Origin of the sequence: Kribbella sp. NPDC023972 (assembly GCF_040639075.1) — a bacterium.
Lineage (GTDB): Bacteria > Actinomycetota > Actinomycetes > Propionibacteriales > Kribbellaceae > Kribbella.
In genome coordinates, this window is the sequence record NZ_JBEZZH010000015.1 from 1 (window position 1) to 56477 (window position 56477).

The window sequence follows — 56477 nt, forward strand, 5'->3', positions numbered from 1 at the left end:
CTCCCGCCCTGGACTGAGGAGCGGAGGGAGCGCAGCGACCGGAGTGACGAGGGAAGGGCGGGAGCCGAGGGCCCCATGACCCGCCGGCGCCGAAGGCCCGGCCAAAGACACAGCGACGAGGGAAGGCCGGGAGCCAGAGCCCCATGACCCGCCGCGCCGGAGGCGGGGCATCAATACGGTCATACAGTCATCCTGACATTCGGCGATCGCAAGGCCGTCATTCCACCGGGAGCCCGAGGCTCCGGGCGATCAGCATCCGCTGGACCTCCGACGTCCCCTCGCCGATCTCGAGGATCTTGGCGTCGCGGTAGAACCGGGTCACCGGGTACTCCTCCATGAAGCCGTAGCCGCCGAACACCTGGGTCGCGATCCGGGTCGCGGTCACCGCCGACTCGGTCGCGTACAGCTTCGCCACCGACGCCGCCTGCTTGAACTCCTGCCTCGACGCGTTGGCATCCTTCAACGCGGCGGCGCGGTACACGAGCAACTCGGCCGCGTCCGCCATCACCTTGAGGTCGGCGATCTGGAACGCGACACCCTGTTTACGCCCGATTGGCACCCCGAAGGTCTTGCGCTCACCGGCGTACTGGACCGACATCTCCAGGCAGGCCCGGATGCAGCCGAGCGCTACCGCCGCGATCGCGACCCGCCCGTCGTCGAGCGTGGCGAGGAACTGCCCGAAGCCCTTGCCGCGCTCACCGAGCAGATTGCCCGCCGGCACCCGGCAGTTCACGAACGACAGCGGATGCGTGTCGGAGGCGTGCCAGCCGAGTTTGTCGTACGCCGCTTCTGCCGCGAAACCCGGCGTACCACTCGGGACGATGATCGTGGAGATCTCCGGCTGCCCGTCCGGCTTCTCACCGGTCCGGGCGGTCACCGTCACGCAGGAGGTGATGCTGGAGCCGGAGTTGGTGATGAACTGCTTGGCGCCGTCGATCACCCACTCGTCGCCGTCGAGCACGGCCCGGGTCTTCGTCGCGCCCGCGTCCGAGCCCGACTCCGGCTCGGTCAGCCCGAACCCGGCCAGCGTCCGGCCGGCCACCAGATCCGGCAGCCACTGCTGCTTCTGCTCGTCGGTGCCGAAGGTGAGGATCGGGTTGATACCGAGCCCGACCGCCGCCTCCAGGGTGATCCCCATCGACTGGTCGACCCGGGAGATCTCCTCGATTGCCACGCACAAACTGGTGAAGTCCCCGCCGGAGCCGCCGTACTCCTCCGGGGCGGTCAGCCCGAACAGGCCCAGCCTGCCCATCTTGTGCACGACCTCCACCGGGAAGTAGTGCTTGCGGTCCCACTCCGCCGCGTGCGGGGCGATCTCAGCCTCGGCGAAGTCGCGGACGCTGGCGCGGAACTCGCGGTGCTCCTCGGACAGTTCGAACATGACGCACTCCTCGTGCTTGACGCTTACGTAAACGTAAAGCACGCTGGGGTATGTGCACAATATCCGGGTGCCCGCTCAGACCTGGTCGATCGCCGAACTGGCCGCCGAGTACGACGTCACTCTGCGGACCATCCGGTTCTACGAGGACCGCGGTCTGCTCACGCCTGAGCGCCGCGGCACCGTGCGCGTCTACCACCCCCGCGACCGGGTCCGCCTCGGCCTGATACTGCGCGGCAAGCGCCTCGGCTTCTCCCTCGACGAGATCGCCACCATCGTCGACATGTACGACGCCGAACCCGGCGAGGAAGGCCAGCTCGTCTACCTCCTCGACCAGATCACCACCCGCCGGGCCGACCTCGAACAACGCCGCCAAGACATCGAAGAAACCCTCCACGAACTAGCCGAGGTCGAAGCCCGCTGCCAAGCCGACCTCAAGGCCCTGCGCTCCCGCTGAGCCTCACCGAGTCGTCGATCATCGGAAACAGATTTGCACCTGGTGGCAGTGATCCTCCGGAAACCGCGCCAACTCCATCCGGGGACCGCTTAGTGCCGGCGGCGGGCTCAGGCTGGTAGTCGGCGGAGCCAGGTGATCGGGCCGATCTGGATTCGGGCGCCCGCGGTGCCGTTCCAGGTGACTGGGAGGGAGTGGGACTCCAGTACTGCGACCACCTGCCGGCCGACCTCGACGACCTGGTCGGCGAACCTGTCGCGCTCCGGCTCGAATGGCCCGTAGGCGAGGAAGAGGTGAGCCGGGTCGTCAACCAGGGTCTCGGCATCCTGCTGGTGAAAGAACACGTATCCCGACGACAGCCGGTCGGCCGGCCGTTCGTCGGCGATCTCCGCCGTACCGCACGTCTGGCAGCAGGTGAAGTTCATCCGGGCAATCACCCCGGCTGTATCCAGCTCGTCGAACGCGGCCGCCAGCCTGTCCGCATCGGTGCGCTCCGGCCAGGACTCCTGCTCGGCCAAGCGAGCCTGCCACAATTCCCCGACCAGTTGCTCGAGCTGCTCGTCGGTGACCGGCAGTTCGTCGTCGTCGCGGTAGTCGGTCGCGTAGTCGACGACCTCGGCCCGCTCGTAGAAGCCGGGCCGGATCCAGGCCTCGATCTTGCCCCGGAGCCCCTCGATCGCGTCCGGGTCATCGGTGTCGCGCGTCAGTTCCTCGAAAATCCCCACCCCCGAAGACTAGGCCGTGGTTCCCCGGCGGTGGACGGACTCGTAGCAAGGCCCTCGTCGATCCGATGGACACCCGTTCGTGTAGGGGGTGAGACGACAACTACTCGAGGAGGCAGTGATGGGTGAGATCAGCGTTGTGTGCAACCTGACGCTCGACGGCGTCATGCAGGCGCCGGGACTACCGGACGAGGACCTGCGCGGCGATTTCCCGTACGGCGGCTGGGCCGCACCGTACAGCCAGGACGCGATGGGCCGTGTGCTCGGCCAACGCGCCGGCCGTTCCGGCGGCATGTTGCTCGGCCGCCGTACCTATGAACAGTTCGCCGCCTTCTGGCCCAAGCAGCCGGACAACCCGCTGACTCTCGGCACGGGCCAGCGCCTCTTCGAGCACTACCAAGCGCTGGAACTCACCGACAGCATCACCACGACAACTGGTGTCGTGATCGGTACCTACAGGCCGGCTCAGACTGCGATGGCGGCTTCCCGGAACGCGGACTCGTAGCGGCGTAGTGCGAGCTCGGCCAGGCGCGGGTCGGCGCCGAGGGGTGGGCTTACGGGGCGGTGTGCGGCGAGGCGGCGGACCTTGTCGGCGAAGTAGCCAGGGGCCAGCAGGTAGGTAGCTACGGCTACCCGCCCCGGTGTGCGGGCCAGGACCGAGGTGAGGTGTTCGCCGGCGCCGGAGACGTAGCCGACTTCGACTGGGCGGTTGACGCGGGCCGACAACAATCCGGCTGTTTCGGTGCAGTCCTTGAGCGCTCGGGGATCGGAGGAGCCCGCGGCGGCCATGACGACGCGGTCCACCTGGCTGAGGTCCCCCAGGTGGTCGGCCATGATGTCGGCCAAGACCGGGTCAGGCCCCAGCGCCGGCGCGGCCTCGACCCGGCCGGGCCAGCGGCGGACCTCGGCGGCGATGTCGACGTACACGTGGTAGCCGCTCGACAGCAACAGCGGCACCACGATCGCTTGGTTGCTGTCGGCAACTACACGGCTGACCAGACCCGGCAGCGCCGGTACGTCGACGTCGACGAAACCCAGCGAGACCGGGACGTCGGGCCGCCGCTGGGCCATCAGGCGGACCAGCGCGTGCACCTCGCGGATGCCTCGCGGATCCGCCGTACCGTGGGCCGCCGCGATCAGGTCGGTCGTCATGACGCCACTCCGGACGACTCGACCGCGAGGCGGTAGCCGCGTCGTACCACTGTCCGCACCAGCTCCGGGCGACCCACCGCCGTACGCAGTCTGTTCACCGTGACCTCCACCGCATGCACGTCCTCAGCACCAGGAAGCACCGCGAGCAGCTCCGGTCGCGACACCACATCACCACCGGCCGCCACCAGGGCGGCCAGTACGGCGCGCGGCCCTGGACCGAGTGGCAACACCACACCGTCCAGGACCGCCGCACCACCACGAATCACCAGTTGCCCGAACTCCGTCTCGATCGACCGCGCGTTGTCGTCGGTCAGCCGATCGGTCACGATCCGGATCAACGCACCCAACCGGAACCGGTCCGGGACCAGCGGTTCCAGTCCCAACGCCACGAAGGGGCCGGCCGTCACCGGACCCACGCAGGCGTTCAGCACCCGACCCGTCCGCAACGACGTGAGCAGAGCGTCGTACTGCCCGGACAGCGCCGCGGCGTCGAGCATCGCCTGCGCGCCCGGAGCAGACGTGTGCACCACCGCGTCGACCGCACCGGAGCAGAGCTGACCGATCATCCGCTCGACCAGCGCAGGGTCCGGCGCCGGACCCCAGCGGTACACCTCCAGCCCGCGCACGGACGCCCCAACGGACCGCAGCGAGTCCTGCAGACCCGGGTCGGACAGACCATGCAGTTGTACGACGATCTTCCGCCCGTCGACGCCTTGGTCGCGGAGCCACTCCACCACCTCGGCGGTCGTCTCCGACCGGGCGGACCAGTGCTCGACCAGTCCGGCAGCCCGGATCGCGCCTCTGGCCTTGGGGCCGCGGGCCAGGATGCGCGACTGTTCCAGGGTGCCGAGCAGGTCGGCGGCCAGCCCGGCCGTGTCGGCCGCCTCGATCCAGCCGCGGAAGCCGACCGCCGTGGTCACGACGACGTCGTCCGGCGGGTTCGCGATCACCCGCCGGGTCGCCTCGATCAGCGCATGGTCGTCGGCGACCGGCACGATCTGCAGCGTCGGCGCGTGCAGCACTTTCGCGCCGCGGCGCTCGAACGAGGCGATCAGATCCTCCGCGCGACGGTGCGCGGTGATCGCGATCGTGCAGCCGCTCAAGGGCCCCGGCTTACTGTTCACCGAACGTCACCAGCACCTGTCCGTCGACAACCTCCACCGGGTACACCGGGAGCGACACCGACGGATCGTCCAGGCACACTCCGGAGCGCAGATCGAAGACCTGCTTGAACATCGGCGACGCCACCGTCTGTACGTCGCCCCGGCTGCCGACGATGCCGCGCGACATCACATTCGCGCCGCTGAACGGATCCTGGTTGCCGATGGCGTACACCGAGCCGTCGTGGGTGCGGAACAACGCGATCTGCACGTCTCCGATCAAGGCGGCGACCCCGCGCTCCGGCAGCAGTACGTCGTACTGGCAGACAACGGTCTGACTCATCGCAGTGATACTCATCCACGTCCTCGCTTCGCTCCGGGCGCGGATGAGGCACCAAGCACGCTGTGTTTGATTGTGAACTCGCTTCGCTCCTTCACCGGCGTACCTCCAATCGAGGGCCGGCCAGCAGCACCGGCTCCAGCTGTCCGCGCTCCGCCGGGGTGGCCGGCCGCGGCTGGTTGCGCTCGACCACGTACCGCAGGTCGGCGTCGGGCTGGTCCGGCGCGTTCACGAAGGACACGAACCGGGCCAGCTTGTCGGGGTCGTTCAGGGTCGCCCGCCACTCGTCGACGTAGGCGTCGACGTGCTTGGCCATCGCGGCGTCCAGGTCGGCGGCGATGCCGAGGCAGTCGTTCAGGACGACGTCGCGGACGTGGTCCAGGCCGCCCTCGATCTCGTTGATCCAGACCGAGGTCCGCTGCAGCCGGTCGCCGGTGCGGATGTAGTACATCAGGAACCGGTCGATCGCCTGGAACAGCTCGTCGTCGCTGAGGTCCGAGGCGAGCAGCTCGGCGTGCCGCGGGGTCATGCCGCCGTTGCCGCCGACGTACAGGTTCCAGCCCTTCTCGGTCGCGATCACGCCGACGTCCTTGCCGCGCGCCTCGGCGCATTCCCGCGCGCAGCCGGAGACACCGAGCTTGAGCTTGTGCGGCGACCGCAGCCCGCGGTACCGCAGCTCCAGCGCGACCGCCATCCCGACCGAGTCCTGGACGCCGTACCGGCACCAGGTGGAGCCGACACACGACTTCACCGTCCGCAGCGCCTTGCCGTACGCGTGACCGGACTCGAAGCCCGCGTCGACCAGCCGCTTCCAGATCGCGGGCAGCTGCTCGATCCGGGCGCCGAACAGGTCGACCCGCTGGCCGCCGGTGATCTTGGTGTAGAGGCCGAAGTCGCGGGCCACCTCGCCGATCGTGATCAGGCCCTCCGGGGTGATCTCGCCACCCGGGATACGCGGGACGACCGAGTAGGTGCCGTCCTTCTGCATGTTGGCCATCACGTGGTCGTTGGTGTCCTGCAGCGTTGCCCGTTCGCCTTCGAGGACGTGCCCCGCCGGGTCCAGGCTGGCCAGGATCGACGCGACCACCGGCTTGCAGATGTCGCAGCCGCGACCGGTGCCGTGCCGCTCGACGATCTCGCTGAACGTCCGCAGCTCGGTCACCCGGACCACGTCGAACAGCTCAGCCCGCGACAGCGCGAAGTGCTCGCACAGCGCCTTGCTGACCTCGACACCGGCCTTGGTCAGCTCGGTGTTCAGCAGGTTCTTCACGATCGGCAGGCACGAGCCGCAGCTGGTGCCGGCCTTGGTCTTGCCGCACACCGACTTGATGTCGGTGCAGCCCTCGTCCCGGACCGCGCACCGGATGGTCCCGGCCGACACGTTGTTGCAGGAGCAGACCGCCGCGTCGTCGGGGAGCTCGAGCTTGACCGGCCCGGCGCCCTCGGGCAGCAGGAACGCCGCCGGGTCCGCGCCGAGCTCCCGGCCGACCATCGGCCGCAGCCCGGAGTACGCCGACGCGTCGCCGACAAGGATGCCGCCGAGCAACGTCCGCGCGTCGTCGGACAGCACCAGCTTCTTGTAGACACCCGCGATCGGGTCCGCGTACACGATGTCGAGCGCGCCGTCCGACGTACCGAAGGCGTCGCCGAAGCTGGCCACGTCGACACCGAGCAGTTTCAGCTTCGTCGACGTGTCCGCACCCGGGAAGGTCGCCTCGCCGCCGAGCAGCCGGTCGGCCACGATCTCGGCCATCGTGTAGCCGGGTGCGACCAGACCCCAGACGCGGCCTTCGATACAGGCGACCTCACCGATCGCCCAGACACCAGGCACCGACGTCCGGCAGGCCTCGTCGACCACGACACCGCCGCGCTCGCCGACGGTCAGGCCGGCCTCCCGGGCCAGCTCGTCGCGCGGCCGGACACCGGTCGCGAAGACCACCACGTCGGCCGGCAGATCGGGGCCGTCGGCAACGGCCATCGCCCGCGCGGCACCCTGGGAGGTGAGCTTGACCCGGGTGCACTGCGTCGACACCAGCACGTCGACATCGAGTCCCTCGATCAGCCGGGCCAGCGCGGCGCCGCCGCCCTCGTCCACCTGCAGCGGCATCAGCCGCGGCGCGAACTCGACCACCTTGGTCGCCGCGCCGAGGGCCCGGAGCGCACCAGCCGCCTCGAGCCCGAGCAGGCCACCGCCGACCACGACGCCGTGGACGTCCTTGCCCTCGCTCCGCAGCCGCTCGACGTACACCCGCAGCGCGGCCACGTCGTCGATCGTGCGGTAGACGAAACAGCCCTGGGCGTCGTTGTTCTTGACCGGCGGCACGAACGCCGACGAACCCGTCGCCAGGACCAGTTCGTCGTACTCGATCTTCTCGCCACGAGCGGTGGTCACGACCTTGGCCGCGCTGTCGAACGACGTGACCTGCACGCCCTTGCGCAGCGTGACCGCGGGGTCGTCCCACAGTTCCGGGTCGCCCAGCGACAGGTCGTGCGGGTCGCGGCCGGAGAAGTAGCTGGTCAGCGCCACCCGGTCGTACGGCAGCCGCGGTTCCTCGGCCAGCACGGTGATCCGCCACTGGATCTCGGTGTCCCGGGAACGCAGCGCCTCGACCAACCGGTGAGCGACCATTCCTCCGCCCACCACCACTACGTGCCGGGCCTTGTTCAGCTCTGTCATCGTCGCCCTCCTGGCTGGAACTGGTTCGGTCTCGCCGCGGCGGAAGCGGTCGAGCAGATCGCCGACGGCGCCGGTGCAACTGCCGCACCCGGTCGTCGCCCGCGTCTTCGCGGCGATGCCGGCGACACTGTCGGCACCTCCACGCCAGGCCGCCTCGATCGCGGCCCTGGTGACCCCGTTGCACCGGCAGACGGTGGCCACCTTCTTCGTCGGTACGTCGGGCGCCGCCAGCAACCCGTCGGCGGTGACCGGCGTACCCCGGTCCGCCAGCAGCACGAGCTCCGCGGCCACGTCGGGAGCCCCGACCGCGACGGCGGAGCGGACGATGCCGTCCCGCAGGACGGCGCGGACGTATCGCTCACCGTCCTCGAGCCGCACGACCTCGCCCTCGTCCTCTTTGCCACCGAGGACAAGCAGATCCAGGCCGCCCGCCGTCACGCGCACGACCTCGTAGTCCGGTACGTCGGCCGGCGTGCCGAGCAAGTGCTGTGCCAGCGCCTCGGCCTGAGCCCACGCCGACGCGACCGTGCCGGTGACGCGACCGTCGATCTCGGCGCAGTCGCCGATCGCATGCACGCGCGGGTCGTCCGGGCTGGTCAGCGTCTGATCGACGACGATGCCGGTCCGGACCGTCAGGCCGGAGGCGAGGTTGGTGCGCGGCTTCACTCCGCACGCCACAACCAGGAGCTCGCCGAAGACCTGCCGGCCGCCACGCAACCGCAGCGCCCGGAAGCGCTCGTCTCGCAGATCGGTGCCCTCGAGGGTCGTGTTGAGCAGCACCTCGACGCCGAGCTCGCGCACCGCGCGGGTGATCCGGCGACCGGCGGAGAGCCGGATCATCTTGTCCAGCAGGGTTTCGCCGTCGTGCACCAGCGTCACCGCGACGCCCCGCTCGCGCAGTGCGCACGCCGTCTCGACGCCGAGCACACCGCCACCGAGGACCACGGCACGCCGTACGCGGTTCGCCCGGTCGACGACCGCCGCGGCGTCGGCAGCGGACCGCAGGGTGAGGATCCCCGGCGCGTCGGGAACACCCTTCGGCACCATCGGCGTCGCACCCGTCGCGAACACCAGCTGGTCGTAGGCCCACTCGCGACCCTCGACATCGGTGACCACGCGCCGGTTCCGATCCACCCGGGCCGCGGTCGCGACGGGTTCGGCTCCGATGACCGGTTCGGCCGCGCGGCCGGCGACGTACTCGGTCAGGCGGCCGCGGTTGTACGACCCCTCGTCGCCGAGGACGGTCACGTCGTACGACGGAAGCAGCCCGGCCAGCCGCCGGCCGGCCATGCCCCCTCCGATGATCACGACTCGTTCGTTCATGCCGGAACTCCAGTCGCCGGAAGGCTGGCGGCTGTGACTTCGACGGCACAGGCCTTGAACTCGGGCATCCGGGACACCGGGTCGAGAGCGTCGTTGGTGAGCTCGTTGACCGCGCCGGCGCCGCCGTAGTGGAACGGTACGAAGACCGTGTCCGGTCGTACGTCGGCCGTCACCCGGGCCGGGAGGATCATCGAACCGCGCGCGGTGCGCAGCTGAAGCGGACGCCCGTCGGAGATCCCCAGCTGGGCTGCCACCCGCGGGTGGATCTCGGCGAACACCTCGGGCTCGGCCTCGTCCAGCTCCGCCACCCGGCGGGTCTGGGCACCACTCTGGTAGTGCTGCAGCAGCCGGCCCGTGATCAGGTAGACCGGCGCCGCCGCGTTCAGGTCGTCCGCGACCGGGCGGTGGTCGACCGCGACCACGTGCGCGCGGCCGTCCGGCGTACTGAAGGAGTCCGCGAACAGCCGCGGCGTACCCGGGTGACCTTCGGTCGGCACCGGCCAGAACAGCGCCTCACCGGCGTCGATGCGGTCCCAGGTGATACCCGAGTAGTCGGCCTTGCCGCCCTTGCTGGCGAGCCGCAGCTCCTCGAAGATCTCGGCCGGGTCGGTGGAGAACGGCACCGGGCATTCGAGCCTCGAGGCCAAACCGGCGAAGACTGCCAGGTCGCTGCGAACGTCACCGGGTGGAGAGATGGCGGCCCGGCGACGGATCACCCGGCCCTCGAGCGAGGTCATCGTGCCCTCCTCCTCGGCCCACTGGGTGACCGGGAAGACGACGTCGGCCAGCAGAGCGGTCTCGGACGGTACGACGTCCGCCACCACGAGCAGGTCCAGAGCCGAGAGCCGCTCCCGCACGGACGCCAGCCGCGGCGCCGACACCAGCAAGTTGCTGCCGTGAACGAGCAGGGCCTTGGGGCCGCCAGGCGTCCCCAGCGAGTTGATCAGTTCAACCGCGCTCTTCCCCGGGCCCGGCAGTTCCTCGGCATCGACACCCCAAACCGAAGCCACGTAAGCCCTTGCGGCCGGGTCGGCGATGCTGCGGTAGCCAGGAAGCTGGTCGGCCTTCTGACCGTGCTCCCGACCGCCCTGACCGTTGCCCTGACCAGTGATGCAGCCGTACCCGCTGCCAAGGCGACCGGGCAGGCCCAAGGCGAGTGCAAGGTTGATACATGCCGTCACCGTGTCGGTGCCCTTGCTGTGCTGCTCGGCACCGCGACCGGTCAGGATGAACGCTCCGGCGCCCCCGTGCACGGGTGCCGCGGCCGCAAGGACTCGCGCCGCCCGCCGGATCGTCGTGGCCGGTACGCCGGTCACGCGTTCCGCCCGCTCGGGCCACCAGGCGGCGGTCGAGCGGAACAGCGCGTCCGGATCGTCAGTGCGCTCGGTCAGGTACGCCGTATCCGCAAGACCTTCCTGCAGTACGACGTGGGTCAGCGCGAGCACGAGAGCCAGGTCGGTCCCGGGTGTCGCCTGGAGGTGGATACCGGAGCCGTCCTCGGTCAGCGTGGCGGTCGCCGTACGGCGCGGGTCGACGACCAGAAGCCCACCCGAGTCACGGACGCCGTCGAGGTGTGCGACCGCCGGCGGCATCGTCTCGGCGAGGTTGCTGCCGACCAGCAGGACGGCCCCGGCTCCGGCGACATCGGCCAGCGGGAACGGCAGCCCCCGGTCGATCCCGAAGGCGCGGTTCGTCGCGGCCGCCGCGGACGACATGCAGAACCGGCCGTTGTAGTCCACGTTCGCGGTCTTCAGCGCCACCCGGGCGAACTTGCCCAGCGCGTACGCCTTCTCGTTGGTCAGCCCACCGCCACCGAACACCGCGACCGCGTCGTTGCCGTGCTCGGCCTGCAGCCCCCGGATCCGGCCGGCGACGAAGTCGAGCGCCTCGTCCCAGGTCGCGGGCACCAGGTTGCCGGCCGCGTCCCGGACCAGCGGCGTGGTGAGCCGGTCCGGCACGGTCAGCACCTCGGGAGCAGTCCAGCCCTTCCGGCACAGCCCGCCCTTGTTCGTCGGGAAGTCACGGGGCCGCACCTCCACCGCACCCGGCCGGTCGACCGGGTGCAGGGAGGTGGCGCACTGCAGGGCGCAGTACGGACAGTGGGTGGGGGTTGCCGTCATGGGGCCTCCCGACCTGGACTGAGGAGCGGAGGGAGCGCAGCGACTGGAGCGACGAGGGAAGGGCGGGAGTCAAAGCCCCAAGACCCGCCGCGCGGCAGCGCGGCATTCAACACCGTCACACGCGCTCCTGGCTGAGCGGGCCGCTCTTGCGGAGGTAGCAGAAGTACGTCACGGCCAGGCAGACCACGTAGAAGCCGCAGAAGACGTACAGCGCGGGGATCAGCGAACCGAAGTTGCCTGTCGACATCGCGAACCCGCGCGGGACCAGGAAGCCGCCGTACGCGCCGACCGCCGAGGCGATCCCGATACAGGCCGCCGCCTCGCGCTTGGCCCGGCCCGGGTCATCCGGCGTGGTCAGCCGGAACACCGCGGGGATCATCCGGTACGTCGACCCGTTGCCGGCGCCGCTGGCGACGAACAGGACCAGGAAGCTGAGCAGGAACGCGGTGAAGCTGCCCGCGTTCAGCGACGCGATCGCGGCCAGGATGCCCACGCCCATCACCACGAAGGCGCAGACCGTGACCCGGGCACCGCCGAGCTTGTCGGCCAGCTTGCCGCCGAACGGGCGGGCGACCGAGCCGACCAGGGCACCGAGGAAGGCGACGTGGGACACCGTGATGTCGGGGAAGCTGGTCTTGATCAGCAGCGGGAACGCCGCCCCGAAGCCGATGAACGAGCCGAAGGTGCCGATGTAGAGGAACGAGATGATCCAGGTGTGCGGCCGCTTCGCCGCCGCGATCGAGGTGAAGAACGACGAGCTCGCGACGGACAGGTTGGCCATCACCTTCCAGGCCAGGAAGGCGGCCAGCAGGACCAGCGGGATCCACAGCAGGCCGGCCCGGTTCAGCGACAGCCCGGCGCCGAGCACGATCACCACCGGCACCACCAGCTGGACCACCGCGACGCCCAGGTTGCCGCCGGCCGCGTTGATGCCGAGCGCGAAGCCCTTCTCCTTCTCCGGGTAGAAGAAGGAGATGTTCGTCATGCTGCTGGCGAAGTTGCCGCCGCCGACACCCGCGGTGGCCGCGACCAGCGCCATCAGCCAGAACGGCGTGTCCGGCTGGGTCATGAAGTAGGACAGCCCGATGGTCGGGATCAGCAGCAGCAGCGCGGACACGATGGTCCAGTTCCGGCCGCCGAACCGCGGTACCGCGAACGTGTAGGGCAGCCGCAGCGTCGCGCCGACCAGGCTCGGCAGCGCGACCAGCCAGAACAACTGGTCGGTGCTGTAGCCGAAGCCGGCCCGCGGCATCGAGACGACCACGATGCTCCACAGCTGCCAGACGGAGAAGCCGAGGAACTCGGCGAAGATGGACGGCCAGAGGTTACGCCGCGCGACCGCACGGCCCTTCTCGGCCCAGAAGGTGGCGTCCTCAGGGTCCCAGACGTCGATCCAGCGGCCGCGCCGCGGCGCCTCGACGGTCCCCACCGCGCCACTTCCGTCGCGGGTAGTGACGTCTGGTCGTGCCTCGAGCGTCATCGTTTGTCTCCGATCATCCGACCTCACTGATTAGGCCAGGACGCTATGACCGGGGTGTTTCCGCGTAGTCATCTTGTTGTTACGCCGCCGAAACGGCTCCCGCACACCCGTGGCCGGGCAGTGAGAGAAGAGGCGATGCGGCTGGGTACTGTGCCCCTACCGAGGGCGAGGGGACAACGTTGAAACAGACTGAGCGGACCACCGAGCAACCAGGTCTGGAGACTGCCGACGGCGGCCGGGGTGGACCGTCCGGTGCGCGCTGGGCCTGGCGGGCGGCTATCGCCGCCGTCCTGATCGGCTGGCTGGTGCTGGCCTCGCTGGGCGGCCCGACGGTAGGGAAGTTGAGTGAGGTCCAGGAGAACGACAACGCCAATTTCCTACCGAAACAAGCCGAGTCCACGCTGGTCAGTAACGAGTCCGCGAAGTTCGTCGACTCCAAGGCGTTGCCGTACTTCGTCCTGATCACCCGCGACGCCGGCATCACTCCGGCCGATCTGGCCGCAGCCAACTCCTTCCTTGCCAAGGTGCCCACCCTGGACCTCGGCAACGGCAGGACGATCGGTGACTACCTCGCGTCACCGGCGAAGACGGTGATCCCGTCGGAGGACAGGAAGGCCCTGCTGCTCACCGTCGAACTGGACGGCGACCGCGCCGACGACGTGGTGAAGGAGGGCGAAACCGTCCTGTACGCCGCCGCCCACGCCATGCGGACGGAGATAGGACAAGACCTCACACCCACTGGTCTGACGGTCTACGTGACCGGCCCGGGCGGCGTGTTCGCGGACTTCGTCGTCGCCTTCAGCGGGATCGACGGAATCCTGCTCGGCGTCGCGCTCGCGGTGGTGTTCGTCATCCTGCTGATCGTCTACCGCAGCCCGATCCTGCCCATCGCCGTACTGCTGACCGCTGTCTTCGGCCTCGCCCTGGCCGCGCTGGTGGTGTATCCGCTGGCGAAGAGCGGCGTACTGGAACTGAACGGACAGAGTCAGGGCATCCTGTTCATCCTGGTCGTCGGGGCCGCGACCGACTACTCGCTGCTACTGGTCTCTCGTTACAAAGAGGAGTTGCACGACTACACCAGCAAGTACGACGCGATGCGGATCGCGTGGCGGGCGTCGATCGAGCCGATCGCGGCCAGTGCGGCGACCGTCATCCTCGGGCTGCTCTGCCTGCTGCTGTCCCAGCTCGGCAGCACCAAGGGCCTCGGCCCGGTCGGCGCGATCGGTATCGCCGGGGCGCTGGTCGCCTCGATGAGCTTCCTGCCGGCGATCCTGCTCGCCTTCGGCCGGCGGATCTTCTGGCCGTCGATCCCGCGGGTGGACCACGTGCACGCCCGCGACCAGGTCGGCGGCCGTCGTCTGTGGGGCCGGGTGTCCGGTCTGGTCGGGCGGAGTCCGCGCAAGGTCTGGGCGATCACCGCGCTGGCGCTGCTCGGCTGTGCGGCGTTCCTGCCGACGTTCAAGGCGAGCGGCATCTCGCAGGAGGACCTGTTCCTCGACAAGGTCGAGTCCGTCACCGGGCAGGAGGAGTTGGCCGAGCACTTCGACGCCGGCGCCGGTACGCCGGTCCAGATCCTCACCCCGGTCGCCCAGGCCGACCAGGTGGTCCAGGTCGCGTCCCAGGTCGACGGCGTCGGTACGGCGTCCGCCTCGGCGGCACCCGGCGTACCGCCGAAGGTTGTCGACGGCAAGGTTCTGGTCCAGGCCACGCTCGAGGTGGCGGCCGACTCACCGGCGGCCACCAAGGTGGTCGAGCACCTGCGCACCGACCTGGACAAGGTCTCGCCGGAGATCCTGGTCGGCGGCAACACCGCGATCAACCTGGACGTGCTCGAGGCGAGTGAGCGCGACCTGCGGGTGATCATCCCGGCCATCCTGGCGGTGATCTTCGTCGTACTCATGCTGTTGCTGCGCTCGGTCGTGGCGGCGGTCCTGCTGGTGGTCGCGAACGTGATCTCGTTCGGCGCCACCGTCGGGGTGAGCGCGCTGATGTTCAACCACGTGTTCGGCTTCCCCGGCGCGGACCCGAGCATCCCGCTGTACGCGTTCGTCTTCCTTGTTGCCCTGGGCATCGACTACTCGATCTTCCTGATGACCCGGGTCCGGGAGGAGTCCCGGGAACAAGGCACCAGACCGGGCATCCTGGTCGGCCTGGCGGTGACCGGTGGGGTGATCACCTCGGCCGGCGTGGTGCTCGCGGCCACCTTCTCGGCCCTCGCCGTACTGCCGATCCTGTTCCTGGTCCAGATCGCCTTCATGGTCGCCTTCGGCGTCCTCCTCGACACGACCGTCGTCCGTTCCCTGCTCGTCCCCGCCCTCGCCTACGACCTCGGCAAGAAGACCTGGTGGCCCAGCAAGCTGGCGTCCTGAGGTGCGGCCTATGGAGACCTTCGAAGCGACGATTGTGATGAACGACGGGGGTGGGGCGTGGGTGGAGGTGCCGGATGAAGTGGTCGCCGCGCTCGGGGGCGGTGGGCGGATACCGGTGCAGGCTTCGTTCGACGGAATCGCGTACCGCGGGTCGATCGCGTCGATGGGTGGCTGCATGGCGCTGGGCCTGCTGAAGGGCATCCGGAGTCAGTTGGGCAAGGGCGACGGTGATCCGGTCACCGTGACGGTCGAGCGCGACACGGCCGAGCGGACGGTGGAGGTGCCGGCGGATTTCGCCGCGGCACTCGAGGAGGCCGGGCTCCGAAACACTTTCGATGCCCTGAGCTACAGCCACCGGCGCGAACACGTCAACGCGATCAACGACGCCAAGAAGCCGGAAACCCGCGTACGCCGCATCACCAAAGCGGTCGAGATGCTCAAGTCCTCTTGAAAGCTCCCCTGTGTCGGGTCGCCAGTGTCGACTGTGTTCGCTATGGTCCGGAGATGGTCGTGTCTGGTCGTCCAGCCGCGACCAACGTGCGGGGGCCGAGGAAGTGAGGAGCTCATGGCAGAGATCACATCCAGTGAACATGGCAGATTCGCACTGCCGACCAAGAACCTTCCCGCCCCGCAGGTCCGCGACCTGCCCGAACCGCCCAGCAACACCTGGCGGATCATCGGCCCGGGCATGGTCGGCGCCGGCGTCGGCCTGGCGTCCGGTGAGTTCATCCTCTGGCCGTACATCTCCAGCCAGGTCGGCCTGGTGTTCCTCTGGGGGATGGTCGTCGGGGTCATCATCCAGTGGTTCCTGAACATGGAGATCGAGCGGTACACGCTGGCCACTGGTGAGACAGCGTTGACCGGCTTCAACCGCTACGGCAAGCACTGGGGCCTGTTCTTCGCGATCATGACGTACCTCGCGAACATGTGGCCCGGCTGGGCGACCAGCTCGGCGTCGATGCTCACCTACCTGTTCGGCGCCGGCGACCCGCGCTGGATCGCGATCGGCATCCTGCTCTTCATCGGCGTCATCCTGACCCTGGCGCCAGTGGTGTACGTGATGCTCGAGCGGCTGATCTTCGTCAAGGTCGCGGCCGTCGCGTTGCTCGTCGTACTGGCGCTGATCTTCGCCATCCGGGGCCGGACCTACAGCGCGCTGGGCGACGCCGTCACCAACCCGCAGTTCCCGGTGGAGACGCTCGGCTTCGCACTGATGATGGGCGCGATCGCGTACGCCGGTGCCGGCGGCGGTCAGAACCTGGTCCAGAGCAACTGGATCCGGGACAAGGGGTTCGGCATGGGCACCCACGTGCCGCGCCTGGTCTCGCCGATCACCGGTCAGCCGGAGGCGGACCCGAGCGCCAACGGGTACATCTTCACCACTGACGAAGCGAACATGGCCCGCTGGCGGCGCTGGTGGAAGTTCGCCAACGTCGAGCAGGCCACGACGTTCGTGTTGATCACGGTGCTCACCATCTTGTTCACCTCGATGCTGGCACACGCGACGTTGTTCGGCGACGAGAGCGTCAAGAACAACATCAGCTTCCTGAAGATCGAGGGCACCACGTTGCAGAACGTGGTCGGCGGCTGGTTCGGGTCCCTGTTCTGGGCGATCGGCGCGTTCTCGCTGTTCGCGTCCGCGGCCGGCATCGTCGACTACACCTCCCGGCTGACCTCGGACATGATCAAGGCCCGCTACCTGCGCAACTCACAGATCTCCGAGTCCAAGCTGTACTTCTGGCTGGTCTGGGGACTGGTTGCCTTCGGCATCCTCGTGCTGCTGGCCGGCCTGACCCAGCCGCTGGTGCTGCTGGTCATCTCCGCCTGCACGGCGGGCACGATGATGTTCGTGTACTCGGGCCTGCTCTGGTGGATGAACTCGCACGCCCTCCCGCACGCCATCCGGATCACCCGGTTCCGCACCGCGGTTCTGCTGTTCGCGTTCCTCGCCTTCGGAGCGCTGGCCGTCTTCACCGTCATCGACCAGGTCAAGAAGAACTTCTGACCGCAAGAACGGGCCTGGGGACGACGATCGTCGTCCCCAGGCCCGTTCGTCAGATGCTGGGTCCGTACGCGCCTGGGGCGCCGTTGACCGTGGTGAACAGGGAGTAGACCGAGGTGGTCGCGGTCAGGAAGAGGCGGTTGCGCTTGGCACCGCCCCAGGTGAGGTTGGAGACGGTCTCGGGGACCAGGAGCTTGCCGAGCAGGCTGCCGTCCGGGTGGTACACGTGGACGCCGTCCGCGGCCGAGGCCCAGATCCGGCCCTCGGTGTCGAGCCGGATGCCGTCGAAGACCCCGTTACCGCACTCGGCGAACAGCTCACCGCCGGAGAGTTTGTCGCCGTCGACGGTGAAGACGCGGATCGTCGCCTCCGCCGAATCGGTGATGTAGAGCAACGACTCGTCCAGCGAGAAGGCGAGCCCGTTCGGCCGGTTGAAGTCGTCGGCGACCCGGGTCAGCGCCCCGTCCGCCGAGACGCGGTAGACGTGGCAACCACCCGTCTCGATCAGGCCCTTGTACCCCTCGTAGTCGGAGTCGATGCCGTACGCCGGGTCGGTGAACCAGACCGATCCGTCCCGCTTGACCACGACGTCGTTCGGGCTGTTCAGCCGCTTCCCGTCGTACTCGGACGCGAGCACGGTGACGGCGCCGTGGTGCTCGGTCCGGGTGACCCGGCGGTTGCCGTGCTCACAGCTGACCAGGCGGCCCTCGGTGTCCAGCGTGTGCCCGTTCGTGTTCCCGGCCGGGTGCCGGAAGACCGAGACCTGGTACGACGTCTCGTCCCAGCGCAGGATGCGGTCGTTCGGGATGTCGCTCCAGAGCAGGTAGCGACCGGCCGGCGAGTACACCGGTCCCTCGACCCACCGTCCGCCGGTCCACAACCGCTCCAGCAGCCGGTCGCCGCGGATCCCGGCGAACCGGTCGTCCAGCTTCTCCCAGACAGCCGGCGCGGTACCGGCCAGCGGCTCGAGAATGCCCGTCATCGTCATTCCTCCACGACTCGCCTGCAGATCCACCGGAAACCCTATGCCGTCCGGGTACGGCGCGCGGCCGAAAGCCCGGTGAGTGGACCTCGTTCCTACTTCGTCGTACGGGCGTAGAGCGGGATCAGGACTGCGCCGACGACCACGTGCATCAGCAGCAGGGCCACCTTGGCGTCGGTGGCGATCTCGCCCGAGTTGAACGGCATCACGAACGACAGCAGCAGCACGACCGATGCCGTCATCACCCAGGCCCGGCGCGCTCGGCGTCCGGCGAGCCGCTCGAGCAGGGCCAGGAAGGCCCAGCCGACCAGACCGGCGGCGAGTGCCATGGGGATCACCAGACCCGGGCCCACGACTGTCGTCGTACCCGAGTTGGTGACGGTGAAGTCGACGCCCAGCAGCGGGTCGGCGACGAGCCAGACGAGGAACGCGCCGGCGGCGGCCAGCACAGCCGCGAGGGCGCGAGCGGTACGGCGGGTGCGCGCGGCAGGGACCGGGGTGACAGCGGTGGCGGACATGATGGAGCCTCGCATTCCTGGAGATTATCAATAATGGAGCTTCTCCATCATTCGCCGGAATGCTGGAGGAAGTCAACTATTGAGATCCTTGGGTAAACTCGGGTCCATGGCTTCGGAACGGGATCAGCTGGCCGGGCTCGCCCAGCAGGTGATGGACGTCTCGCTGTGGATGGCGCGGCACTACCACCAGCGCTTCGCCGCCGACCTCGGCCTGACCGACACGCTGGCCCGGTCCCTGCTGCAACTGGATCCCGACCATCCGGTGCCGACCCGCGCGCTCGCGTCGATGCTCGGTTGCGACCCGTCCAACGTGACGCCGTTCGTCGACCGGCTGGAGCAGGCCGGCCTGGTCGAGCGGCAGGTCGACCCGCACGACCGCCGGGTCAAGACGCTGGTGGTGACGACGGAGGGCCGGGCCATGCTCGAGCGGATGAACGACATCCGCGGCACCGACTCCCCGCCCCTGCAGGCGCTCACCCCGTCCGAGCGCGACACGCTGGAGAAACTGCTCGCCAAGGCCTGGACCGCCGCCAAGGCGTACGAGGCCGACCAGTGCGCCCGGACGAGAGCCAAGATGTGAGAAACGCCCTGTCTCCCCGAAGGGCTGCTTGACCCTAGACTCGGGCTGGCCGAAGGGAGTCAGCTGTGTCCGACAGCAAGCAGATCACGAAGGTGCTGGTCGCCAACCGGGGCGAGATCGCCGTCCGGGTCGTCCGCGCCGCCGCCGACGCAGGGCTGAGCAGCGTCGCCGTGTACGCCGAGCAGGATCGCGACGCCCTGTTCGTCCGGCTCGCCGACGAGGCATACTCGCTGGACGGCGCGACACCGGCCGACTCCTACCTGAACATCGCCAAGCTCCTCGACGTCGCGGCCCGCTCCGGCGCGGACGCCGTACACCCGGGGTACGGCTTCCTGGCCGAGAACGCCGAGTTCGCCCAGGCGGTGATCGACGCCGGGCTGATCTGGATCGGCCCGCCGCCGTCGGCCATCGACTCCCTCGGCGACAAGGTCAAGGCACGACACATCGCCGACAAGGTCGGCGCCCCGCAGGTCCCGGGTACGCCGAACCCCGTCTCCGGCGCCGACGAGGTGCTCGCGTTCGCCGAGCAGTACGGCCTGCCGATCGCGATCAAGGCGGCGTACGGCGGTGGCGGTCGGGGCATGAAGGTGGCCCGGACGCTGGAGGAAGTGCCCGAGCTCTACGACTCCGCCGTCCGTGAGGCGGTCAGCGCGTTCGGCCGCGGCGAGTGCTTCGTCGAGCGGTACCTGGACAAGCCGCGGCACGTGGAGACCCAGTGCCTGGCCGATGCCCACGGCAACGTCGTGGTCGTCTCAACCCGGGACTGCTCACTGCAGCGCCGGTACCAGAAGCTGGTCGAGGAGGCGCCCGCTCCGTTCCTGTCCGAGGAGCAGCTGGAGACGTTGTACTCGGCCTCGAAGGCGATCCTGCGCGAGGCCGGGTACGTCGGTGCCGGCACGTGTGAGTTCCTGGTCGGGCAGGACGGGCTGATCTCCTTCCTCGAGGTGAACACCCGGCTGCAGGTCGAGCACCCGGTTTCGGAGGAGGTCACCGGTCTGGATCTGGTCCGGGAGATGTTCCGGATCGCCCAGGGCGAGGAGCTCGGGTACGACGATCCGGTCGTGTCAGGGCACTCGATCGAGTTCCGGATCAACGCCGAGGACGCTGGACGTGGATTCCTGCCGGCGCCGGGCACGTTGACCCGTTGGCACGCGCCGTCCGGTCCCGGCGTACGGCTCGACGGCGGCTACGACCAGGGCGAGACCGTGCCGGGTGCGTTCGACTCGCTGGTGGCGAAGCTGATCGTCTCGGGTCGTGATCGTCAGCAGGCGCTGGAGCGGTCCCGCCGCGCGCTGCGCGAGTTCGTGGTCGAGGGCATGCCGACGGTGATCCCGTTCCATGCGTCGGTCGTGTCGGACCCGGCCTTCATCGGCGGTGACGGCTTCAAGGTGCACACCCGCTGGATCGAGACCGAGTACGACAACCAGATCCCGCCGTACGACGGCCCCGTGGGCGAGCCCGCTGAAGCCGGCGGGCGCGAGAAGGTGACTGTCGAGGTCGGCGGCAAGCGGCTCGAGGTCGTCCTCCCGGCAGGCCTGGGCGCGGCCGCGGCCGCCGGTGGTGGCACCGCCGCGGGCACGAAGAAGAAGCCGACCCGCCGCGCCGGCGGCTCCGGCAAGAGCTCAGCCGCCTCCGGCGACTCGCTGACCTCCCCCATGCAGGGCACCATCGTCAAGCTCGCCGTCGAGGAAGGCGCCACCGTCGCCGAAGGCGACCTCATCGTTGTCCTCGAAGCCATGAAGATGGAACAACCCCTCAACGCCCACAAGTCCGGCACCATCACAGCCCTGACCGCCGAAGTCGGCGCCACCGTCACCGCCGGCGCCATCCTCTGCGAAATCAAAGACTGACACCGGACACCCCAACCTGAAACCGCCAGGGCCTCGGGCGCTGAACCACCCAGCGGGGGCTTGAACAGCTTATTTCCGGCTCTCATGCCAGGTGTGGGTGATCGTTCACCGGTACGGGATCCGACCAGCGGGTCCGGTCCAGCCGACCGGGGAGGGTTTTGCGCCCGATCCGGGGCAAAACCCTCCCCAGTCCACCACGGCAGCCCCGTACTGGTCGGCCCGGGCCTGGCACCCGTACCTCGACGACCGCTATCTCCGCTGGCGCCTGGTGGAGCTGGAGGATCAGCGGGTGGAGGATGACTAGCGAGCGAAGGCGGGCAGCTGGACGGTCGCCGCGTAGCGGTGTCCTATTTGCACTGCCGATTTTGCGCCCCGGATTGACAGACAGTTCTCAGGTTGGGGCTGTAGGTTCCCTGCAGGTATCTCGGTGAGGAGGGTTCTGCATGTCCAAGAAGACCCATCAGCAGCAGCTGGCGGCGCGGAAGGCGAAGCGGCAGGCCGAGCGGGTCGCCGAGCAGCGGCGGCAGCGGCGGAATCTGACGGTCACCATCACCGCGATCGTCACGGTGGTCGTGGTCGTGGTCGGGGTCTTCGTCGTGCTCGGCAACGGGGACGACGCCTCCCCCGCTGCGTCGGCTGGTCCGGACAACAAGCCGCAGAGCATCCCGACGGCGCTCGCGGCGGCGCCGAAGCGGGCGACCGCCTTGCCGGCCGAGGTGACCTGCACGTACAAGAAGGGCACCGAGGCGGCGAGCAAGAAGGTGAATCCGCCGGCCGACGGCAAGACCAAGGCGTCCGGTACGTCGAAGGTCAGCCTGAACACGTCGATCGGTGACCTGCAGCTCACCCTGGACAGCTCACTCGCACCCTGCGCGGTCAAGAGCTTCCTCAGCCTGGTCGGGCAGAAGTTCTACGACGACACCACGTGTCACCGGCTGACCGTCGGCGCGGGCCTGCAGGTGCTGCAGTGCGGTGACCCGACCGCGACTGGTGGGGGCGGCCCGGGGTACAGCTTCGCGGACGAGGTGTTCCCAACGCTGAAGTACGGCCGCGGTGTGCTGGCGATGGCGAACTCGGGGCCGAACACGAACGGCAGCCAGTTCTTCATCGTGTACGGCGACGGGTCCGGTCTCAGCCCGGACTACACCGCGTTCGGCACCATCGACGAGCCCAGCCTCAAACTCATCGACAAGGTCGCCGAAGCCGGCGTGACCCCGCAGAACGGCCCCACCGACGGCACCCCCGTCACCCCGGTCAAGATCGAAACCGCCACCGCGGCCGCCTGACGCCCGGCAGCAGGGCTGTCGTGATTTGACTGGTTGACCCACGAAATGGGGGGTTTGCCACCCTGAATCAGGGTGGCAAACCCCCAATGGCCCTGGTCAACCAGGCAAATGCTGGGTCAGGCCAGGAGGCCGTACTTGGAGCGGGGCCAGGCCAGCAGGGCGTGGATCTGGGCGATGCCGGCTTGCTCGAGCAGTTGCACGGGACCGTCGACGAAGTGGTAGAGCCCGGTGGCGGGGTTGCGGGCCTCGGTCCAGGCCCGGTCGGCGTAGGCCTGCATGGTCTGCTTGTAGCGGCGGTCGGGCGCGACCGAGTCGAGGATCAGCAGGTTCTTGAACCAGATGGAGTTGAAGCGGGTCGGCTGCTTCCAGAGGCGGTCGTCCTCGGCGTAGAAGGCGAGTGACGCGTTCGCCACCGACTTGGCATCCTCGAGGTACTTCCGGTCACCCGTTGCCTTGAACAACAGTACGCCGGCGCCGAGCATCACACCCTGGTTGTAGCTCCACTGGGTCTTCTCGATGTTCCCGGCCAGGTCGATGTGGTCCCAGTACAACCCGTTCGGTGCGAGCATGCAGTCCTGGGTCCACTCGTACATCCGCTTGGCCCAGGTCAGGTACGACCGGTCCCGCGTCAGCAGATAGAGATGCGCACCCAGCTCCGCACCCGGCCCGTTCGACACCGTGTTGCGGTCCTGGCTCCACGGCGCCTGGGTCCAGAAGACGCCACCGGCGCACGGGTGCGACGGATCCGTGTCCCAGCCAAAGACCACCAGGTCGAAGATCTCCTTGGCCCGGGCCAGCGCCGCACGGTCACCGGTCCGCTTGTAGTGCTGGACGAGGTGCAGCCCGATCCACTCGTTGTCGTCGTAGAACTTGTCCCCGCCCTGCCCCAGCGGCGGACGCACGTACGAGTCGTACCCCTTCGGCGTCGTCTCGGAGTTCCAGTACGGCTCGTACGCCGCGATCCGGCGGTCGGCCTCCTGCGACGCCTTGATCCCGGCCCCCGGGATACCGGCCAGGTTCTCGGCCGCGATCGCCGCCTGCGAGTACGGCCACACGTAGGCGTACGGGTTGGGGTGCGTGTTCGGGTATTCCTCGAGCAGCAGGTCCCTCCCCGCGTCGAAGTACTTGTTCAGCGCCTCGTACGACGCATTGGCCCGGGCCGCTGGACTGGTCACGGCATCAGCCGAGGACACGTGCAGAGACCCGAGTACGGCGACCGCCAGCACACCGGCCGCGATCCTGGTTGATATACCAAATTTTCTGCGCATCGACCTGCTCCTCCTGGGCGGTGGCGGTTGACATCGATGTCAAGTTCTAACCGGAGCAGGGAGAACGCGTCAATGGCTCGGCGACCTGCGGTTTCGCCGGCATCAGTTGGTATATCAGGCATGAAGCGCCGGACCGGCTGCCGTCGCACCGCCGTTGGACGAGGAGAACTCGGCCATGATCGGCTTGCCTTCGTACAGCCGGATCTGTCCTGCCGTCGCGGCGATCGCGGTGTTCGTCGACGCCTGCTCCGAGTCGTAGCCGCCGCACACCTGGCAGGCGGTCGTGTCGCACAGGTCGTACGCTCGCCACACGGCCTGATTGCGGTGGTAGACGGAATAGGTGCGCGCGGCAACAGCTTGAGCCTGGAGTGTGGCGCGAAGCCAAGTGGACAAAGCTTCCCGCGGTACGACGCCACGGAGGTAGCGCTCCAAGGACACGACGTTCACCGTCTCCGGATGCGCGCCTGATATGTCGATGGCTCGGAGCGCACCGCGATAGCGCCGTACCACTCCACTGGCAGGATCAGACCGATCACCGGCGAGCCCGCGCTTCTCATCAGCCGTTCAGGTAGGTGACGTAGACCTTGCCTTGGTGGGCGTTGTAGGTGAGCCACCCGCGCTCGTACTTCTGCCGGATTCCGTTCGTCACCGTGTACATGTCGGTCATCGGCAGCCCGAGCCGCGACTGCTCCGCGCCGAGAGCGACGTACGAGCGGAAGATCGGACCGGCGACCGGGTGAATGCCGTAGGGCTTCGACCAGTAGAGCGCGCCGTAGCGGAAGGCCTGAATCAAGGTGCCGCGCTTACCTTGGCCGTACTCCCGGACGGGCAGGCCGAGCGCGGAGGCGTCCAGGCCGAGTTTCCGATACTTCGACCGGAACACGCCGACGGTCGAATGGGTGCCGGTGGCTTGGGAGTAGAAGACGTCGCGGTTGGCGAAGTAGGTCCCCCAGCCGGTCTTCGTCCTGTGTTCACCCCAGAAGGGCTCACCGGTGCTGCTGAATCCGACCTGCCTGGCGAACCGGTAGATCGGCGTCGAGACACTGCCTCCCATCAGCACACCAACCCGTTGCCTCAGCCAACCAAGTTTGTTGTAGAGCAGCCGGCCCGGGCATTCCGTCGCCTTGGTGTCGCGATGTCCGGAGATGGTGCGCAGCCGTACGCCGTTCATCACGATCGCAGTCAGCGGCGACCGATAGTTGGCGTCGAACTTCCAAGCGATCACCCGAGCTGTCTTCTCGAGCATCGCCGACGTCGGCGTGGCGCTTTGGAAATTGCCGATCAGCGCGACGCCGAACGAGTTCGTGTTGAACCCTCCGGTGTGGGCGCCGAGGACGGGCAGTTGCGCGCCGCCGTACCGGCCTTCGAAGACCCGGCCGAAGCGGTCGACGAGGAAGTTGTAGCCGATGTCGCACCAACCGCGGCTCTTCACGTGGTAGGCGTACGTCGCGCGCATGATCGCCGGGACCTGCTCGCGGGTGTAGGTGTTGCGATCGGCCGTGTGGTGGACGAACGCGGCCTGCACGGTGCTCGTGTACTTCGGAACCACGCAGCCCGGGTTGTAGCTGCGCAGCCGCTCGTCGGCGCCCCATGCCCTGCGACTGGCCATGGCCGGCATCGGGTACGGCGTCTCGCCGGTCGCCATCGTCGTGAAGGTTTCCGCGGCGGGCTCTTCGGCGTCGGTCGCCAGTACGCCGGGATTGATGAGGACCACCTTCGCGTCGTCGACCGTCCTACCGTCGGAACTCGTGACGCTGGCCTGCACACCCTGAGATTTGCCGACCCACAGCGGATCGGTGCCAGAACGGCCTCTGCCCTCAGGCGTCCCCGGGTCCGGTCCGTGCTCGTCCTCGACGTCCAGCGTCTCCCACTTCGACCACGCGCCGTCGCGCTGGACGCGCACCTGGGCCGTCACCTTCTGCGTGCTCTTTGGCCACGTGATGCCGACCAGCTCGAAGGGCTTGGTCCCGGTGGCATCCGTGGCCGCGAACGCACGCGAGCTCTGACGCAGCGGGATCTCCTGGTACGACGCGTCGACGGGCGCCTGCTCGGCGGCTGATGGCGCAGGCGCCGCCGGTCGGGCTTGAAGCGGCACGTGCGGGACAGTCAGGGCGAGACCCGTTACTGCGACGGACAGAAGTCGGGAGGTCCTGATCATGGCCAGCCTTCCAGCGTGGGGGAAGCGGTATCCGGGCAGTAGTCAAGTATGCGCGCTCAGTGACCAGTTGAATAGTAGTGGCGCTCACTTTTCGTGGCGCGATGCGGTTGAGCGATTGGATAGGCTCTCCGTAAAGCCCCTGCGAGACCAGCCTTGAGAGGCGGAAGAGGCCCGTCATGGAGTTCATCCTGATCATCGCGGTTGTGGTGATCGCTGTTCTGGCATACCGGTCGTACCGGCGGACCCAGCTGCAGAACCGCAAGCAGCACGAGATCACCGCCGCTGAGCTCGAGTCGGTGAAGCGCACCGCCGACGAGGACATCACCAGGTTCGGCGAGGAGCTGCAGGACCTGGACCTGGACATGGTCGGCAAGGACCTCGGCGACGGGGCGCGGCAGGACTACCAGCGCGCCCTGGACTCGTACGAATCGGCCAAGGAGGCGGTCGGCAAGGTCACCCAGGCCGACGAGATCAAGCACGTCATCGAGATCCTCGAGGACGGCCGCTACGCGGCGGCCTGCGTGCGGGCCCGGGTGAACGGCGAGCCGCTGCCGCAGCGCCGCCCGTCCTGCTTCTTCAACCCGCAGCACGGCCCGTCCGTCGAGGACGTGACCTGGGCGCCGCCGGGCGGCGCGCCGCGTGAGGTGCCGGCCTGTGCGGCCGACGCCGAGCGGGTCCGGGCCGGTGCGGAGCCGGACGTCCGCAAGGTCATGGTGGGCCCGCAGCGGGTGCCGTACTGGGAGGCCGGCCCGGCCTACTCGCCGTACGCGCAGGGCATGTTCGGCGCCCTCGGCGGCGTGATGACCGGTATGTTCCTCGGCACCATGCTCGGCGGCATGTTCGCCGGCGGCGGGTACGGCGACTACGCGGCGGGTTCCGAGGGCGGCGACGGCGGCGGCGGTGACGGCGGCGGCGACGGCGGCGGAGATGGTGGCGGCGACTTCGGCGGAGACTTCGGCGGCGGCGACTCCGGCGGCTGGGACTTCGGCGGCGGCGACTTCGGCGGAGACTTCTGACCCGACCTCAACGAGCCCCGGCAACCGTCACGGTTGCCGGGGCTCCGCTGTTGCGGGTTACTCGCCGAAGAGCGGCGAGGCCCCGTCGGCGGTGTGCAGGGAGTACACCGGGTCCTGGTAGCTGCCCGGAAGTTTGCCGAGGCCCTTGATGACGGTGGCGGTGCCGTTCGCGTGGCCGACGGCATACAGGTAGGCCGAGCCGGTGTCCTTGTCGATCGCGGTCAGCAGGGTGCTCTGCGTGCCGCACCTCTCCGCGATCAGGTGCTCGAACCCCTGCCAGGTGGACGACCGGACCTGCTTCACGATCGGCTTCATCGGGGTCGTGGCCGGGATCCGGATCGTGTACAGCGCCCCGCCGCGAGTCGTGGCCAGGAAGGTGTCGTACGTCTTGGTCTCGCTGATCAGCGCCATCGTCTTCACCGCGGAGAATCCCGGGTACGACGCCACGGTGCGGAACCCGTTCGTCCACCGGAACAGCATGCCGTCGGCCCGCAGCCCGTACCGGGCGGACCGGGTGGTGGGGTACGCGCCCCAGAAGGATTGCTCGACCGCGGTGAAGTTGCCCCAACCACCGCCGATCCTGGTCAGGTCGCTGGTCGGTTCGCCCGCTTCGGTGTGGCCGTACACCGCCTGGTACAGCGACGACCCGAGGACGACGTAGGCGGTGGTGACATCCCCGGCCGGGACCGGATCCCAGCTCCAGGTCGAACTCACCTTCGCGGCACCGGCGGTGAACAGTTGCCGGCCGGGCGATTGCTCGGCGGTCGGTGGCGCCGACGCCGTCACGCCCGTGTAGCCGAGGGCGCCGCCGCTGGTGATCGATCCAACCGTCTGCCGGCACGGTGCGGTCGGTCTCGCCGCCGCCGTGCCCGCGGGAACAGTTGCCATGGTCCCCAGCAGCACAGCGGACGCCGCCACCGCGGAGACTCGGTTCAGTTTCATCTGTGAAGTCCTTCCGGAGAGGTTCTCGATCACCTCGATACCGCCCCACCCGAGAAAGTTGCCCATCACCACCAACCGCTCGCGCGGCCACCGAGTATTCGGCAGCCGCGCGAGTGTAACCGGCTACTCGCCGAAGAGGTCTTCGGCTTCGCCGGTCATGGCGTGGTGGGTGACGCCGGGGAAGGGCACCGGGATCTTGCCGAGGCCCTGGATCACCGTGGACGTGCCGTTGGCGTGTCCGACGGCATACAGGTAGGCGGAGTCGGTGTCGTGGTCGATGCCGGTCAGCAGAGTGCCCTGCTTGCCGCACTTGTACGCGACGATCGACTCGAAGCCCTGCCAGGTCGACGTCCGGACCTGCTTGACGATCGGCTTCATCGGCGACGTCAGCGGGATTCGGATGGTGTAGAGGGCGCCGCCGCGGGTGGTGGCCAGCAGCGTGTCGTACGTGCTCGTTTCGCTGATGACCGCCATCGTCTTGACCGCGGAGAAGCCCGGGTACGAACCGAGCGACTTGAAGCCGTTACGGTCCCAGCGGAACAGCACACCGTCGTCGCGCAGGCCGTAGAGGTAGCTGTGCGGCTTGCTCACGAACGACGCGTCGGACTCCTCGATCTGCCGGAACCTGTCCCAGCCGCCACCGATCCGGCGCGAAGTGATCGCCGGGTCCGGCTCCACTCCGTCCCAGCGCATTTCGGCGGAGTACAGACCGGTGCCGCTGATCACTGTCCCGTACCACCAGGACTCGGCCGTCAGCGCGGAGTAGTACCAGGTCGTGCTCTCCTTGACCTGGAAAAGCTTGATCGGATCGAATACCTCGGCCGTCGGTGGGCGGGTGGCGATGACGTCCGCACCACCTTTGTTACCGGCCGCATCGACCGCCCCGACATACATGCCGCACGGAGTGGCGGCCGTTGCCGCGGTCTTCCGCGGCCCTTCCTTCAGCTCCGGCCCCGGCTTCGGCGGGACCGCGGTCGCCGGGATCGCGGTCGCGCCGGCCAGCAAGGCGGCAGCGATCACGACAGAGACTCGTTTCCAGCTCATCTGATCTCCCCTCTCTCGAAGGGCTTGATACCGACGCCGCCGGGAAAGTTGCGGCTACCCGGAAACCTGCAACTTTTTCGGCCGCGACCGTATCGAGGTGATCGAGATACCCCCTCCGGAAGGACCTGAGATATGAATGTGAAGCGAGCGTCCGCGGTCGCGGCGTCGGCTCTGCTGCTGGGCACCTTGGCGACCGTGCCCGCGAGTACGGCGGCAGTCGCATCGTCGACCGCGGCCTGCACCATGGCCGTCGGCTCCGTCACCAGCGGCGGTGACATCGGCTCGGCGCGCATCACCGCCGGATCGCCGGTCACGGCCAAGCAGTCGACCGGCGTCCACATGTTCACCCCGGGCATCACGAAGATGAGCTCGACCTGGACCTGGAGGCCCGAGGTGCCCGCCGGACACATGACCAGCGGCGAAGTTCTGCTCAACACCACGCTGTACGACGCCTGGTACGGCGTGGGCGACGACGGAGGCCCGGTCACTGGCATGAGCCGCTCAGGCACCGGTTACGGCAGCTACATCGTCACCGAGAGGGTGTCGTACGAGTACGCGGGCATCCCGAACGCGACGTACCGGCTGCGGAACGACGGGGTGCTCTACCGATGGCAGTACGACCTCAGTGACCCCCACGGCGGCGCGACCGTCACCCGCTACACCGGCTTCTCGGCCGTCAAGACGATGGCGCTGATCAGCGAGACCAAGGCCTACGACACCTTCCTGGCCAACACCCGCGGCGGTGCGCTCTACACGATCCGCGTCCCGCGAGACGCCGCCCTCAAGCCGGTCGTCAAGAAGGTCCGCACGTCCACCTGGCAGACCTTCGAGCACCTGGTCGCGGAGAAGTGCGGCACGCAGAGCACCCTGCTCACCGCGATCGACAAGGACACCGGCTCCGCCTACCTGTACGCCGTCGGCCACGCCAACGGCACGTCCACCGTCATCAAGGGCCTCGGCAAGGTCCCGGGTGTCTACAACGATCCCGTCTACTACCTCCACACCATCGACGCCACCCCGCCGCTGTACGGCGAATGAACACCCGATCCCCGGCCGCCGCGCTGGTGGCCGGGGATCGCCGGTTCAGTGGCGGAGGTGGAGGCGGCGGGCGGCCTCGGCGACGGAGCCGGAGACCGAGGGGTAGACCGTGAACGACTGGGCGACCTGGTCGACGGTCAGGCGGGCTCCGACAGCCAGGGAGATCGGGTGGATGAGCTCGCTGGCGCGGGGGGCGACGACGACGCCGCCGACGATGATGCCGGTGTTCGGCAGGCAGAAGAGCTTCACGAAACCGTCCCGGACACCTTGCATCTTGGCTCGGGCATTGTCGGCCAGCGGGACCTTGACGACGATCGCCGTACTGCCGCCGGCGTCGACGACCGCCTGGGAGACGCCGACGGTGGCGATCTCCGGCGCGGTGAACACGTTGGCGGACACAGTCGACTGGTCCAGCGGCGCAACCGCGTCGCCGAGCGCGTGCGCCATCGCGATCCGGCCCTGCATGGCCGCGACGGAAGCCAGCATGAGTACGCCGGTGCAGTCGCCGGCCGCGTAGACCCCGCGGGCCGTGGTCCGGCTGACCCGGTCGACCGTGACGAAGCCGCCGTCGCCGAGCGACACGCCCGACTCGACAAGGCCCATGTCATCGGTGTTCGGCAGCGATCCGACCGCGAGCAGCGCGTGCGAACCCTCCACCGTCCGGCCGTCGGTCAGGGTCACCACGACCCCGTCGCCCTGTCGCTTCACCGACTCGGCCCGGGACTTGCCCAGCACGGTCAGCCCGCGCCGCTTGAACACGTCCTCCAGTACGGCGGCCGCGTCGGCGTCCTCACCGGGGAGCACCCGGTCCCGCGACGACACCAGGACGACGTCGCTGCCGAGAGCGTCGTACGCGCTGGCGAACTCGGCACCCGTGACACCGGACCCGACCACGATCAGCCGCTCCGGCAGCTCCTCCAGCTCGTAGACCTGCTCCCAGGTCAGGATCCGCTCGCCGTCCGGCTCCGAGCCCGGCAGGATCCGCGGCCGCGCCCCGGTGGCGATCAGTACGACGTCCGCGTCGAGCCGCTCGTCGCCGACCACGACGGTCTCCGGCCCGTCCAGCCGGCCGCGGCCCTGAATGATCCTCACCTTGTCCCGGTCCAGCCGGCGGGTGATGCCCTCGGACTGTGCGGTGGCCAGCCGCTTGACCCGTTGGTTGACGACGGAGAGGTCGACACGCACGGAGTTCGCCGGATCGTCGTCACCGTCCTCGAGCCGGACACCGAGCTGACCGGCCTCCTCGACCTCGGTCATCACCTCCGCCGTCGCTATCAGCGTTTTGCTGGGGACGCAGTCGGTGAGCACGGCTGAACCGCCGATTCCGTCGGAATCGACGACCGTCACCTCCCCGCCCAGTTGGGCGGCCGCACTGGCCGCTTCGTACCCGCCCGGACCGCCACCGATGATCACAACTCGCGCCACGGGAGGTCATTCTTCCGTATCCTGTGTCGTCGTGACCCTGTACGCCGCGTTTGCGTCGAATCTGGACCCGAACCTGATGGCCGAGCGGTGCCCGTACTCCCCCCTGCGCGGCACCGGGTGGATCGTCGGCTGGCGCCTCACCTTCGGCGGTGAGGAACTGGGTTGGGAGGGGGCCATGGCCACCGTGGTGGAGGACCCGGCCGACCCGACGAACCAGGTCTTCGTCGCGCTGTACGACATCCACCCCAAGGACGTCGAGCGGCTGGACGAGTGGGAGTGGATCGACCAGGGCGTCTACCGCAAGATCCAGGTCCGAGTGCAGACCCTGGACGGTGAGCAGCTGGCCTGGATGTACGTCCTGAACGCCTACGAGGGCGGTCTCCCGTCGGCCCGCTACCTGGGCATCCTCGCCGAGGCCGCCGAAGCCGCCGGCGCCCCGGACGACTACGTTGCCGACCTCCGCGCGCGCCCCTGCCAGTCGTCGGGACATTAGCTATCTTGCGGGGGTGACCGTCAATGATGACCTCAGGGCCGCCGCCGAAGCTTGGTTGAGCGAGGATCCCGACCCCGACACGCGCGTTGAGCTCCAGCAACTTCTGGACGTGGGGGCCGCCGAGGAGCTGGCCGACCGGTTCGCGGGCACTCTCGAGTTCGGTACGGCGGGACTTCGCGGAGCCGTCGGCGCCGGGCCGAACCGGATGAACCGGGTCGTGGTCATCCGCGCCGCCGCCGGCCTGTGCGCGTACCTGAAGGCGAAGGGCCTCACCGGCGGCCCGGTCCTGATCGGGTACGACGCCCGGCACAAGTCCGACGTGTTCGCGCGGGACACGGCCGCCGTGGTGCGTGGTGCCGGCCTGGACGCCGTACTGCTGGATCGGCCTGCTCCGACGCCGGTGGTCGCCTTCGGGATCAGGCACCTGAAGGCCGTGGCCGGCGTGGTCGTGACGGCGTCGCACAACCCGCCCCAGGACAACGGGTACAAGGTCTATCTGGGTGACGGGTCGCAGATCGTGCCGCCCGCGGACGCGGAGATCGCCGCGGCCATCGCCGCCGTCGGGCCGCTGGACTCGGTCCCTCGCGGGGACGACTGGCAGACGACCGGTGACGAGCTGCTGAGCGCCTACCTGGACCGGATCGCGGAGCTGGTTCCGGCGGACGCGCCGCGAGAGCTGAGCGTCGCCTACACACCGCTGCACGGGGTCGGGCGGTCGCTGGTCGAGGACGCGGTCGCTCGGGCCGGTTTCGCCGCTCCGGCGGTCGTGGCGTCGCAGGCGGAGCCGGATCCGGACTTCCCGACCGTGTCGTTCCCGAACCCCGAGGAGCCGGGTGCGATCGACGCGGCGCTGGAGCTGGCCCGGTCGGTGGGCGCGGACCTCGCGGTGGCCAACGATCCGGACGCTGACCGGTGCGCGGTCGCCGTACCGGATCCGGCGGCCCAAAATCCGGCCCAGAATCCGGCACAGGACGGCTGGCGGATGCTGCGTGGGGACGAGCTGGGCGGCCTGCTCGGGGAGTTCCTGCTCTCGTCGCGGCCGTCCGGCGTGGCCGCGTGCTCGATCGTGTCATCGTCGCTGCTCGGCAAGATCGCGGCGTCGTACGGCGTCGAGTACGTCGAGACGCTCACCGGCTTCAAGTGGATCGGCCGGGTGCCGGGGCTGGTGTACGGCTACGAGGAGGCGCTCGGGTACTGCGTCGACCCGGTGGCGGTGAAGGACAAGGACGGCGTCTCGACGCTCGTCCGGGTGCTGCAGCTGGCTGCCCGGGCCAAGTCGGAGGGCCGCACGCTGCTGGATCTGCTCGACGACCTGGCGGTGAAGCACGGGCTGCACGCGACCGACCAGCTGTCCGTCCGGGTGGAGGACCTGTCGCTGATCAGGACCACCATGGAGCGGCTGCGGGCCACTCCCCCGACGTCCTTGGGCAGTCACACGGTCGAGCGGGTGGATGACCTGAGCGAAGGCTCCGAGACGCTGCCGCCGACCGACGGCCTTCGCTACATACTGTCTGAGGGTGCCCGGGTGGTGGTGCGTCCGTCCGGCACCGAGCCCAAGCTCAAGTGCTACCTGGAGGTCGTCATCCCGGTGACCACCGACGTGGCGGCCGCCCGAGCCCAGGCCGCCACCGACCTGAGCGCTATCAAGCAGTCGCTGTCCACGGCCCTGGGGCTCTGAAAAGGGTTCCGAAAAGCGCAAGACGTCAGCCGCGCGACCTCCGGGTCGGCGGCTGACGTACTACGTCCGGGAGCACCTGGCGGGTAGCGCCCGGGCTGAGATCAGCGGGCGGCAGCCGCGGCTTCGGCTTCCTCGGCGCGGAGCGAGCTCTGCAGCGACGAGTGCAGGATGCGCAGCGTGCTGGTCGACTGCATCAGCGCGTCGCGCTCGTCCGGGTTCCGGTTCGCCAGGTTGGTGATCTCGGTGATGCTGGCGTCGATCCGAGCAATCCGGTCGGCGACCGTGCCCTCCTGGCTGCTGGCCCGGCGGATCGCCTCGGACGTCACCGTCCAGACGTCTTCCTTGTCGTTCGTCCGCCGCGACATGTCGACCATCTGGCTCAGCGCCGCCAGGTCGTGGTCGACCTGGGTCCGCTCCACCGGTGCGGTGATCCCGGCGGTCGCCTGGCGGAGCCGGGTCACGTGACCGGACAGCTCCGACCAGCTGCACCTGCCGCTCTTGATCTTGTCCAGCACCTTGGCGTACTCGGTGTTGAACTCGTCGTAGTTCACTGTCCTACTCCTGCCGTGAGACTGCTCGCTGGAGAACTGTACGGCGTGCGGCACCCGAACAAGTAACCACACAATCGCAGATCGTGTACGTGTCGGCAAAACGCAACAGCCGCCCGGTACGCCAACGCGCACCGGGCGGCTGAGTTACGTTAGACCGCTGAACAGGTCAGGCGACGTACGTCGAGCTCGCGTTCCAGGTGTTGCAGTTGCCCGCGACGGTGTAGGTGTGCTTCGCGTTGAAGCCGGCCGTCGACCAGAACGCGTGGTTCTTCGGCGAGCCGTGGTCACGGACGCCACCCGGCTGGTCACCCATGTGGCTGATCAGGTAGTTGAACTGCGTCAGGAGGCCGCCGCTCATGGGGTAGTACCGCTTGTTCGCGCCGATGTAGGCCGCGCCCAGGCAGGAGGCCTGCAGCTCACGGCGACGGCTCTCCTCGAGCCGCGCGGCGTTGGTGGAGAAGGCCCGCTGACGCGTCCACGACGCGTTCAGGATGCCGGTCAGGAACTGCACGTGGTGGCCGTACTCGTGCGCCATCATCTGGGTCAGCCACGCCCGCGCGTAGGTCGGGTTCTGGCCCCACCTCTGCATGATGTAGGCAGCCGGGATGTAGATGACACCGTTGCTCGCGCTGCAGTAGTAGCCGGTGGTGTTGTAGGCGATCCCGCAGCCGGTGTTGATCTTGGTGCCGGTGTGGACGACCAGCTTCGGCTTCACCTTGTACGCCGCACCGGCGTACTTCAGCGGGACCGCCCAAGCCGCGTACATGCAGGTCCAGAGCTTGCTGGAGTAGGACTGGACGCCCGCGACCGTGCGCAGCGAGACGTTGACCTCCGCGCACTTCGACGGCGTGATCGCCGGGGTGTTGTAAAGCCGGTTGTAGCGGACGACGTTCGTCGGCGAGGAAGCCATCGTCGTCAGGCCTTCGCCCGCCGGCGGCGTGCTGACCGCCTGGTCCGGGGTCTCGCCCGGCTGCGGGAGGACCGGGTGGCCCGCGGCCGCGACCGGGGCTGCCTGCGCGTTCGGAAGTGTCAAGGCCGCGAGGGCGGCGAAGGCAGCGACGCCGGCCAGACCACGCAGGGTGTTACGGGAGAGGTTGGGCATGTTCTCCACTCTCGAGTTAGGGACCTGTCGTGCTCATCTTGGAGTGAACAGGGGTCCATCCCAGGCTGAACACGGGCTCTGACGCCGCGAATCACAACGGAGTTCCGCTCAGCCGGTGACTTTCGTACCCAGGAACCGCAGCTGGTCAGGGAGCATGCGCCGCCAGTAGCCGGGCGTGTGCGCGCCCAGCTGCACCCCGCCCACCGCGCCGAGTTCGGTCCGCAACGCGTCGGCCGCGTCGGCGAAGGGGTCGTCCCGCCCACAATCGATGCGCACGGCAACATCCCGGAAACCGCTCCTGCGGCCGAACACCTGGCTGGTCTCGAAGTCCTTGCGATCGTCGAACGCACCGGGTGTGGCGTCTTCGTAGCGGCGCCACAGCGCCGGACTGAGGGCGCCCACCGCGACCGCTTGGGTGGCCGGCCGGACGCGCCGCTGCCAGTAATGCAACGCGACCCACAGCAGGGCGCCGTACCCGCCCATCGACCAGCCGAGCAGGCCGTACTGCGAGGTGTCCAGGCCGCGTTCCGCCAGCAGGGGCAGGAATTCCTGGTCCAGCATGAACCCGGGGTCCTCACCGCTGGCCCGGCGATGCCAATAGGTGTCTCGCCCGCCGTCCACGGTCGCCAGCGCGAAAGGCGGCGTACCGGATTGGACAGCGGCGGTCAGGTAGCGGTCGATGCCGAGGTCGTTGACGGCGGAGGTGTGGTCGCCGCCTCGTCCGTGCAGCACGAGTACGACGGGGATCTCGGCGGACGGCCCGTAGCCGTCGGGATAGATCACGCTGTAGCCGACCGTCGTACGACGTCCGAACGACTCGAAGGAGCCGGACTCGACCGGCCCGGCCGGCACATCGGGTACGACGCCGTCCGGACCGGTCAGCCCGAGAGCGTCGTGCACCCGGGCGCGACCGGGGATGACACCGGTCTCCAGGCCGGCCACGCCAGCGGCTCCGGCGACCGTGGCGGCCACCCCCGTGCGGATCACGGTGCGCCGGGAGAGCGGTGACATGACGGCCGCGCCGGTCAGCGGAGCAGTGCGGCCAGGACGGCGACAGCCGCCAGGGAACCCGCGACCGCCAGCTCGGGACGGGCCCAGGCGGTGACGATCTCACCGTCGGACGTGGAGCTGTAGTGCTCCATGTGGGTCTCGATCCGGTCGACCACGAAGTCGGCCCGGGAGATCGAGCTGTCGTCGGAGAGCTTGCGGCCGCCGACCCGCTGTTTCCTGAGATCACGGATGACGAGCTGGACGCCGGGGGCGCGGAACCGGTTGTCGGCCGTGTGCACGCGGAGGATGTCGGTGACGTCCACGCCGGTGACCTTGCTCCACGGGATGGCGTGGTCGCGCAGGTGGTTACGCAGCAGGATGTGATCGGGGCTGAGGGTGACCGACGGCCGGACCAGGCCGACGTACGCGAGCACCATCAGGAGCCCGATCAGCGCCGCGACCAGCAGGCCGCTCGCCGTCCGCCACTCCAGCACGATGTCGAGCAGCCCGAGCGCACCGATCACCAGCACGACCGCGCCGGTGATCCGGTTCGAGGTGGACAGGTACTGCTCGCTCTCCGGGTGCTTCGATTTCACCCGCACAAAGTAACCGGCGACCGGTCACCGGCCCCACAGTGAAGTACGGATCGTAACCTGGCCACCGGGACACGGCTTAGACTGCGGAGGTGACCACACTCGACAGCGGCGTCGACTCGTTGGCCGACGTGACCTCGTCCGAGGACCGGCTGCGCCGGTTCCTGCTCGGCCTGCCGGGCGTCGACCAGGTCGGCGCCGAGGCCAGAGCCGCCACCTTGGGCACGCGGTCGATCAAAACCACCGCCAAGGCGTACGCACTCGACCTGGCGATCCGGATGATCGACCTGACCACGCTGGAAGGGCAGGACACCCCCGGCAAGGTGCGGGCCCTGTGCGCGAAGGCGCAACGGCCCGACCCTGCCGACCCGAGCGCTCCGCAGGTCGCGGCCGTCTGTGTGTACCCGGACCTGGTGGCCACGGCCAAGTACGAGCTGCGCGGCTCGGGGATCAACGTGGCGAGTGTCGCAACCGCCTTCCCCAGTGGGCGTTCCAGCCTGGCGATCAAGATCCAGGACACCAAGGACGCGGTGGCCGCGGGCGCCGACGAGGTCGACATGGTGATCGACCGCGGCGCGTTCCTGTCCGGCCGGTACGGTCTGGTCTTCGACGAGATCGCCGCGATCCGCGAGGCGGCCGGTGACGCGCACCTGAAGGTGATCCTGGAGACCGGGGAGCTGGTCACCTACGACAACGTCCGGCGGGCGTCCTGGCTGGCGATGCTGGCCGGTGCGGACTTCATCAAGACGTCAACCGGCAAGGTGTCCCCCGCGGCCACGCTGCCGGTCACGCTGGTGATGCTCGAGGCGGTCCGCGACTACCACGAGGCCACCGGCCTGCACATCGGCGTCAAACCGGCCGGCGGGATCCGGACCGCGAAGGACGCGATCAAGTACCTGGTCACCGTCAACGAGACGGCCGGGCCCGACTGGCTGGACCCGGAGCTGTTCCGCTTCGGCGCCTCCAGTCTGCTGAACGACCTGCTGATGCAACGCACCAAGCTGGCCACCGGGCACTACCCCGGACCCGACTACTTCACGCTGGACTGAGGCATGAGCAGATTCGAGTACGCACCGGCCCCGGAGTCCCGGGCCATCGTCGACATCAAGTCGTCGTACGGGCTGTTCGTCAACGGCGCGTTCATCGAGGCGACCGACGGGAAGCCGTTCAAGACCGTCAGCCCGTCGTCGGAGGAGGTGCTCGCGGAGGTCAGCGAGGCCGGTCCGGTGGATGTCGACAAGGCGGTCAAGGCGGCCCGGAAGGCGTTCGAGAAGGTCTGGGGACCGATGGCCGGCCGGGACCGGGCGAAGTACCTGTTCCGGATCGCGCGCCTGATCCAGGAACGCTCCCGCGAGCTGGCGGTGCTGGAGTCGCTCGACAACGGCAAGCCGATCCGCGAGTCGCGTGATGTCGACATCCCGCTGGTGGCAGCGCACTTCTTCTACTACGCCGGCTGGGCGGACAAGCTCGAGTACGCCGGTGCCGGCCCGGATCCGCGGCCGGTGGGTGTCGCGGGTCAGGTGATCCCGTGGAACTTCCCGATGCTGATGCTGGCCTGGAAGATCGCACCCGCGCTGGCGGCCGGGAACACCGTCGTACTCAAGCCGGCCGAGACAACGCCGCTGACCGCGCTCGCGTTCGCGGAGATCTGCCAGCAGGCGGATCTTCCGCCCGGTGTGGTGAACATCGTCACCGGCGCCGGCCGGACCGGTCAGGCGCTGGTCGAGCACCCGGACGTGGACAAGGTCGCGTTCACCGGTTCGACGGAGGTCGGCCGGTCGATCGCCAAGGCGGTGGCCGGCTCGGACAAGAAGGTGACCCTCGAGCTCGGCGGCAAGGCGGCGAACATCGTCTTCGAGGACGCGCCGATCGACCAGACCATCGAGGGCATCGTCAACGGCATCTTCTTCAACCAGGGTCATGTCTGCTGCGCGGGTTCGCGGCTGCTGGTCCAGGAGAGCGTGTACGACGAGGTGCTCGCGCGACTGAAGCGCCGGATGGGCAGCCTGCGCGTCGGTGACCCGCTGGACAAGAACACCGACATCGGCGCGATCAACTCGTCGGCCCAGTTGGCCAAGATCCGCGAGCTGTCCCAGATCGGCGAGGACGAGGGCGCCGAGCGCTGGTCGCCGGAGTGCGAGCTGCCGGCCGAGGGCTACTGGTTCCCGCCGACCGTCTTCACCGGCGTCTCGCAGGCGCACCGGATCGCTCGCGAGGAGATCTTCGGGCCGGTGCTGTCGGTGCTCACCTTCCGTACCCCGGCCGAGGCGGTGGAGAAGGCGAACAACACCCCGTTCGGGCTGTCCGCCGGGATCTGGACCGAGAAGGGTTCCCGGATCCTCTGGATGGCGAACCAGCTGCGCGCCGGTGTGGTCTGGGCGAACACGTTCAACCGCTTCGACCCGACCTCGCCGTTCGGCGGCTACAAGGAGTCGGGTTATGGCCGCGAGGGCGGTCGCCACGGTCTGGAGGCCTACCTTGCCCACTAAGGACTCGACCCCCAAGCAGAGCCCGAGGCTCGAGGTGCGCAAGACCTACAAGCTGTACATCGGCGGCGCCTTCCCGCGCAGCGAGTCGGGCCGGTCGTACGTCGTGAACGATGCCAAGGGCAAGTTCCTGGCGAACGCGTCACAGGCCTCCCGCAAGGACGCCCGGGACGCGGTGGTCGCGGCCCGGAAGGCGTTCGGCGGCTGGTCCGGCCGGACGGCGTACAACCGCGGCCAGATCCTCTACCGGATCGCCGAGGTGCTGGAGGGGCGGCACCAGCAGTTCACCGCCGAGGTGGCGGCCTCCGAAGGGCTGTCGACGGCGAAGGCGCGCGCCCTCGTGGACGCCTCGATCGACCGGTGGGTCTGGTACGCCGGCTGGGCCGACAAGCTGGCCCAGGTGGTCGGCTCGAGCAACCCGGTGGCCGGCCCGTACTTCGACTTCTCGTTGCCCGAGGCAACTGGTGTGATCGCGGTGCTGGCGCCGCAGGAGTCCAGCCTGCTCGGGCTGACCAGCGTGATCGCGCCCGCGATCGTCTCCGGCAACACGGTCGTCGCGGTCTCGTCGTACGAACGTCCGCTGCCGGCCGTCACACTGGGCGAGGTGATGGCGACCTCCGACCTGCCGGGTGGGGTGGTCAACATCCTGACCGGTTCCGCCTCCGAGATCGGCCCGTGGCTGGCGTCCCACCTGGATGTCAACGCGATCGACCTGTGCGGGATCGAGGACGCCGACGAGGCTCGCGACCTGGAGGCCGCCGCGGCGGAGAACCTCAAGCGGGTACGCCGTCCCGCCGCCGAGGACTGGTCGGAGTCGCCCGGGCTCTCGCGCCTGACGCAGTACCTGGAGCTCAAGACGGTCTGGCACCCGATCGGCGTCTAAATCGCTCACCCGTGGGCGTTCGGCGTCGTACAGTCTGCGCATGGTTCAACCTGGTGACAAGGTCGCGGTCGTCTCACCGTCGGGTGGGTTGCCGGAGATCTTCCCGGCGCCGTACGGGCTCGGGCTGGAGCGGCTGCGCTCGTTCGGCCTCGAGCCGGTCGAGTATCCGACCACCCGCAAGCTCGGGACGACGCCGGCCGATCGGGCCGCCGACCTGCACGCGGCCTGGTCGGATCCGTCGATCCGCGCGGTGATCGCGACGATCGGCGGCGACGACCAGCTCACCGTGCTGAAACACCTCGATCCCGAGGTGTTCCGGGCGAACCCGAAGCCGTTCTTCGGCTTCAGCGACAACACGAACCTGCTCAACTTCCTGTATTTCCTGGGGTTGCCGGCGTACCACGGCGGCAGCGTGATGGTGCAGTTCGGCCGCGGCGGCGCGATGCACCCCGACACCGAACGCTCGCTGCGGGCCGCGCTGTTCACCCCGGGTGACTTCGACCTGACCCCGGCCGCGGGGTGGACCGACCACGACCGCGACTGGGCCGATCCTTCCCACCTGAAGACCGAGCCGCCGCTCTTCCCCGGGACGGGCTGGAGCTGGCACGGCGATTCCCAACCGGTCAGCGGGAGGTTGTGGGGCGGCTGCCTGGAGATCCTCGACTGGCAGCTCGCGGTCGGACGCTGGATGCGGCCGGTCTCGGAGTACGACGGCATCCTCTTCCTGGAGACCAGCGAGGAGATGCCGAGCGACACCGAGGTCTACCGGATGCTGCGCAACTTCGGCGAACGCGGTCTGCTCGAGCGCTTCGACGCCGTGCTGTGGGGACGGCCGAAGTCCTGGGCCCTCGACAAGCAGCTGACGTCCGAGCAGTCGGCGTCGTACGTCGAGGGTCAGTACGCGGCGGCCCGTCGTGCGCTGGCCGAGTACAACCCGTCGGCTCTGTTGATCACTGGGGTGGACATCGGGCACACCGATCCCCAGCAGATTCTGCCGTACGGCGGGACGGGGCGCGTGGATCCGGTCGCTGGACGGATCACGGTGACGTACTAGAGTCACCAGACCAGCGGGTCCGATCCTGCCGACCGGGGAGAGTTTTGCACCCGATCCGGCGCAAAACCCTCCCCAGTCCACCATCGATCAATTTTCCGTTGCCGCCAGCTGATCAACATTCGGCTGCCGTTGACACCACCCACCTTGAACGAAAGACCACCCATACAGCCAGCAGAAGAGCCGAAACAACCTGTTCACGGCCCCTAACCGTTGTTTAAGGCCGCGGGCGGTGAGGGGGCGTCGAGTCGTCGAATTTGGTTGGGGAGTCGGCGTGTTGTGGACCGGGATTGACGACTCGATGGAGTGCGGCGCGGGGGTGGCGGGACCTGCCCGCCGACCTGTTCAGCGTGACGTCAGCAGCCGTCGACGTCGGAGGCGCAGGCGTTGGCATGCAGAAGTTCCGGCGGGCGAGGTCAGCGGACGACGGTTCGGGTGAGGGCGGGGTTGGGGTCGGGGAAGCAGGAGACCGGCGAGGTGATGGTGACGAGCTTCCACTTGATTTTGGCCTGGAGGGTCAGCCCCGGATCGTCGTAGCTGGTGCCTTTGAGTCTGGTCTCGACGACGACGCCGCGACGGCCGGACTTGAGCCGGACGGACAGCGACGGGAGTTGGTAGTTGGCCCCCCGGGGCTCGGGCCGGCGACCTTGATGACGAGGACGCCGCGATCGAGGTGCAGGGTGGGCGTGGAGTTGAAAGCAGCGGAAGAACGGCAACCCCGAGAGGCAGAACACTGCGGTGAGTAGCCATATGACTACTCTATGCAGCAGACCGCGTGGGGAGAGTCCTTCGTCTCACTGGCCGAACAGGTACCAGCCGCCTACACCGGCGAGGACGAAGACGACTGGCAGGGCTAGCAGGAACAGCGCCCGGGCCTTGCGGGTGCGGCGTACTGGGGCGTCCGTGGCGACTGTCGTGGGCAGTTCGTCGTCGTCGCTGATCTGGGTTCGCTGCATCGCACGTAGGGGCGCCTCCTGCTCCAAGCGGTAGGCCTCCGCCTCCAACCGTTCGGCGAGGCTGTCGGCTCGCTCCCAGCGGTCGGCGACGTTGTAGGCCAGCGCACGAGCCAGGATGTCGTCGAGCTGACCGACCGCGTCGTGCAGTGCCGGCCGCAGGCTGGGCGGCGGCAGGTCGGGGTCGCGGTTGAGCACGTCGGTGATCGAGCTGACCGAGTACGGCGGATGCCCGGTGAGCAGCGCATACGTCACCGCACCGACCGCGTAGATGTCCGCCCGCTCGTCGAACCCACCGTCGCCACGGCCCTGCTCGGGCGCCATGTACGCCGGCGTACCGACGGCCTGGGTGAGTCCGGACGCCTCGGCGGCCCGTTTCGCCAACCCGAGGTCGGCCAGCACGATCCGGTGGGTCCCACCGCCCGACTCGTCGCCCTGGTTCGGCCGCAGCAGCAGGTTGGCCGGCGTGACATCGCGGTGTACGACGCCCTCGGCATGAAGGGCCGCGACCGCACGGGCCAGGTCGGCACCCCACCACAACGCCTCAGCCGGGTCCAGCGGCCCGAATCGCAGCACCTCGGCCAGCGTCCCGCCGCCGACGTAGTCCATCACGAAGTACGGGCGCCCGTCCGGCAGCTTGCCGAGGTCGAACACCCGGACCACCCGGTCGCTGGCGATCCGGCGCATCAGCCGCGCCTCGGACAGGAACCGCTCCCGGACGTCGGCCCGCGTCGCCCAGTTGTCGGCGAGGACCTTGACGGCGACGTCCACGTCGAGGTCGTCGTCGTATCCACGCCAGACGGTCGCGAACGCGCCCGCGCCGATCTTGTCCTGCAGCCGGTACCGCCCGATGACATCCATCCGGGCTATTGTCGATCACAGTCGGGCCGTCAGGCGAACACCACTCTGGGGGAGCATGAACGAGGAGTTGGAGCGACTCGCGGCACGCGCCGCGGCGGGGGATCGATCGGTGGTGCCGGAACTGCTGCAGGCGATCCGGCCGCAGGTGCAGCGACGGGTGGCCAAGTTTTTGCCGTACCGCGAGGACGCCGAGGAGGCGGTCCAGGACACCTTGCTCCAGGTGGCGAACAAGATCCACACCTTCAAGGGCACCGGCAGCTTCGCGGGCTGGGTGACGGTCGTGGCCACCAACCAGGCCCGGCAGACGTACCGCTCGCTCAAGCGGCGCTCGATGGAGCAGTCCGCCGAGGTGCTGCCGGAAGCCGTCGACCCGCGCACGACCTCGGTGATCGCCGGCTCCCGGCTGGACCTGCTCGAAGCCCTCGAGAACCTGGAATCCAGCCATCCCCAACTGGTTCAACCGCTTGTCCTACGAGACCTCGGCGCCATGACGTACGCCGAGATCGCCGACAGGCTGGACGTCCCGCTGGGCACGGTCAAGGCCCGGATCCACCAGGCCCGGAAGGCCGTGGCGGAGCGACTGACGCTCCGCTAGCGCCCGGCGACACTGCTCGATCAGCTAGCCGAAGGTACGGCGTACCGCCACCGCCTTCCGCAGGTTGTCCGCGAAGTTGGCGGTCTGCCGCCGGATGCCCGGTGCGACGGTCTCGTCCGCGACCAGCGCCTCGGCCCGGGCCAGCAGCTCCGGATCGACCACGAACTCCGGCACGATCCGCTGCACGGTGAGCGGCACCACCATGCCGGACCGGATCTCGGCCGTGTGGTGGATGTCGGTGAAGAACCGGTCCACGTACGGCGCGGTGATCGCCGACTGACCGGGATGCCAGAACCCGTCGGCCGCGGCCAGCAACTCCTGCACGCCGACGGTCGGATCCGTCATGATCCGGGTCCAGGCGGCCTCCTTGCCGTCCGGCAGCGCCGCCCGGCAGCGGGCGGCGTGGTTGACGCCCTCGGTCGAGGTGTCCAGGGCCAGCTCGCGGTCGATCTCGGCCGCGCCGAACACGTTCAGCCGGACGAGCCGCAGTACCAGGGCCCAGCGCAGCTCGGCGTCGACTGCGAGACCGTCCGGCACCCGCGAGCCATCCAGCCAGGCCTGCAGCAGCTCGGCATCGTCGGTGGTCGCGATGAATCCGCGCACGGTCGCCAACTGCAGGCTGCTGCCCGGCTCGGCTGTCGCCAGTTTGTTGCCCAGGGCATCCGCGACGGCACCGCGAGACTCGTCGTACGGAAGGTAGCCGCCGAGCACCCGCTCCTGCAGCCAGCGGACCAGCGATCCGACGGCGACATCGCTGTCCTCGTACTGGATCGCGGTGACGAAGAGGTCCAGCGCCTGCCGCGGATCCAGCTCGGCATGCGCGGTCGCATCGCGAACCGAGTTCCAGATCACCGCGCGGGTGGTTCCGTCGGCCATCTTCGGCAGTACGGCGGGTAGGTTCGCCATGGTGGTCGGGTCGAGCCGGATCTTCGCCCAGGTGTCGTCATCGGCGTCCGGCACGATCACCGCCAGGTCATTGCTCAGAGCAACTTTCACGGAGCTGTCCTGGAGCGTGACCTCGACCGCGCTGCCTGCGCCGCTGTCGTCGTACCCGCGGACGCTGAGCTTGTGCGGCCGGCTGGATTCGTCCGGGCTGGTGCGGTGCAGGACGACACCGGTGTCGGTGCGCTCCGCCGTGATCGTGTCCAGGCCCGAGGTTCGCAGCCACTGCCCGGACCAGTCGTCCAGGTCGCGGGCGCCGGCCTCGGTCAGTTTGGCGATGAACTCGTGCAGGTCGGCGTTGCCGTACTCGTGTGCCTCCAGGTGGGCGTTGACCCCCTTCAGGAACACGTCGTCGCCGAGGTACTTGGCGAGCTGCTTGAGCACCGCGGCGCCCTTGGCGTACGAGATCCCGTCGAAGTCGTCGAGCGACTGCCGCGCGTCCTTCAGGCTGTCCGGCGCGACCGGGTGGGTCGAACTGCTCTGGTCCGTCTGCATCCCCCACCACTTGCGGACGAAGCCGAAGTCGGTCCAGTTGCCCTGGTAGTCGGTGGCGTCCTCGGACACCCGGTGCGCCATGTACTCGGCGAACGACTCGTTCAGCCACATGTCGTTCCACCACTTCATGGTGACCAGGTCGCCGAACCACATGTGCGCCATCTCGTGGACGGCGATCCGCGCCCGCGTACTGCGCTCGGCCTCGGTCACCTTGCTGCGGAAGACCAGGTGGTCCGCGAACGTCACGCAGCCCGGGTTCTCCATCGCGCCGAGGTTGAAGTCCGGCACGAACGCCTGCCAGTACTCGCCGAACGGGTACCGCCGCCGGAACAGCCGGTGGTACTCGTCGAACGCCTGCCCGGTGGTGCGGAAGAGGTCGTCGGCGTCCCGGTCCAGATGCTCCCGCAGCGACTGCCGGCAGGCGAGTCCGAGCGGGATCCCGTCGTACTCACTCCTGATCAGGTGATACGGGCCGGCCACGATCGTGACGAAGTACGACGCCAGTGGCTTCGTCTCGGCCAGCTCCCACTCCCCCGGCCCGGTCTCGGTCGCCGCACCGTTGCCCAGCACAACCCAGTCCTCGGGGCATTTCACCTTGACCGTGTACGGCGCCTTGAGATCGGGCTGGTCGAAACACGGGAAGTAGCGCGGTGCGGACTCCAGCGACGACATGCCGTAGGTGTAGACGCGTCCGTCGGCCGCGTCGACCGATCGCACCAGCCCCTCGCCGTCCACGGAGTACTTCAGCTCCGCGGTCACCACGAGCTCGTTCTCACTCTGCAGACCGGTCAGCGGGAACCTGCCCTCCGCCAGCAGGCCGACGTCCAGCACGGCGCCGTTCAGCTCGACCGCGAGCAACCGCTCCGGCTTCACATCCACCCAGGTCGAGTCACTCACTGCCGCGAACCGGATCCGGCTCGTCGTGACGAAGGTGTCCCCTGTCCCGGTCAGATCGAAGTCCACCTGGTACGACCGGACCGCAAGGTCCGCCGCCCGTCGCCGGGCCTCTTCCACTGTCAGCGCGCGCATACCTGCACGCTATCCGAGCGCCGCTAAGGAGCCGTCAGCTTTTCGCGCACAGCATGCGCCCGCGCCCGGTCCCGCTCGTCGAGCGTCTCGTCCTGCACCATCGCATCGAGCACACCAACCAGCCGCGCACCCGGATCAGCCGGTACGGCGGCCGCGGCGAGGAGAGCCGTCGCCCGCACATCGGCGTCCTCGGTTCCCTCGAGCACGCCCGCGATCAACTCCGCATCCTCAGCCTCAGCAAGACTGGTCAGCACGTTGAGCGCACTCAGATGATCGAACGCCGCCCGCAGTTCCGCATCACCAGCCACCGGCGGCCGCGACAACACGGCCCGCGCAACCTGCCGCACCTCACCCCCCAGCGGCTCCAACGGATTCCCGCCCGACAACCGGGTGTACGACGCGGCCACCTGGTACATGTTCAGCGCCCGGCACACAGTCGCGACGTTGTCGCTGTAAAGCAACGCACTGAACGCCTGCAAGGGAATCCCCTCATCCGCACTCATACCCGCACGCTAGCTGCCGCACGAAGGTGGGCGGCCAGGAGGTGGGCGGGCTCGGGGGCGGTCGAGGAGTAGGCAAGGAGATGGGCTCGGGTGGACCAGGTGTCTTGGAGTGGGCAGATCTCTACGGCGGTGTTGGTATCGACGGATCGACGGGGGACGATGGCGAGGCCGGCGCCAGCGGTGGCGAGAGTGATCAGGGTGTGCAGGGTCGGCACGAGGGTCCGGTAGCGAGGAGCTGGGGCGTGTGGGCCAAGGCGGTCCTCCATCCACTGGGTCAGCGGTGAGCCGCGGTCGAGGCCGACCAGGGGGTGTTCGGCGACTTCGGCGTACGCGATCGAGGTGCGGCCGGACAGGACGCCGCCGGCCTGGCCGATCACGACCAGCGAGTCGTCGGCGAGCGGCTCGGTCCGCAGCTCGGTCGGCTCGTCGTCAAGGATCACGCCGAGGTCGGCCTCGCCGGCGGCGAGGATGCGCACGCTCCGGATCGTCCGGCGTTCGCGGACGTTCACGTCGTACTCGGGATGGTCGCGCAGGAAGGTGGCCAGGGCGGCCGGGACGAGTTGGTGCATCGCGGACCCGCCGGCGACCAACCGGATCGGCGCGGTCCGGCTGACGGCGTACGACGCGACGGCGCTGTCGAGACGGGTGGTCTCGGCGAGGACCTCGCGGGCATGCCGGGCCAGCGTGGCGCCGGCGGGCGTGAGCCGGACACCGCGGCGTTCGCGGATCAGCAGCGGTACGTCGGCCTGCGCTTCGAGGGCCCTGATCCGCGCACTGGCCGAAGGCAGGCTGAGGTGCATCAGCCGGGCGCCACCGGTGATCGAGCCCTCTGCCGCAACGTGCGTGAACAGCCGAAGGTCGTCCAGGTCGTAGCGCATGGGTCCAGCCTACGTCTCAGCCTTAGGCTGGCTACGGAGATCGCGCATTGTGAAGGGACAGCCGAGCCGTGATGCTCGAGGGGTGCTGATGATCCTCCTGGCCGGTGTCGCGGCCGGCGCCCTCAACGCCGTCGGCGGTGGCGGGAGCTTCGTGGCACTGTCCGCGCTGGTCGCCGGTGGCATGCCTCCGGTCACCGCGAACGCGACCACGACCGTGGCCCTCCTGCCCGGCAGCGCGACCAGCGCGTGGGTCTATCGCAGGGAGATCCACGCCTTCCAGCGGCCGTCGACGCTCGGCCTCACACTGGCCAGTGTGATCGGCGGTGCACTCGGCGCCGGGCTGCTGCTGTGGTTGCCGTCGGCATCGTTCGAGGCCGCGGTGCCGTGGCTGCTGGCGTTCGCGACGATCGTGCTCGCGTTCGGCCGTCGGCTCACCCGGGCGGTCCGGCTGGGCACCCCCGGACCGGCGGTGATCCTGGCCGGGCAGTTCGTGCTGTCGATCTACGGCGGGTACTTCGGCGGCGCCGTCGGCCTGATGATGCTGGCCTTCTGGACCGCGACAACCTCGCTCGATCCCGCCAAAGGCAACCCGCTCCGGGTGATCCAGGTCGCCGCGGTCTACCTCACCGCCGGGATCATCTTCCTCTTCGCCGCCGACGTCACCGGACAGCCCGGGGAACTGGTCACGCTCCTGCTCGGCGCCGTCGTCGGTGGCTATGCCGGTGCCCACCTGGTCCGCCGGCTGCCGGCCGCCGTACTGCGTGCTCTGGTCCTGACCACCGCGATCGCCATGACCGCGCTGTTCTTCGTCAGGGCGGCACGATGACGGACGACCGCTACCGGATCGCGATGGCCTACCAGGCGTGCGAGGTCGCCGATCTGGCCCGGTCAGCGGTCACCTTGCACGACCCTGCCGAGGTCGTCGCCCAGGCCGAGCTCGTGCTGGCCGCCGCCCGCCAGCTTCTCGCCGCGGCCACCCGGCTCTCCGAGCCGGCACCTCCCACCGACCCCTTACAGCTCTTCGCCTACGAGCATCCCGCTGAAGCCGCCGACGACATCACCGACTGGCTCCACCGCTGCCCAACGTCCCCCGGTCCCGCTCATGACGCAGGTAGAGGCCCGTCGCCGTCGACACGCTCGTGAGTAGCCAGACCGCCACACCCGCGTCGTCGGCCACCCCGATGATCGGCAACAACTCCGGCAGCACATCGATCGGCGACACCAGGTACACCACGGCGAGCCCCCACAGGGCCATCCGGCTCTTGGGCAACCCGGGGTAGTCACCTCGCCGCGCTGCCCGCACCAGTCGCGGCAACGCACGAGCCCGCTCGAACACATCTCCGATCGGCTCCGGCTCGCCGCGCTCCCTCCGCCGGCGTCGCAGCCGCTTCCGTCGTACGACGCCGAGTCCGGCCACCGCGGCGCCCACGAGCAGGAAGCCCACGCCGACACCGACCGCCGGCACCCCGGCGACCTCGCCATCGCGAAACACCAGGGTCGCCAGCCCGATGAGGGCGAGCAGTCCACCGAAGAACACCATTCACCAACTCTAGAGCGGGTGGCGAACCGCCAGGCCATCACAATCGCGGCGATGCGCCGCACCACGCCTGGCCTGCGACGGCCGGGCCGATTGTGATGGCCTGGCGGTCCGCCCTAGTCCAGCATCCCCTCGACGATCGTCTTCATCCGGTCGACGGGGATCGCGAAGCCGATGCCGATGTTGCCGGAGCGGGAGGTGCCGAGGGTGGCGATGGCGGTGTTCACTCCGACCACCTGACCGGCGGAGTTGACCAGCGGGCCGCCGGAGTTGCCCGGGTTGATCGCGGCGTCGGTCTGGATCGCCGACTGGCGGTTGCCGTTGTCACCGAAACGCGCCTGGCGCTCGACCGCGCTGACGATGCCGGCGGTCACCGTTCCTTCCAGCCCGAGCGGTGAGCCGACGGCCAGCACCGGGTCGCCGACCCGCAGCTGTGCGGACCGGCCGAGCGTGAGCGCGCGCAGTCCCTCGGCATCGGCGGTCGAGACCTGGAGTACGGCGAGGTCGTTGTCCTCGTCCGATCCGATGATCTCGGCGTCGACCCGGCGGCCGTTCGACAGGACCAGCGACACATCGCTAGCTCCTTCCACCACGTGTGCGTTGGTCACCACGTGACCCTGCTGGTCGATCGCAAACCCGGACCCGGTCGCCCGGCCGGCCCGCACCGACACCACACCGGGCAGCACACTCGCGGCTGCCGCGGTGATCGAGCCCTGGGCGGCCGCGGGTGGCGCGGCCGCCTGCGGCAGTTCGGCCGATGCGGCTTCGGGATCGCGTGCACCGGTCACGGCACCCGCGAGTCCGCCGGCGACGATCGACAATGCGACGCTGGCGACCAGGATCCGCCCGCGGCGTGCCGACCTACCTGCTGGTGAGACCGTCACCCCGGCCTGAGGTGCCGCGGCCGGAGAGGGGGGAGCCGACCCAGCGGAGGCCGGGGTGACGGAGAAGGGGTACGGCGGTTCCGCTGCCGGCAGCGGCTCCGCAGGGGGTGGACCGGGCACGTAGTGCGGCCCGCGGAACGGGTGACCGAGATGAGGGCTCATCGAAGGCTCCTTCACGGTTCAGGGGAGGCGCGAGAACCAGAGCAGCGAGGCCAGGGCGGCCAGGAGCGCCGCGACCAGGGCGATTCCCGCCACCAGGTTGGTGATCTCGCGTGGTTCGGTGGTCCAGCCGATCGACGACTGGAGGTCGGAGTAGACGTCGCGCAACTGCTCGTCGCTCTCGGCGGCGTACGCTTCGCCGCTGGTCGCGTCGGCGAGGCTCTGCAACGCCTCGGTGTCGGCGGGGACCGGGATGTCCCGGCCTTCGATGTTCACGGTGCCCTCGGGCGTCCCGTAGGCGATCGTCGACACCGGTACGCCGGCCTGCGTCGCGGCCTCGGCGGCTTCGTCGATCGGACGGCCGGAGGTGTTCCCGCCGTCGGACAGCAGCACGATCCGGCTCGGCGGCGGATCCTCCGGGTCGATCGTGCGGACCGCCTGCAGGCTGGTCAGTACGGCGTCACCGATCGCGGTGCTGTCGGTCAGCTCGAGCCCGTTGATCGCGTCCACGGTGGCCTGATGGTTGGTGCTCGGCGGTGTGACCACGGTCGCGGTCCGGGCGAACGAGACCAGGCCGACGTTGAACTTCTCCGGCAGCTCCTCGACGAACTCGACCGCCGCCTGCTGCGCCACCTCGAACCGGTTCGGCGCGACGTCGGTCGCGGCCATCGAGTTGGAGACGTCCATCGCGATCACGATGGTGGCGCGTTCGCGCGGAACGCGGATGTCGGCGACCGGCCGGGCGATCGCGATCGTCAGTACGGTCAGCGCGGCCAGGAACGCGACGGCCGGCGCGTGCCGGCGCCAGCCGGGCCGGGTCGGTGCGACCTTCTCCAGCATCGGCAGGGTCGCGAACCGTACGGCGTACTTGCTGCGGCGGCGCTGGGCGACCAGGTACGCGGCGATCAGCGCCGCCACCAGCACCAGCAGCCAAAGCCACAGCGGTTGCTCGAATCTCATCGGATACCGGTCCTTCCCATCGGGTTCCGGCGGACGCTCGCGCGCCGGCGGGCGGCGGCGAAGGCGGCCACGTCGCGGACCCAGTCGGAGTCGGTCCGCAGGACGAGGTGCGCCGCACCGGCGGCCCGGAGGTCGCGAGCGGTCTGTTCACGTTTGGCTGTCATCGCGTCGGCGTACCGCCGGCGCAGTCTCTTGCTGCTGGTCTGGACCTCGCGGCGGCGGCCCGTCTCCGGGTCGACCAGTGTGAGCAGGCCGACCTCGGGGAGCTCGAGCTCGCGCGGGTCCAGCACCTCGACGGCGATCACCTCGTGCCGCGCGGCCAGCCGGCGGAGCGGATCCGCCCAGGTGTCGTCGTGGAAGTCCGAGACGACCACCCGCAACCCAGGTCGCGGATGCTCCCGGTTGAACCGGGTGACCGCCGCGCCGAGCGGGACGGCCGGGTGCTCGCCAGGTGTTGCCCTAGGCAACGACAACAGCGTTCTGAGGGTACGGCGAAGTGCTGCCGCGCCGCCGACGTCGGGGATCCGGGACAAGTGGTCACCGACGGCGATGCGGACGCCGAGCCGGTTGCCGGGCCGGTCGGCGAGCAGTCCGACCGCCCCGACCACGGCGATGGCGAGATCACGCTTCTCACTGAGCGCGGTGCCGAAGTCCATGCTGGCCGAGGCGTCGAGCAACGCCCAGGTCTCCAGCTCCCGCTCGGCCAACGGCGCCCGGACGTGCGGCTCGAGCGAGCGGGCCGTGACGTTCCAGTCCATCCGGCGTACGTCGTCCTGGCCGGCCTGGTACGGCCGCGCCTCGTTCGGCTCGCTGCCCGGACCGCTGCGCAGCCCGGTGGTCTCTCCGTGCAGGAAACCTTCCAGCTTCCGCTTCACCGAAAGCTCCAGCGTGCGCAGCGCCCGCTCCCGCCCTTTGAGCAGATCCGGGCTTGAGAGACTCATCCACGTCCTCGCTTCGCTCCGGGCGCGGATGAGGCACGAGTCATCCTGCGCTTTCTGATGAACTCGCTCCGCTCGTTCATGCTGCCGACCCCTGGGCGTCGTCGGCGGGGACGACATGCGGCTGTTCGATGGTGTGCAGGATGCGGGAGATCACGGTCCGTGGGTCGACACCGTCGGCGAGCGCGTCGAAGGTGAGGACCAGGCGATGCGCCATCACGTCGAGGGCGACGTCGTACACATCAGCCGGCAGCACGTAGTCGCGTCCCCGCAGCAACGCCAGCGCCCGCCCGGCGGCGACCAGACCCAGCGTGGCCCGGGGGCTGACGCCGAACTCCAGGACGCCTTGCAGGTCGTTGATGCCGTACTGCTGCGGTACCCGGGTCGCGTGCACCAGGCGTACGACGTACTCCGCGACCGCGTTGTGGACGAAGACGTCGTCCGTTGCCTCCTGCAACTGAACGACCTGCTGCGGGGTGAGTACGGCGTTCGCGTGCGGCCGGTGGGCGCTCATCCGCTGCAGGATGGTGAGCTCCTCGATCGGGCTCGGGTAGTCCACCGTGATCTTCAGCAGGAACCGGTCCCGCTGCGCCTCGGGCAGGGCGTACACGCCGTCGGACTCGATCGGGTTCTGAGTCGCGAGGACCAGGAACGGCGCGGGCAGTTTGTAGCTGGTGCCGCCGATGCTGACCTGGTGCTCAGCCATTGCCTCGAGCAACGCCGACTGCACCTTGGCCGGTGCGCGGTTGATCTCGTCCGCCAGTACGAGGTTGGCGAACACCGGGCCGAGCTCGGTGTCGAACCCCTCCGCCGACGGCCGCCAGATGCGCGTGCCCATGATGTCTCCCGGCACCAGGTCCGGCGTGAACTGCAGCCGCGAGAACCTGCCACCGATCACCTCGGCCAGCGTCCGGACCGCCAACGTCTTCGCGACCCCGGGCACGCCCTCCAGCAGGCAATGCCCCCGGGCCAGCAGCCCGACCAGCATCCGCTCCACCAGTTGGTCCTGCCCGACCACGACCCGCTTCACCTCGAACAACGCATGCTCGAGTAAGGCCGAGGAAACCCCCAGCTCCCGCCGAGCCTCCGCTCGCCTCTCCACACCTACCTCCATCTGCTGTCTCCAACCCCCGTCCAACCGCCCCGCCCACTGAGGCCCCGAGTGCCGCCCATCCATCACCACTCCCGCGCCCGCCCGCGCCGGGTGCCTGGGGGCACCCGGCGCGGTAGCTGGGTCCGGGTTTGTCATGCGTTTTCGGCCGCGTCCGGCTGGGTCTGCTCGGGTTGCGAGGGCTGCGTCTGCTCAGGCTGCGACGGCTGGGTCTGCTGATCCTCGCCCTGGCCCTGGCCTTGGCCGTTCTTCTCGGGGCAGTCCTGGCCGTTGCGGCCGGCGGTGCCTGGGGTGCCCTGGCCCTCGGCGCCGGTGCCCGGGGACGGGGTGGCGGCGTCCTCCTCGATGGTCACGTAGCCCTGCTCGGGCGCCGGGTCACCGGTCGTCGCGTACGCGATCCCGCCGGCGCCGAGTGCCGCGACCGCGACCGCGGTACCGAGAATGAGCCGTTTCCCTGGGACGTTCATGAAAACTCCTTCGGTCGATTGGCCCCAAGACCATCAAAGGAGTGCGAAAACGACCGGAAAGCGCAGCGAAAGTCCAGCGAAAGCGCAGGCTGGACGACCCGCTCCGTCCGGCTACCTTGGTCTCGTGCGACTACTGGTGGTGGAGGACGAGGAAGGCCTGGTCAGCGCGCTGCGCTCCGGACTCGGCCGGGCCGGCTATGCCGTGGACACGGCGACAACCGGTGCCGAGGCAATGGAGAAGCTCGCGACCACGGCGTACGACCTGGCCATCCTGGACATCACCCTGCCGGACACCAGCGGCCTCGACCTGTGCCGCGCCGTACGCCGGGGTGAGATCGAGGTGGCGTCCGGCCGCGAGCTGCGGGTGCTGATGCTCACCGCGCGCGCCTCGCTGGCCGACCGGGTCCGCGGCCTCGACGAGGGCGCGGACGACTACCTGACCAAGCCGTTCGCGCTGGTCGAGCTGCTCGCCCGGATCCGCGCGCTGCTGCGCCGTGACGTCACCAACGGCAGCACGCAGCTGCACGTCGGCGACCTCGTGCTCGACTCGTCCCGCCACCTCGCGACCCGGGCCGGCCGCGAGCTCCCGTTGACGCTGAAGGAGTTCGGCGTACTGCGGTATCTGATGTCGCGCCCTGGACACGTCGTCTCGGCCGAAGAGCTCCTCGAGCACGTCTGGGACGAGAACGCGGACCCGTTCACCCAGAGCGTCCGGGTGACCGTCGGGACCCTGCGCCGCAAACTCACCCAGGAAGGCGAAGAGCCCGTCCTGGAAACCGTGATCGGCCGCGGCTACCGCCTCCGAGGTGAGACATGAAATCCCTGCGTGGCAAGGTCCCGCCGTGGGCCCAGACGATTCGGTTCCGGCTGACGCTGACGTATTCCGCCGTACTGATCGCTTTGTCGGCATTGCTGCTCGGTGGGGTGTACGTCGCGTTGTCGACGTTCCTGGATCCGAAGCCGCTGAATCCGATCACGGTCAACAAGGTCTACAAGGATGCGAACGGCAACCTGAAGGTCAAGCAAGGCCACGTCATCGAGGCGGCTGAGTTGTCCAGCATCGAGTCCGCGGTCAACTACCAGACCCTGCAGACGTTGCGGAACTACTCTGTCGCCGGCATGGGCGTGCTGTTCCTGGTGAGTCTCGGCACCGGCTGGTGGTTGTCCGGTCGCGCGTTGCGTCCGGTCCGCCGGATCACCGCGACAGCGCAGGAGATCTCGGCAACCGACCTGTCCCGGCGGATCGCGCTGGACGGGCCGCGGGACGAACTGCGGAGCCTGGCCGACACCGTCGACGACATGCTCGGCCGGCTCGAGTCGGCCTTCGTGGCGCAGCGACAGCTGGTCGACGACGCGTCACACGAGCTGCGCAATCCGCTCGCGGTGATCCAGGCGAACGTGGACGCCGTACTCGCGCATGACGACACCACGGCCGAGGACCGGGCCCAGGCGATCGCGATCGTGAGCCGCGCGATCCAGCGGATGACCCGGCTTGTGGAGGACCTGCTCGCGTCGGCCCGCCGTTCTTCACCGGCCTTCGTCGACGCGGACGTCGACCTGGCCGCCATCGCCGGCGAAGCGGCCGAGGAGTACGAGCTCCTCGCGGCCGATCGCGAGCTTCACGTCGTACGGCGCCTGTCGCCGGGACCGATCGCGGCCGGGGACGCGTCCGCGCTCCGGCGGGCGGTCGACAACCTGCTTTCCAACGCGGTACGGCTGGCCCGTGGTGGAAGCGAACTGGTCCTGGCCGTGGGGAGTCGCAGCGGCTGGGCCTGGATCGCCGTCCGCGACGAAGGTCCCGGTATCGCCGCTGAGGACGCCGACCGCGTCTTCGACCGGTTCTTCCGTTCCGGTCAGCGCCAGCCGCCGGCCACCGTGCCGTCCACCGGCCAGCGCCGGGCCGGCCTCGGTCTCGCCATCGTCCGCCAGATCGCCGAGTCCCACGGCGGCACCGTCGCCCTCCACTCGGAGGTGGGCATCGGCAGCACCTTCGTCCTCTGGCTCCCCGAACGCTCCCTCACCAACACCACCCGCCGAACCCCCACCCCACCCGAGGAAGACCCCCTCGGCCCTCGTCTCTAGGCCACGTTCAGTCGCGGAAGCGGAAGACGGCGATGGTCAGCATCAGCAGAGATCCGCTGCCGAAGAAGACGCCCGGCAGCCAGTAGTCGAACCCGTAGTCGGCCGCTTGGAGCCGAGTCGGCTCGACCGGATCGTAGATCACCTGAATCGTCGTACCGGCCTCGGCGTCCAGGTAGTTCGAGGTGTCGGTCTCGACCGTGCGGCCGTCCCGGGTCACGAACCGAACATCGATCCGCTCGCCAGAGCGCCCGGAAGAGTACTCGTCGACGACGGTCGCGGTGACGACCTCACCCCGCCGCTGCAGCCAGTACATGTCCTCGACCTCGGCATATCCCGCCCCGGCCAGAAGAACCGCCGCGACGGCGCACATCAGACCTTCGCGATCGAACCGCCAGCGACGCTTCCTCTTCTGCCGCGACGCTGTGTCCCTCGCCGCGGCCTCCGCACCCTCTTCCACCTGAGTACGACGCCCGACCTGGGCTGCCGGCTCCCTAGCGGTTGTACGGCGTGGAGAGGAGGGGGCGGGTGGTGGCGAGGACCTGGCTGTAGAGGGCGCGGACCTGGGCGGCTTCGCTGTCGGTCATGACTGGGGACTCGGGCTTGCCGGTAGGAACCTGCCAGGTGGGTGGGGTGTCGGCGCCGGACAGTGCCCAGGCGGCCTGGCGGGCGGCGCCGAGGGCGACGTACTCGGCTGGTTCGGGGAGGACGACCTCGGCGCCGAGGAGGGCTGGGGCCAGGGCCTGGACTGCGCGCGAGCGGGCGGCACCACCAAGCAGCAAGATGCGCTGGACCGGAAGGCCTTGAGCGCGGAGGGCGTCGACGGCGTCGGCCAGGCCGCACAGCAATCCCTCGACCGCGGCGCGGGCCATGGTCGCCGGCTGCGCGGTGGCGCGGGTGAGTCCGTAGATCAGGCCGGTCGAATGCGGGAGGTCCGGCGTACGTTCGCCATCCAGGTAAGGCAGCAGAACCAAGCCGTTGCTGCCCGCCGAGGTGAGGGCAGCATCGTTGAAGGCCTCGAGATCCAGGCCGAGC

At 69.1% G+C, this 56477-nt stretch carries 53 protein-coding genes (1 of these 53 running past the window's edge); 20 read left to right on the forward strand and 33 right to left on the reverse strand.

Going from position 1 to position 56477, the window contains the following annotated elements; all coding sequences use genetic code 11:
- Positions 1-217: 217 nt before the first annotated feature.
- Entirely contained in the window at positions 218-1381 is a 1164-nt protein-coding gene (locus tag AB0F43_RS36000; RefSeq protein WP_360487626.1) for an acyl-CoA dehydrogenase family protein, read from the reverse strand.
- Positions 1382-1448: 67 nt separating this feature from the next.
- On the opposite strand from AB0F43_RS36000, the gene AB0F43_RS36005 reads away from it, so the two are divergent.
- Positions 1449-1835, forward strand: a complete 387-nt coding sequence (locus AB0F43_RS36005; RefSeq protein ID WP_360487629.1) for a MerR family DNA-binding transcriptional regulator — start codon at positions 1449-1451, stop codon at positions 1833-1835.
- Between the two features lie 107 nt (positions 1836-1942).
- Here the strand turns inward: AB0F43_RS36005 and AB0F43_RS36010 are convergent, their stop codons facing one another.
- A complete protein-coding gene (locus AB0F43_RS36010) occupies positions 1943-2557 on the reverse strand; it encodes a hypothetical protein (RefSeq protein ID WP_360487631.1) in 615 nt (204 codons plus the stop codon).
- 118 nt (positions 2558-2675) lie between these two features.
- On the opposite strand from AB0F43_RS36010, the gene AB0F43_RS36015 reads away from it, so the two are divergent.
- A complete protein-coding gene (locus tag AB0F43_RS36015) occupies positions 2676-3059 on the forward strand; it encodes a hypothetical protein (RefSeq protein WP_360487633.1) in 384 nt (127 codons plus the stop codon).
- Here the strand turns inward: AB0F43_RS36015 and AB0F43_RS36020 are convergent.
- The 6 genes from AB0F43_RS36020 to AB0F43_RS36045 all read right to left on the reverse strand — a co-directional run bounded on the left by AB0F43_RS36020 (position 3020) and on the right by AB0F43_RS36045 (position 12746).
- On the reverse strand, positions 3020-3706 hold the full coding sequence (locus tag AB0F43_RS36020) for a sirohydrochlorin chelatase (protein ID WP_360487636.1): 687 nt from the start codon (positions 3704-3706) through the stop codon (positions 3020-3022). The two genes, AB0F43_RS36015 and AB0F43_RS36020, sit on opposite strands and share 40 nt — an antisense overlap.
- On the reverse strand, positions 3703-4830 hold the full coding sequence (locus tag AB0F43_RS36025) for a uroporphyrinogen-III synthase (protein WP_360487639.1): 1128 nt from the start codon (positions 4828-4830) through the stop codon (positions 3703-3705). The genes AB0F43_RS36020 and AB0F43_RS36025 overlap by 4 nt, the downstream gene beginning before the upstream one ends.
- Positions 4820-5149 (reverse strand): nitrite reductase small subunit NirD, encoded by a 330-nt coding sequence (nirD, locus tag AB0F43_RS36030; RefSeq protein ID WP_360487642.1) that lies wholly within the window; start codon positions 5147-5149, stop codon positions 4820-4822. Before nirD ends, AB0F43_RS36025 begins: the two co-directional genes overlap by 11 nt.
- Before the next feature lie 91 nt (positions 5150-5240).
- On the reverse strand, positions 5241-9146 hold the full coding sequence (nirB, locus tag AB0F43_RS36035) for a nitrite reductase large subunit NirB (protein ID WP_360487645.1): 3906 nt from the start codon (positions 9144-9146) through the stop codon (positions 5241-5243).
- Positions 9143-11266, reverse strand: a complete 2124-nt coding sequence (locus AB0F43_RS36040) for a molybdopterin oxidoreductase family protein (protein ID WP_360487648.1) — start codon at positions 11264-11266, stop codon at positions 9143-9145. Before AB0F43_RS36040 ends, nirB begins: the two co-directional genes overlap by 4 nt.
- A gap of 115 nt (positions 11267-11381) precedes the next feature.
- Complete coding sequence (locus AB0F43_RS36045) at positions 11382-12746, reverse strand: MFS transporter (protein WP_360487651.1); 1365 nt, start codon at positions 12744-12746, stop codon at positions 11382-11384.
- A 179-nt stretch (positions 12747-12925) separates the two neighbouring features.
- Between AB0F43_RS36045 and AB0F43_RS36050 the strand changes: the two genes are divergently transcribed.
- The 3 genes from AB0F43_RS36050 (at position 12926) to AB0F43_RS36060 (ending at position 17120) form a co-directional block, all read left to right on the forward strand.
- Positions 12926-15115: an MMPL family transporter gene (locus AB0F43_RS36050; protein ID WP_360487654.1), complete on the forward strand. Its 2190-nt coding sequence runs from the start codon at positions 12926-12928 to the stop codon at positions 15113-15115.
- Positions 15116-15125: 10 nt separating this feature from the next.
- Complete coding sequence (locus AB0F43_RS36055; RefSeq protein WP_360487657.1) at positions 15126-15566, forward strand: YdeI/OmpD-associated family protein; 441 nt, start codon at positions 15126-15128, stop codon at positions 15564-15566.
- Positions 15567-15680: 114 nt separating this feature from the next.
- Entirely contained in the window at positions 15681-17120 is a 1440-nt protein-coding gene (locus AB0F43_RS36060) for an Nramp family divalent metal transporter (RefSeq protein WP_360487660.1), read from the forward strand.
- Between the two features lie 49 nt (positions 17121-17169).
- On the opposite strand, the gene AB0F43_RS36065 is transcribed toward AB0F43_RS36060, so the two are convergent.
- Both AB0F43_RS36065 and AB0F43_RS36070 read right to left on the reverse strand, forming a co-directional pair.
- Positions 17170-18099 carry an SMP-30/gluconolactonase/LRE family protein gene (locus tag AB0F43_RS36065; RefSeq protein WP_360487663.1) on the reverse strand — a complete coding sequence of 310 codons (930 nt, stop codon included), beginning with the start codon at positions 18097-18099 and terminating at the stop codon, positions 17170-17172.
- Between the two features lie 95 nt (positions 18100-18194).
- Complete coding sequence (locus AB0F43_RS36070; protein ID WP_360487666.1) at positions 18195-18632, reverse strand: DUF6069 family protein; 438 nt, start codon at positions 18630-18632, stop codon at positions 18195-18197.
- Between the two features lie 91 nt (positions 18633-18723).
- Here AB0F43_RS36070 and AB0F43_RS36075 point away from each other — a divergent pair, with 91 nt between their 5' ends.
- The 3 genes from AB0F43_RS36075 to AB0F43_RS36085 all read left to right on the forward strand — a co-directional run bounded on the left by AB0F43_RS36075 (position 18724) and on the right by AB0F43_RS36085 (position 22333).
- Entirely contained in the window at positions 18724-19197 is a 474-nt protein-coding gene (locus tag AB0F43_RS36075; RefSeq protein WP_360487668.1) for a MarR family winged helix-turn-helix transcriptional regulator, read from the forward strand.
- Between the two features lie 65 nt (positions 19198-19262).
- Entirely contained in the window at positions 19263-21047 is a 1785-nt protein-coding gene (locus AB0F43_RS36080) for a biotin carboxylase N-terminal domain-containing protein (protein ID WP_360487671.1), read from the forward strand.
- A gap of 443 nt (positions 21048-21490) precedes the next feature.
- Positions 21491-22333, forward strand: a complete 843-nt coding sequence (locus AB0F43_RS36085; protein WP_360487674.1) for a peptidylprolyl isomerase — start codon at positions 21491-21493, stop codon at positions 22331-22333.
- 116 nt (positions 22334-22449) lie between these two features.
- Here AB0F43_RS36085 and AB0F43_RS36090 read toward each other — a convergent pair whose 3' ends face one another.
- From AB0F43_RS36090 to AB0F43_RS36100, 3 genes are all read right to left on the reverse strand, one after another.
- On the reverse strand, positions 22450-23601 hold the full coding sequence (locus tag AB0F43_RS36090) for a glycoside hydrolase family 76 protein (RefSeq protein WP_360487677.1): 1152 nt from the start codon (positions 23599-23601) through the stop codon (positions 22450-22452).
- Positions 23602-23715: 114 nt separating this feature from the next.
- Entirely contained in the window at positions 23716-24039 is a 324-nt protein-coding gene (locus tag AB0F43_RS36095; RefSeq protein WP_360487680.1) for a SpoIID/LytB domain-containing protein, read from the reverse strand.
- Between the two features lie 118 nt (positions 24040-24157).
- Positions 24158-25696: an N-acetylmuramoyl-L-alanine amidase gene (locus AB0F43_RS36100; protein ID WP_360487683.1), complete on the reverse strand. Its 1539-nt coding sequence runs from the start codon at positions 25694-25696 to the stop codon at positions 24158-24160.
- 239 nt (positions 25697-25935) lie between these two features.
- Between AB0F43_RS36100 and AB0F43_RS36105 the strand changes: the two genes are divergently transcribed.
- Positions 25936-26775, forward strand: coding sequence for a hypothetical protein (locus tag AB0F43_RS36105; RefSeq protein ID WP_360487685.1), 840 nt, complete (start codon positions 25936-25938; stop codon positions 26773-26775).
- 57 nt (positions 26776-26832) lie between these two features.
- On the opposite strand, the gene AB0F43_RS36110 is transcribed toward AB0F43_RS36105, so the two are convergent.
- Complete coding sequence (locus AB0F43_RS36110; protein ID WP_360487688.1) at positions 26833-27717, reverse strand: hypothetical protein; 885 nt, start codon at positions 27715-27717, stop codon at positions 26833-26835.
- Positions 27718-27840: 123 nt separating this feature from the next.
- A complete protein-coding gene (locus AB0F43_RS36115) occupies positions 27841-28761 on the reverse strand; it encodes a hypothetical protein (RefSeq protein WP_360487691.1) in 921 nt (306 codons plus the stop codon).
- A 132-nt stretch (positions 28762-28893) separates the two neighbouring features.
- Here AB0F43_RS36115 and AB0F43_RS36120 point away from each other — a divergent pair, with 132 nt between their 5' ends.
- Positions 28894-29799 (forward strand): hypothetical protein, encoded by a 906-nt coding sequence (locus AB0F43_RS36120; RefSeq protein WP_360487694.1) that lies wholly within the window; start codon positions 28894-28896, stop codon positions 29797-29799.
- Positions 29800-29844: 45 nt separating this feature from the next.
- Here AB0F43_RS36120 and AB0F43_RS36125 read toward each other — a convergent pair whose 3' ends face one another.
- Complete coding sequence (locus AB0F43_RS36125; protein WP_360487697.1) at positions 29845-31224, reverse strand: NAD(P)H-quinone dehydrogenase; 1380 nt, start codon at positions 31222-31224, stop codon at positions 29845-29847.
- Between the two features lie 31 nt (positions 31225-31255).
- On the opposite strand from AB0F43_RS36125, the gene AB0F43_RS36130 reads away from it, so the two are divergent.
- Both AB0F43_RS36130 and AB0F43_RS36135 read left to right on the forward strand, forming a co-directional pair.
- Positions 31256-31717 carry a gamma-glutamylcyclotransferase gene (locus AB0F43_RS36130; protein WP_360487700.1) on the forward strand — a complete coding sequence of 154 codons (462 nt, stop codon included), beginning with the start codon at positions 31256-31258 and terminating at the stop codon, positions 31715-31717.
- 13 nt (positions 31718-31730) lie between these two features.
- Positions 31731-33395, forward strand: coding sequence for a phospho-sugar mutase (locus AB0F43_RS36135; RefSeq protein ID WP_360487703.1), 1665 nt, complete (start codon positions 31731-31733; stop codon positions 33393-33395).
- Positions 33396-33496: 101 nt separating this feature from the next.
- On the opposite strand, the gene AB0F43_RS36140 is transcribed toward AB0F43_RS36135, so the two are convergent.
- The 4 genes from AB0F43_RS36140 to AB0F43_RS36155 form a co-directional block, all read right to left on the reverse strand.
- Entirely contained in the window at positions 33497-33946 is a 450-nt protein-coding gene (locus AB0F43_RS36140) for a hypothetical protein (RefSeq protein ID WP_360487705.1), read from the reverse strand.
- A 166-nt stretch (positions 33947-34112) separates the two neighbouring features.
- Positions 34113-35048, reverse strand: coding sequence for a neutral zinc metallopeptidase (locus AB0F43_RS36145; RefSeq protein WP_360487708.1), 936 nt, complete (start codon positions 35046-35048; stop codon positions 34113-34115).
- 108 nt (positions 35049-35156) lie between these two features.
- Positions 35157-36059 carry an alpha/beta hydrolase-fold protein gene (locus tag AB0F43_RS36150; protein WP_360487711.1) on the reverse strand — a complete coding sequence of 301 codons (903 nt, stop codon included), beginning with the start codon at positions 36057-36059 and terminating at the stop codon, positions 35157-35159.
- Between the two features lie 14 nt (positions 36060-36073).
- Positions 36074-36634 (reverse strand): PH domain-containing protein, encoded by a 561-nt coding sequence (locus AB0F43_RS36155; RefSeq protein ID WP_360487714.1) that lies wholly within the window; start codon positions 36632-36634, stop codon positions 36074-36076.
- 89 nt (positions 36635-36723) lie between these two features.
- On the opposite strand from AB0F43_RS36155, the gene deoC reads away from it, so the two are divergent.
- Genes deoC through AB0F43_RS36175 form a run of 4 tightly spaced genes read left to right on the forward strand, consistent with a single transcriptional unit; the run spans position 36724 to position 41054 of the window.
- A complete protein-coding gene (gene deoC / locus AB0F43_RS36160; RefSeq protein WP_360487717.1) occupies positions 36724-37680 on the forward strand; it encodes a deoxyribose-phosphate aldolase in 957 nt (318 codons plus the stop codon).
- A gap of 3 nt (positions 37681-37683) precedes the next feature.
- Positions 37684-39120: an aldehyde dehydrogenase family protein gene (locus tag AB0F43_RS36165; protein WP_360487720.1), complete on the forward strand. Its 1437-nt coding sequence runs from the start codon at positions 37684-37686 to the stop codon at positions 39118-39120.
- On the forward strand, positions 39110-40000 hold the full coding sequence (locus AB0F43_RS36170) for an aldehyde dehydrogenase family protein (RefSeq protein WP_360487722.1): 891 nt from the start codon (positions 39110-39112) through the stop codon (positions 39998-40000). The genes AB0F43_RS36165 and AB0F43_RS36170 overlap by 11 nt, the downstream gene beginning before the upstream one ends.
- Before the next feature lie 40 nt (positions 40001-40040).
- Complete coding sequence (locus AB0F43_RS36175) at positions 40041-41054, forward strand: S66 peptidase family protein (protein WP_360487725.1); 1014 nt, start codon at positions 40041-40043, stop codon at positions 41052-41054.
- A 413-nt stretch (positions 41055-41467) separates the two neighbouring features.
- On the opposite strand, the gene AB0F43_RS36180 is transcribed toward AB0F43_RS36175, so the two are convergent.
- Both AB0F43_RS36180 and AB0F43_RS36185 read right to left on the reverse strand, forming a co-directional pair.
- Positions 41468-41785, reverse strand: a complete 318-nt coding sequence (locus AB0F43_RS36180) for a hypothetical protein (RefSeq protein ID WP_360487728.1) — start codon at positions 41783-41785, stop codon at positions 41468-41470.
- A 60-nt stretch (positions 41786-41845) separates the two neighbouring features.
- A complete protein-coding gene (locus AB0F43_RS36185) occupies positions 41846-42865 on the reverse strand; it encodes a serine/threonine-protein kinase (RefSeq protein WP_360487731.1) in 1020 nt (339 codons plus the stop codon).
- A gap of 55 nt (positions 42866-42920) precedes the next feature.
- Between AB0F43_RS36185 and AB0F43_RS36190 the strand changes: the two genes are divergently transcribed.
- Positions 42921-43460, forward strand: coding sequence for an RNA polymerase sigma factor (locus AB0F43_RS36190; protein WP_360487734.1), 540 nt, complete (start codon positions 42921-42923; stop codon positions 43458-43460).
- A 24-nt stretch (positions 43461-43484) separates the two neighbouring features.
- Here AB0F43_RS36190 and pepN read toward each other — a convergent pair whose 3' ends face one another.
- The 3 genes from pepN to AB0F43_RS36205 are packed head-to-tail and all read right to left on the reverse strand — an operon-like array spanning position 43485 to position 47307.
- A complete protein-coding gene (gene pepN, locus AB0F43_RS36195; protein ID WP_360487737.1) occupies positions 43485-45926 on the reverse strand; it encodes an aminopeptidase N in 2442 nt (813 codons plus the stop codon).
- A 23-nt stretch (positions 45927-45949) separates the two neighbouring features.
- Positions 45950-46429, reverse strand: coding sequence for a hypothetical protein (locus AB0F43_RS36200; RefSeq protein ID WP_360487739.1), 480 nt, complete (start codon positions 46427-46429; stop codon positions 45950-45952).
- The gene (locus AB0F43_RS36205) at positions 46426-47307 is read right to left on the reverse strand and encodes a LysR family transcriptional regulator (protein WP_360487742.1); all 882 of its coding nucleotides are present in this window, start codon (positions 47305-47307) and stop codon (positions 46426-46428) included. Before AB0F43_RS36205 ends, AB0F43_RS36200 begins: the two co-directional genes overlap by 4 nt.
- A gap of 88 nt (positions 47308-47395) precedes the next feature.
- Here AB0F43_RS36205 and AB0F43_RS36210 point away from each other — a divergent pair, with 88 nt between their 5' ends.
- Complete coding sequence (locus tag AB0F43_RS36210; protein ID WP_360488030.1) at positions 47396-48133, forward strand: sulfite exporter TauE/SafE family protein; 738 nt, start codon at positions 47396-47398, stop codon at positions 48131-48133.
- 231 nt (positions 48134-48364) lie between these two features.
- Here the strand turns inward: AB0F43_RS36210 and AB0F43_RS36215 are convergent, their stop codons facing one another.
- From AB0F43_RS36215 to AB0F43_RS36240, 6 genes are all read right to left on the reverse strand, one after another.
- Positions 48365-48847 (reverse strand): YkvA family protein, encoded by a 483-nt coding sequence (locus AB0F43_RS36215; RefSeq protein ID WP_360487745.1) that lies wholly within the window; start codon positions 48845-48847, stop codon positions 48365-48367.
- A gap of 113 nt (positions 48848-48960) precedes the next feature.
- Positions 48961-49890 carry a trypsin-like peptidase domain-containing protein gene (locus tag AB0F43_RS36220; RefSeq protein WP_360487748.1) on the reverse strand — a complete coding sequence of 310 codons (930 nt, stop codon included), beginning with the start codon at positions 49888-49890 and terminating at the stop codon, positions 48961-48963.
- An 18-nt stretch (positions 49891-49908) separates the two neighbouring features.
- On the reverse strand, positions 49909-50847 hold the full coding sequence (locus AB0F43_RS36225; protein WP_360487751.1) for a VWA domain-containing protein: 939 nt from the start codon (positions 50845-50847) through the stop codon (positions 49909-49911).
- Complete coding sequence (locus tag AB0F43_RS36230) at positions 50844-51788, reverse strand: DUF58 domain-containing protein (RefSeq protein ID WP_360487753.1); 945 nt, start codon at positions 51786-51788, stop codon at positions 50844-50846. Before AB0F43_RS36230 ends, AB0F43_RS36225 begins: the two co-directional genes overlap by 4 nt.
- Positions 51789-51864: 76 nt before the next feature.
- Positions 51865-52887, reverse strand: a complete 1023-nt coding sequence (locus AB0F43_RS36235; RefSeq protein ID WP_360487756.1) for a MoxR family ATPase — start codon at positions 52885-52887, stop codon at positions 51865-51867.
- A 143-nt stretch (positions 52888-53030) separates the two neighbouring features.
- Positions 53031-53363 carry a hypothetical protein gene (locus AB0F43_RS36240; protein ID WP_360487759.1) on the reverse strand — a complete coding sequence of 111 codons (333 nt, stop codon included), beginning with the start codon at positions 53361-53363 and terminating at the stop codon, positions 53031-53033.
- A gap of 124 nt (positions 53364-53487) precedes the next feature.
- Between AB0F43_RS36240 and AB0F43_RS36245 the strand changes: the two genes are divergently transcribed.
- Together AB0F43_RS36245 and AB0F43_RS36250 are read left to right on the forward strand one after the other, a co-directional pair.
- Complete coding sequence (locus AB0F43_RS36245) at positions 53488-54180, forward strand: response regulator transcription factor (RefSeq protein ID WP_360487762.1); 693 nt, start codon at positions 53488-53490, stop codon at positions 54178-54180.
- Positions 54177-55445, forward strand: coding sequence for a HAMP domain-containing sensor histidine kinase (locus AB0F43_RS36250; RefSeq protein ID WP_360487765.1), 1269 nt, complete (start codon positions 54177-54179; stop codon positions 55443-55445). Before AB0F43_RS36245 ends, AB0F43_RS36250 begins: the two co-directional genes overlap by 4 nt.
- A gap of 7 nt (positions 55446-55452) precedes the next feature.
- Here AB0F43_RS36250 and AB0F43_RS36255 read toward each other — a convergent pair whose 3' ends face one another.
- Together AB0F43_RS36255 and AB0F43_RS36260 are read right to left on the reverse strand one after the other, a co-directional pair.
- Entirely contained in the window at positions 55453-55815 is a 363-nt protein-coding gene (locus AB0F43_RS36255; RefSeq protein WP_360487768.1) for a DUF3592 domain-containing protein, read from the reverse strand.
- 121 nt (positions 55816-55936) lie between these two features.
- Positions 55937-56477 carry the final stretch of an FGGY family carbohydrate kinase gene (locus tag AB0F43_RS36260; protein WP_360487771.1) on the reverse strand. 884 nt of this gene lie beyond the right edge of the window, so 541 of the gene's 1425 nt are visible here — the last part of the coding sequence; its start codon lies off the right edge, out of view — the gene reads right to left on this strand; the stop codon is at positions 55937-55939.

What these genes read in the sequence shown, in the direction of transcription:
- AB0F43_RS36000 (WP_360487626.1), bottom strand. Translation starts at nt 1,381, where the DNA reads ATGTTCGAACTGTCCGAGGAGCACCGCGAGTTCCGCGCCAGCGTCCGC.
- AB0F43_RS36015 (WP_360487633.1), top strand. Translation starts at nt 2,676, where the DNA reads ATGGGTGAGATCAGCGTTGTGTGCAACCTGACGCTCGACGGCGTCATG.
- AB0F43_RS36020 (WP_360487636.1), bottom strand. Translation starts at nt 3,706, where the DNA reads ATGACGACCGACCTGATCGCGGCGGCCCACGGTACGGCGGATCCGCGA.
- nirD (WP_360487642.1), bottom strand. Translation starts at nt 5,149, where the DNA reads ATGAGTCAGACCGTTGTCTGCCAGTACGACGTACTGCTGCCGGAGCGC.
- nirB (WP_360487645.1), bottom strand. Translation starts at nt 9,146, where the DNA reads ATGAACGAACGAGTCGTGATCATCGGAGGGGGCATGGCCGGCCGGCGG.
- AB0F43_RS36040 (WP_360487648.1), bottom strand. Translation starts at nt 11,266, where the DNA reads ATGACGGCAACCCCCACCCACTGTCCGTACTGCGCCCTGCAGTGCGCC.
- AB0F43_RS36045 (WP_360487651.1), bottom strand. Translation starts at nt 12,746, where the DNA reads ATGACGCTCGAGGCACGACCAGACGTCACTACCCGCGACGGAAGTGGC.
- AB0F43_RS36055 (WP_360487657.1), top strand. Translation starts at nt 15,126, where the DNA reads ATGGAGACCTTCGAAGCGACGATTGTGATGAACGACGGGGGTGGGGCG.
- AB0F43_RS36060 (WP_360487660.1), top strand. Translation starts at nt 15,681, where the DNA reads ATGGCAGAGATCACATCCAGTGAACATGGCAGATTCGCACTGCCGACC.
- AB0F43_RS36065 (WP_360487663.1), bottom strand. Translation starts at nt 18,099, where the DNA reads ATGACGGGCATTCTCGAGCCGCTGGCCGGTACCGCGCCGGCTGTCTGG.
- AB0F43_RS36070 (WP_360487666.1), bottom strand. Translation starts at nt 18,632, where the DNA reads ATGCGAGGCTCCATCATGTCCGCCACCGCTGTCACCCCGGTCCCTGCC.
- AB0F43_RS36075 (WP_360487668.1), top strand. Translation starts at nt 18,724, where the DNA reads ATGGCTTCGGAACGGGATCAGCTGGCCGGGCTCGCCCAGCAGGTGATG.
- AB0F43_RS36085 (WP_360487674.1), top strand. Translation starts at nt 21,491, where the DNA reads ATGTCCAAGAAGACCCATCAGCAGCAGCTGGCGGCGCGGAAGGCGAAG.
- AB0F43_RS36090 (WP_360487677.1), bottom strand. Translation starts at nt 23,601, where the DNA reads ATGCGCAGAAAATTTGGTATATCAACCAGGATCGCGGCCGGTGTGCTG.
- AB0F43_RS36105 (WP_360487685.1), top strand. Translation starts at nt 25,936, where the DNA reads ATGGAGTTCATCCTGATCATCGCGGTTGTGGTGATCGCTGTTCTGGCA.
- AB0F43_RS36110 (WP_360487688.1), bottom strand. Translation starts at nt 27,717, where the DNA reads ATGAAACTGAACCGAGTCTCCGCGGTGGCGGCGTCCGCTGTGCTGCTG.
- AB0F43_RS36115 (WP_360487691.1), bottom strand. Translation starts at nt 28,761, where the DNA reads ATGAGCTGGAAACGAGTCTCTGTCGTGATCGCTGCCGCCTTGCTGGCC.
- AB0F43_RS36120 (WP_360487694.1), top strand. Translation starts at nt 28,894, where the DNA reads ATGAATGTGAAGCGAGCGTCCGCGGTCGCGGCGTCGGCTCTGCTGCTG.
- AB0F43_RS36145 (WP_360487708.1), bottom strand. Translation starts at nt 35,048, where the DNA reads ATGCCCAACCTCTCCCGTAACACCCTGCGTGGTCTGGCCGGCGTCGCT.
- AB0F43_RS36150 (WP_360487711.1), bottom strand. Translation starts at nt 36,059, where the DNA reads ATGTCACCGCTCTCCCGGCGCACCGTGATCCGCACGGGGGTGGCCGCC.
- AB0F43_RS36165 (WP_360487720.1), top strand. Translation starts at nt 37,684, where the DNA reads ATGAGCAGATTCGAGTACGCACCGGCCCCGGAGTCCCGGGCCATCGTC.
- AB0F43_RS36175 (WP_360487725.1), top strand. Translation starts at nt 40,041, where the DNA reads ATGGTTCAACCTGGTGACAAGGTCGCGGTCGTCTCACCGTCGGGTGGG.
- AB0F43_RS36185 (WP_360487731.1), bottom strand. Translation starts at nt 42,865, where the DNA reads ATGGATGTCATCGGGCGGTACCGGCTGCAGGACAAGATCGGCGCGGGC.
- AB0F43_RS36190 (WP_360487734.1), top strand. Translation starts at nt 42,921, where the DNA reads ATGAACGAGGAGTTGGAGCGACTCGCGGCACGCGCCGCGGCGGGGGAT.
- pepN (WP_360487737.1), bottom strand. Translation starts at nt 45,926, where the DNA reads ATGCGCGCGCTGACAGTGGAAGAGGCCCGGCGACGGGCGGCGGACCTT.
- AB0F43_RS36200 (WP_360487739.1), bottom strand. Translation starts at nt 46,429, where the DNA reads ATGAGTGCGGATGAGGGGATTCCCTTGCAGGCGTTCAGTGCGTTGCTT.
- AB0F43_RS36205 (WP_360487742.1), bottom strand. Translation starts at nt 47,307, where the DNA reads ATGCGCTACGACCTGGACGACCTTCGGCTGTTCACGCACGTTGCGGCA.
- AB0F43_RS36210 (WP_360488030.1), top strand. Translation starts at nt 47,396, where the DNA reads ATGATCCTCCTGGCCGGTGTCGCGGCCGGCGCCCTCAACGCCGTCGGC.
- AB0F43_RS36215 (WP_360487745.1), bottom strand. Translation starts at nt 48,847, where the DNA reads ATGGTGTTCTTCGGTGGACTGCTCGCCCTCATCGGGCTGGCGACCCTG.
- AB0F43_RS36220 (WP_360487748.1), bottom strand. Translation starts at nt 49,890, where the DNA reads ATGAGCCCTCATCTCGGTCACCCGTTCCGCGGGCCGCACTACGTGCCC.
- AB0F43_RS36225 (WP_360487751.1), bottom strand. Translation starts at nt 50,847, where the DNA reads ATGAGATTCGAGCAACCGCTGTGGCTTTGGCTGCTGGTGCTGGTGGCG.
- AB0F43_RS36230 (WP_360487753.1), bottom strand. Translation starts at nt 51,788, where the DNA reads ATGAGTCTCTCAAGCCCGGATCTGCTCAAAGGGCGGGAGCGGGCGCTG.
- AB0F43_RS36240 (WP_360487759.1), bottom strand. Translation starts at nt 53,363, where the DNA reads ATGAACGTCCCAGGGAAACGGCTCATTCTCGGTACCGCGGTCGCGGTC.
- AB0F43_RS36250 (WP_360487765.1), top strand. Translation starts at nt 54,177, where the DNA reads ATGAAATCCCTGCGTGGCAAGGTCCCGCCGTGGGCCCAGACGATTCGG.
- AB0F43_RS36255 (WP_360487768.1), bottom strand. Translation starts at nt 55,815, where the DNA reads ATGTGCGCCGTCGCGGCGGTTCTTCTGGCCGGGGCGGGATATGCCGAG.